Source organism: Oceanisphaera submarina, from assembly GCF_046521305.1.
Taxonomy (GTDB): domain Bacteria; phylum Pseudomonadota; class Gammaproteobacteria; order Enterobacterales; family Aeromonadaceae; genus Oceanimonas; species Oceanimonas submarina.
The window spans coordinates 450,385-494,410 of the sequence record NZ_JBKGFN010000001.1 but is presented as its reverse complement, the minus strand read 5'-3'; the positions used below and the strand labels follow the sequence as shown (position 1 = coordinate 494,410).

Here is a 44,026-nt window from a genome sequence, read left to right as displayed (position 1 = left end):
CAGTTCAGGCCGAGAATCGGTCTAATTTATTGTCCGGGATTAGTTGACCACTACAAGGTGACCTGATTTCAGCGCAGCAACGGCCTCGTTCCTCGGATGTCCTTCGTCCCAATAACCGGCATTCTTGCGAGGTGGAATGGTCGCTTTGCTGCCTTTTCTGAGCAGTAACTGATGGCACTCCTTGGTATCGTAAGCTCCATCGCCCGAGACCTGGTGCAACCGGCGCCGAAGCGGGTTGAGCAGCGTCGGCAGTACCTCGTTATCCGCCACATTTTCCAGGCTGACTTCAGCGGCAATCACCTCGTGGGTTTGCGCATCGACCGCAAGGTGCAACTTACGCCAGACCCGGCGCTTACCCTTGCCATGTTTACGTTGTTTCCATTCGCCGTCACCAAACACCTTCAGCCCGGTGGCATCGATGACCAGGTGAGTGACCGCGCCTTTGCTCGGCAAGCGGTACCTCACGTCCACGGTCTTGGCTCGTTTGCTGATACTGCTGTATCCCGGTGAGGTCAGCGGCACGTCCATCAGCTGAAAAATGGAGTTGATAAACCCTTCCAGTGCCCGCAACGGTAAGCCGAAAAAGGCTTTGAGCATCAGCGCCGTTTCAATAGCACTATCGCTGTATTGGAAACCGCGGCCTCGGCGGCCATGGTGTTCATGGCAATGCCACTGTTCGATGGCCTGTTCATCGACCCAGAAAGTGAGTGAACCGCGATGAATCAAGGCTCGATTGTACTGCCGCCAGTTACTGATGTTGTGTCGTGCATTGCCCATCGTTCTGCTCCCGAGTCCATTCGTCAGGAGATCGGATCACGGGAGAAGCAGATAGTTCCCTGATTTAGGAAACAACGCCAATTTTAGCGGCTAAAAATAATGTGATGATTTCTTCCTTAGTGCTCATGTTTGTTTTCATTCAGAATGTCTGGCTTAACTTTTTATGCCTTTTTCTTTTTTGTTTTTCGATATATCGAAATTTATTTTAAAGTTAAAATTTAATTTTGTTTTTTATTTAAAAAAATATTTTTGTTGTTAGTATTAAAGTCTCTTCTGGTCTTGGGAGGCAATTAAATGCAAACAGTGGCACATAAAACACTTATTAATAAAAGGGTACTTCTGGAGATGATTCCGCTTTCAGCTCGGACAATTTACAACATGGAACAGCGTGGTGAATTTCCTCGCCGTATTGCGCTAACCAGCAGAAATGTTGCCTGGGACCTGGAAGAGGTTGAGAAATGGATTGAAGAACGGAAGTTATCTGGCCTTCAGGCTATGCGGCCTGGTTATTTCATGGGAGGCCAACGCTGTGGCTCTTGATCTTATGTCTGCATTTACCGAAACGCCGCTGCCTATTGATTACGTATTGCCTAATATGGCTGCGGGAACCGTAGGGGCCATTGTTTCACCTGGTGGAGCAGGCAAGTCCATGCTGGCTCTTCAATTGGCGGCACAGATAGCTGGAGGGCCTGACTTGCTGGGCATTGGTGAGCTAGTTACCGGCTCTGTGGCCTATCTGCCTGCCGAAGACCCGACAGCGGCTATCCATCACCGATTGCACGTTCTGGGAGCACACCTCTCGCCCATACAACAACAAGCAGTAGCCCATGGGTTGCTTATTGAGCCACTGATTGGCAGGTGTCCTGACATTATGTCTTCAGCGTGGTTTGACGGCCTCAGGAAGGTTGCAGAGGGGCGACGCCTGCTGATTCTGGATACACTGCGGCGCTTTCACATCGAAGAAGAGAACGCCAGCGGGCCTATGGCGCAGGTGATAGGTCGAATGGAGGCCATTGCCGCTGAAACGGACTGCTCCATTGTGTTTTTGCACCACGCTAGCAAAGGGGCGGCCATGATGGGGAGTGGCGACCAACAGCAAGCCAGCAGGGGCTCATCAGTGTTAGTCGATAATATCCGTTGGCAAGCCTATCTTGCCGGCATGACGGCAGGAGAAGCCGAAGAATGGGGCGTGGATGCTAACCAGCGGAGGTACTTTGTCCGTTTTGGTGTGAGTAAAGCGAATTACGGTGAGCCATTCTCGGAACGCTGGTTTAGACGGCATGAAGGTGGTGTGCTCAAACCCGCCATTCTGGAGCGCCAAAAGCGGCAGCAGTTTGTGAAGCCGAAAGCAGTGGTAGGGCTTGGTGATGACAATTGGTAATAAGGTCACTCCCACCAGCACGGCATTACAGGCGCGTGTGATGATCTATCAGCCCACTCAGCGTCCCCGAGAACGCAAGGGACAATGGATGGACACCTGCTTTGGTCGCTGTCGAGTCACCGGCAGGCTCGGACAGCGCCATGCCGACCTTTTGGAATCCATGCTGTACGTTGCCGAACGGAAGCGGGATGTGTCGGATGGCGGAGTGGAGCTTCTGGTAGACCCTGCGAAGCTTCGCCGGACAATGTCAGATCATCAATACAGCCTTACCCAGATTGAGAAGCTGTTGGCTGAACTGCGGGCGGCGACCATCACTATAGAGACGCCGCAGTTTGATTTCCCCATTATCGGTGGCCTGATCGATCATGTCATACCCTCACCAATGACTCGACTGGACCCCCTAACGCGAGGGGAGCGTAATTTGTGGCGTGTTCGGCTGGGAGTGGCCCTGGTTATGTTGCTAGAGCATGATTTATCTCTTCACTATCAGCCAGCACCTATCACCAGGCTTAAGCATGGGATCAGTCAAGCTGTCGCTCGCCATGTGCTGACCCATAAGCACGCTCCAGCCGGAGGCTGGCATATGGATACCCTGATCCGTGCCGTGTGCGGTGATGATGTCGCTGGCCAGGTCATGCGTGATGGGCGCAGACGGCTGAGACTCGATGCTACTGGGCTGGCCACATTGGGGATAGAAATCACTGATGAAAACAGAGTAACGCGTGGCACAGCCGCCCGATAGCGTGGCACAGCCGCCCGAGGGCGTGGCACAACCGCCCGAAAGCGTGGCACACCCGCCCGATTTTTTGCCGTTTTAGCAGGATCTTCAGGATATTCAGGATATCCAGGCGGTATAACCGCTCGCTTTATGCGAGCGTTTACATCTTAAGGAGAAAAGCTCTGCCGAGCTTTATTAAAGGCCTGCGGCCGAAGGTTTAACGCCAGGAGGTAAATGGCCCATACGGCTCAGTAACTCTTATTCCTTGGCGTTCAACCCGACCGAAGGGAGGAAATGATCAAGGCACTTCGGTGTGTTGTTGCGTATGTAGATGCTGAAAGTGTCAATGAAACGGGTTTTTACAAACTTCATGCTCATTTAACTTATTAAAACTTAAGGGTTTTATTTTTATTCTGCTCACGGCATCCCCGTTTTGTTGACACTTGAGGGGCGCAAGAATCGGGCTTTATTGACATATGAGGGGCGGTGACCTGAGTAAATAAGGATACCGGGTGGAAAGCTGTGTATTCCAGTGTGCAGAACATAATGACAGCGCTACAGGAAAACGCTGCTAGAGCGCTATTTTACTGCTGTTGGAGCACAACTGGATCGCTGTCACTGTCGGGCTAATCGTTCATTCAGGCTGTTATGGCAGGAATACACAGCAAAAAACAGATGAAAACAAAGAAAAGCAGAGAAATGCACAGGGCATACATACAAGAATCAAGGCTGAGGTGCGGGCAGGATGTGTGAAGTAGTCCCACCATGCAAGCATGGCGGAGCTTCTTCACTGGCCCTTATTCGCACCTTCGGTGCTCAACGTTCAACCTGCCCTGCGGGGCTATAGCGCTTTGCTGGCAACCACGAAGAGGACATCAAAATGGAGGCACAGGAAAACAAAACAACCAGGAAGAGCTGTACCCCGATCAAGGTGTATTGCCTGCCTGAAGAAAGAGCGGTGATTGAAGAGAACGCCAGGAGGGCGGGACTGAGTGCGTCAACCTATCTGCGGGAGGTGGGTCAGGGGTATCTGATACAGGGAGTAACCGATGCGGAGCAGGTGCGTGAGCTGGTCAGAGTAAACGGTGATTTGGGCCGCCTGGGTGGGCTTTTAAAACTCTGGCTGATGAATGATGCCAAGGTGGCTGCGTTTGGACCCAATACGATACTGGCGCTTCTGCAGCGTATCGAAACGAATCAGGAACGAATGAGCCACCTCATGGAGTTCATTCTTCGGCCAAGGGCCGAATCATGATTGCCAAACACGTTGCCATGCGCTCACAGGGCAAATCCGATTTTGCCGGGCTGGTGAATTACATCACCGACAAGCAGAGCAAGGAGCATCGGTTGGGCCAGGTGCGGTTGACCAATTGCGAGGCGCGTTCAATCAGGGATGCCATCAGCGAAGTGCTGGCAACCCAGTTTGCCAATACTAGGGCGAAAAGTGACAAGACGTATCATCTGATTGTCAGCTTTCGGCCCGGTGAACAGGTAGACGCCAAAACTCTGGCCAGCATCGAAGACTGTATTTGTGAGGGACTGGGCTTTGGTGAGCATCAGCGCATCAGTGCCGTTCACAACGACACTGACAACCTGCATGTTCATATTGCCATCAACAAGATCCATCCAAAGCGCAACACCATTCATGAGCCCTACTACTCACACCGAGCATTGGCCGATCTATGCGGGGCCATGGAGCAGGACTACGGATTGCAGCAGGATAACCATACGCCGCGCCGGCAGGGTGCTGAGGCCCGGGCAGCAGACATGGAGCGCCATGCGGGGATTGAAAGCCTGATTGGCTGGATAAAGCGCGAGTGTATGGATGAGCTGAAAACGGCGCAGTCCTGGAGCCAGCTGCACCAGGTGATGAGTGCTAATGGTCTGGCACTTAAAGCACGGGGCAACGGGCTGGTTGTGGTGGCCAGCAATGACGTAACGGTAAAAGCCAGCACCCTGGGGCGTGATTTCTCCAAGCCGAAGCTGGAAGCACGTTTCGGACCGTTTGAGCCTGGACAAACGCAACAAACCAGCCCCCGACGGACTTACCGTAAAGAGCCGGTGCGACTGCGGATAAATACCACCGAACTTTACGCCAAATACAAGGCTGAGCAGGCGACAGCAACGGCTAACAAAACAGCGGCTCTGGAAGCAGCACGGCAGCAGAAAGACCGAAGGATTGGGCACGCCAAGGCCAAAGGCAAAGCGAGGCGGGCAGCGATAAAACTGACCGGCAGCGGCAAGCTGACCAAGAAGCTGCTTTATGCACAAGCCAGCAGTGCTTTGAAAGCCGACATTGACGCCATCCTGAAACAGTACCGAGAAGAGCGCACGGCCATTTATGAAGCCAATGCTCGACGTACCTGGGCCGACTGGCTCAAGCAGAAGGCCCAGCAAGGAGACACTGAGGCGCTGGCGGCGCTGCGGGCCAGAGAGGCTGCTCAGGGCCTCAAGGGCAACACGCTCAGGGGAGAAGGGCAGACGAAGCCCGGGTATACACCGGTGATCGATAACATCACAAAGAAAGGCACCATCATTTATCGGGCTGGCTCCAGTGCTGTACGCGACGACGGCGACCGGCTGCAGGTATCCAGAGGGTCCGGCCAGGCAGCTGTGCAGAGTGCGCTCAGAATGGCGATGGAGCGCTATGGCAACCGCATTACTGTGAATGGCTCGCCGGAGTTTAAGGCAAGGGTGATCCGTGCGGCTGTGGATGGGCAGCTATCGGTTACGTTTGCTGATCCCGGCCTGGAACAACGCCGTCAGTCGTTAGCCAAGAGTCAGAGCAAAACCGATGGTAAAGCTCGAAGCGGACGCGCAGGAGTGCCACCAATCGGCCAGTGTCCGCCATCAATGCGCCGTAACCGGCTGCAAACCCTATCTCAGCTTGATGCATTGAGCTTTGAGAAACGCGCAAGCAGAGCACCCATTCAGTCAAAACCAAGTGAACAGGAGCGGCGCAAAGCCAGGTTACGAGCAGAAATGGACGCCAAGAAAGCGAAAAGACAAAAGAAGGGGCGGTCACTGTAACGTCTTCTTTATTAACCCTCGGGAAGCCTAACCGTTCCCCAGGACAATGACACCGATGTTCAACAACCATGAGGCCGCGCGTTCTAACGGTGTCGCGCAGGTCGGACGCCGGGATAGTAAGTGACAAGCTATCTCTGTAGAGGTCCACATTCACCGCTGATGCTCAGCAGGGGTAGCGATCACCATCATTCTGGTAGCTCGCTACAGGTTGGTGAGTGCAACTTAGTCACGACAACACTAAGAGCACTCAATCATGCAAAAAGAACCGATTTTAGCGGCTAAAATGGCTGCGCTCGCTTTTTCTGTCGCCCTGATCTCTCCTGTGCCCGTGCAGGCGGGCATTCCCGTGGTGGATGGCACCAATCTGGCTCAGAACACCATGTCAGCGATGGAGGCCGTTGCACAGACCCTGCAACAGATTCAGGAATATCAGACCCAGCTGCAGCAGTACGAAAACCAGCTGCAAAACACCATGGCTCCGGCTGCTTACATTTGGGATCAAGCTCAGGCCACCATCAATAATCTCGTTCAGGCAACTAATACTCTTCAGCATTACAAAAATCAGCTTGGCAGCCTGGATGCCTACCTAGGCAAGTTTCAGGACGTGGCCTATTACCGGGGCTCCCCCTGTTTTAATGGCTCTGGCGGTTGCACGCCGAGTGAACAAGCAGCAATGGAAGAAAACCGCCGCCTGGCGTCTGAGTCGCAAAAGAAAGCCAACGACGCATTGTTCAGAGGGCTGGAGCAGCAGCAAGACAACTTGCAGACCGACTCGCGGCAGCTCCAGCGTCTGCAATCTGCCGCCCAGGGCGCAGACGGCCAACTGGCCGCCATCGGCTATGCAAACCAGCTTGCCAGCAACCAGGCCAACCAGCTCCTGCAAATCCGCAGCTTGCTGATTGCTCAGCAGAACGCTGAAGCTACACAACGTGCAGCGGAAATGGATGCCCATGCCAGAGGCGAAGCGCGAGAGAAACAGCTTCGCACCTGGAGTTATCAGCCCAGCTCAGCAGATCGTTACTAAGGAGGACGCCATGAAAAAAGTCATTCCATTTGTGGCCTTGTTTGCCTTGGTAGGGTGTGGGCAGGAAACGGTGCCAGAGCCGAATGCAGCAACCTGTGCGCCCGATGTATTTAAGCAGGTAATGAACGAGCTAAAAAACGAGGTAAACCGGCAGGCTTTCACTGAAGCATGCAGCTCGTTCGAGAAAGCTCGGCAGATGCGCAGCTGGCAGTTTAAGTCCAGCTCACCTGACCGGTATTGATGGGGGGCCACAGTATGAAACAAATAGCCTTTTGCGGCTTGGGAGTATTGGCCGCCGTTGTCGTGTCGGAGCCTGTTTTGGCACAGGAGCTGTCCAGCAACAACATCATGGATGATGTGCTGGACCGTTTTCATGGTGCCGCCTCGACCTGGGGGCCGGCCATAGAAGCCGCCGCAAGCCGTCTCTTCTGGACCCTGGTGGTGATCTCGATGGTCTGGACCTTCGGCATGATGGCGTTGCGCAAGGCCGACATTGGCGAGTTTTTCGCGGAGTTGGTGCGGTTCACCATTTTCACCGGGTTCTTCTGGTGGCTGCTGATCAACGCCACACATGGGATGAACATTGCGGGAACCATGGTGGCATCGTTGCAGCAACTTGGTGCCGAAGCCGGTGGCCTGGGAAGCAGCACTCTGGGCCCGTCTAGTATTCTGGATATGGGCTTTGAACTGTATGACCGGACGGTACAGGCCACATCGGAGCTGAGCTGGCAACAGTTCGCCACTGCGCTGGTGATGGAGCTGATGGCCCTGGCGGTGTTGCTGGTGCTGGCGATTATATCCGTGAACCTGCTGTTGCTGCTGGCAGCCAGTTGGATACTGCTGTACGCGGGCGTGTTCTTCCTGGGCTTTGGTGGTTCCCGTTGGACCTCGGACATGGCAATCAATTACTACAAGGCTATTCTCGGCATTGCGGCCCAGTTGATGGCTATGGTGCTGCTTGTGGCCATTGGCAGAGACTTCCTTAACCACTATTACTCGCAGATCAGCGAGAACATGGCGTCTCAGGAGCTGGTGGTGATGTTGGTGGTTTCAGTGATCCTGATGTTTCTGGTGAACAAGGTGCCGCCCATGATTTCCGGCCTGGTATCTGGCGGCAGCGTGGGTGCCATGGGCATTGGCTCTTTTGGGGCAGGAGCTGCAATGGGTGCAGCCATGACAGCGGCCGGAATGGCCATGGCCGGTGCCAAAATGGCCGGAGGTGCCATGTTGGGTGGTGCCGCTAATGCGGTAGGTGGTGCGAGTGCCATTAAAGCAGCCTTTACCAGAGCACAATCTAATATGTCTGGCGGAGACATGCCGAGCTTTGGCAGCGGTAGTAATGATGATGCTGGCAGTGATAACGCAAGCACTGGTGATACTCCATTTTCCCAAGCGGCAGGCTTTGCCGGTTCTGACCAGCCTGCTGGCTCAAGTTCTGGTGGTGGCTTTGGCCGTGCCGCTTCTTTGGTGGCTGGCACAGCGGGTGAGCTGGCAAAAGGGGCTGGATCAAAGGTGGCCGGGAAATTTCAGGACAAAGTAAACCAGACAGCCGGCGGACGTTTGGCGACCTCTATCCGCGAAAGCATGGAGCCGAAAGGCAATACCGGTGCTGACAACCCTTCACCGTCGTTCGATAGCGATAGCTTGGGCGGTGGCTGGGAAAACCAAACAGGCGGCTTTAATGCTCTGTCCAGTGAGGACCAGGACAAGGCCCGCCAATCACATGCTGAGTGGCAAGCACGCGACCCGGAAAAGCACACCTTCGACGTTGAGGACTACGTTTCGTATGCCCAGGAACGCCAGCGGGAGCACAACGAAGAGGTTGCCAGCTTTGTGAACCGAGGTAAGCAGGCCACGTGAGGAGATACCACGATGACACAACGTAATTTCATGGCTGCCCTGGGTTTGCTCGATGAAGCCCTGAAATCTCACACAGAGACCGCCTTTGTGCCGGTTGAACCAACGTGCGAGGGAGGAAAGGATACCTAAGCTGAGGTTGCGGCCTTTGTGAACCGCCCGGACCGTGCTTTCACATGCCATCTGACCGAGAGGTGGCAGATGGCATTAAACCACTACAGTACACGGCATTCGAAATTCAATTGACCTCGTTTGCGATGACGGCTCTGTGCGATTCTGCGGGTTAGATAAAATGCAAATGGCATTTCTGCTCCAACTGCATAGAATAGCATAGAGATAGACAGCAAGATGTGTGTTGTGGGTCCACAAGCTGCGCTTGTTCCCCCCCAGCACCTCCCCTTACTCACCTGCGGTTCGACGGCATCTTGCTCTACGAGGCTTACCGTCGCTGCCGTGACCTGTAGGGATGCTATGTGCGATATCGGACGAAAATCGCTGCGGTTTTAAGGTATCGCTGCGGTCAGCGAGGGAGCGATTAGCAGAAATGTGCTAGACGCCCCGGAGGGCCGGGTCCTTGAACGATCACCAGGTCTTGCCGGCTAGGAGCGAGCGTACCGAGCGCGTATGAAGCGATTTACCAGCTCGCGGTATTGCGTCTGTCCTACACAGTTGATTAAGCCCTGCGAGGTGAAAACGCGTGCGGGGTGCCCCTTGGAGGGAAAAGGAGTATTTTTGAGCCCTAGTAAAGAGATGCGCATTGGTTGCGTGAGAAAATAGACTGCAAGCAGTAGCTCGACCAGCAGTCGATATGTGCTCATTAGGTAGACAAGGGAGGGTTCATGGCTAATGTGGATGTGGCAGAACAAAAATTAAAAATAATTCTTGCCGAGGTCAGGTCTGATATTTGCTCAGTTGAGAGCGAAGAAGATGCTAAAGTAAAAATCATCAATAGGATTTTTAATGAGTGCTTGGGTTGGTCATTCACGCAATTCAGCTGCGAGAATCAGCATGACTCAGGATATTCTGATTATGTTTTAAAGGTTAGGGGCGAACCATCGTTAGTGGTGGAGGCGAAGCGCATTGGTATCCTTGGTATAGAGACTGCGGTTCTAGATAAGCATCGCGAATTCAAAATATCAGGCTCATCGCTCAAGGGATCCTTTGCTGGTATTCAACAAGCATTTAGTTACGCTAGTGAAGCTGGAATACCTATTGCGGTTGTAACTGATGGTGTTAGATGGATAGTCTTCAAAACTTGGGTGAAAGGTTCATATAAGGATAAGGAGGCCTTCGTATTTCCCTCCTTGGAAGCGTTGGAGAATTCGTTCAGTATATTCTATGAGTTATTGGCTTACGAGCAGTTTTCGGGAAAGGTCTACAATCTTTTATTTGATGATATCCACAACAGTCGCCAAAATTTGAGTGTGCCTCTTAAGGCCGCTTTAGAATCGGATGAAATAAAGATTCTTCCGAAGTCACCCATCGCTTTTGATCTTGAAAAAATATTCAACGGATTTTTTACACAGCTCACTGGCGACCAGAATGCGGAGATTATGACTGAATGCTTTGTAGAATCGAACGAAAGCCGTATTGCTGATTATTCATTAGAGAAAATTACTACCACAGTCCTTAACAACCTTCCTAAAAATAATAAGATAGGAAGTGAGCTGAGCGATCTAATTCATGGCAATGTTCATGCACAATTGCCAGCAGATTCAGACATGTCGGTATTTATAGTTGGTCCTACTGGGTCAGGAAAGACAACGTACATTGAGCGCTTTTTTTCGAAGATTCTCCCGTCTGGGACTCGCGATAGTTGCCTAGCTGTTAATATTAACGCTTTGGATGCCACTGGTGAGGAAGCTGTAACTACTGCCTGGATAACCGAGGCTATCATTGCATCTCTTGAGAATAAACTTTTCAGTGAAGGTTTTCCAGAATATACCGATTTGCTTGGGATGTATTTCGGAACCTATAAGAGGATGGCTTCCGGGTATCTGAAAAAAATATATGAGAGTGATCGTGATGCTTTCGATCAAAAGTTTTCAGAATTTTTAGAGGGTGAAGTAAAAGATAATCGTGAAGGTTATTTGAGTAATTTGCTCCACTTTGCTGTCCATAACAGGAAGAAGTTGCCAATAATCATCGTAGATAATACCGATGAATTCACCTTGGATTTTAAAGTTAAGGTGTTTCAGTTGTGCAATGCCTATCGGCGGCAGGTAAAATATTGCATGCTCATGTTTCCTGTTACTGATAAGTCAGCTTGGAGTTTTTCAAAAACAGATATCTTTACCATTCATCAGTCTAGGTCTTTCTTTTTGCCTACGCCATCGCCGAGAGAAGTATTTAGAAAGCGGATAGATTATTTAAATAGAAAGTTGGTAACCGCCGACGTAGCGGAAAAGAGAGAGTATCTAACAAGTAAAGGTATACGAATAGAGCTAAAGGATGTATCGCGTTTTGCTCAAGTCTTGGAAGATGTTTTTGTCGAAAACAATTTCACAGCTAAGACTTTAGGTGAGTTGACGAACTATAATATACGTTCGATTATGAATCTCTCAAAGCGGGTGATTACCTCTCCAGTAATGAGGATTGAGGATCTTATTACAAGCTATGTGACGACTGAGCCTATCAGCTATACTAAATTTATTGATGCGCTTGTTCGTGGCGATTATGAGGCATATCGAACCGGTACTGGTGACGATTTCGGAATTATTTCCATATTTAAAGTTTATAGTGAAAAGGTTTATTCGCCTCTCTTGGCTTTAAGAATCCTAGCTCTTCTAAGAGCAATTCGAACCTCAGGGCGTGATGTAGATGAAAGGCATATTGCAGTTCACTCAGCGATCCACTACTTTGAAGCGCTGGGTGTGGACTTGGTTCACGTACAGAAATGTTTGGCTGATATGGTGTCAGTGCGGCTTATCGAACCTTATGACCCTTCCGTAAGCGTCCTAAGTGATAATCAAAAACTTGCAATAACTTATAAAGGGTTGGCGCATTACGATCTAGCTACTCGTAATAGTGTATATTTTTACCAGATGGCTCTTACCACTGCCTTGTCCGATCCGGAAGCGGCGAATAACATCGCATTTTATTATAAATCAAACAGACCTTTTGGAGAGATCACAGCTCACGTCAGAAAGCGGTTTTCGGATTATCTACTACACGAAGACGCAAAATTTGTTTCGTCGGGACACCAGAGAGAGCAGTTTGATTGTCAAGTGGAATTGTTACGCGATATCAAAGCTTTCGCCGTTGATAGAAATGGAGGAGGTGGTGCTGTTCCGGATAACATAACCAGTTTCCTTGGAGAAAAACTGGTTGGTGAGGTTGAACGCTATGACCCAGAGAAAGATTATGGATTCGTTCACGTCAAAGAACTTGGGCAACAGGTCTATTTCAAACTAGCTAATGTCGAATCGGAGGGTATTGACTCTCTTTATGATTCGGATATTGTATATTGTACGCTCAGTCAAGGCGATAAAGGTGTGGTCGTCAAATCTATAGTGGGATTTGTAGGTGAGTTAAATGATCTGAAAATTGAGCCGTGCGAAGTTAAGTTTTACAACCCTAAAAAAGGGTATGGCTTCGCTATAATAGGCTCGACTTCAAATGAGGCTTTCTTTCATAAGACCGCGTTCCCATATAATTTTTACGAGCATTTGAAGGAAGGCTTACATTTCGAAGCAGAGGTTAGATTGAAGAAAGATGGAAAATATCAAATACGTAGATCGATAGGGTTGGGTTGAAGGCTTGTAACGCCCCCGTCACTACCCCTACTCCTCGGCTCGTTTGTAAAATCCCCTGCAGTGCAGGGGATTTTTGTTATTGGGTGCATATAACCTATGATGCCGGCGCACCTGACATTTTCACACTTGTGACACAGAAGTTCATCCTTTGAGCTGGAGTTATTAAAACCTTTGGCGCTCGGACAGGTTCAGCTAAGAAGTCACCAGCGGGGAGAACCAGTCTCTTGCAGACTCAGGTGTTCACGTTTATGATTTGTTCATGATTCATGATTCATGATTCATGAACGGTGATGATATGTGAACACTAATGCGACTTTGCTGATGCTGGCCATGGATAATCTGCCCTCGCATATTCAAGGGGAGTGCACCTTTGAGCCACAGCCGGATGGCAAGCCTTACACCGATGCTCAGGTTACCCTGACGGTACATGGCGAACGCTACCGGTTCAGCGCTGAAATAAAGCATATCCACCGTAAAGAAAGCCTCACAGCACTGCTGGGTGCTACTCGTCCCGACACCCTGCTGGTGTGTAACAGACTGACCGCTCATCTCGCCGACTTTTGCTCCAGCAACGCCATCAACTTCATTGATGAGGCCGGTAACGCCAGGGTGAGCTGTAACGGGCTGAACCTGTGGATTGAAGGAAAAAACAGCTCCGTAAGTCCTTCTGCAACGCAGCAGCAGACAAAGCCGGGGCTGGGCTTTATGAAGCTGCTGTTTGCCTTATTGGCTCAAGAGGATGTGTTACATCTACCGTTTCGAGCCATTGCCGAGATGGCAAATATTTCATTAGGCATGGTCAGCAAGGGGTTTAAATACCTGGAGTCTGAAAAGCTCGTCAGTCTGGGCAGTACCCGGCGCATTCTGGATAAAGAAGCCCTTTACCATATCTGGATTGAACACTATCGCACGGTACTAAGACCAAAACTCGGTGGGCTAAAACTGGTTGCGCCTGATGACTGGCGAGAGATTCCCTTAACACCCGAGGATTGCTGGGGTGGAGAAGTGGCCGCCGATGACCTGACGGGCTATTTACAGCCTTATGAGTTACAGCTTTTTACCTTCGAGCCACTGCAGAAAAAGCTTGCTGTGCTCAAGGCAAAACCAGACTCCGCCGGCAGACTCTGGTTGGTTCCGGCATTCTGGGGAAAGGAGCTGGACATCAATATCAAAGCCAGGGCCTTGCTGGCTGTTGCCGAACTGCTTGCAAGCAGCGATAGCCGAAACAAAGAGGTTGCCGAACTCATCAATGAGCAATATCTACACCTTAAAACACTCCCTGAAACCTGGGTTTGAGCTAAGTACAAGGTCGTTATAGTTCTGGCCGCAAAGCAAAGTTGTATTCCAATTCACATTCAAACCGCCTCAAGTGAGGCGGTTTCTTTATCACGCTGGGTTAAGGTATCAACCAGCTGGTTGTAACGCCTTGATCGGTGGTTGCGGGTGCTGCCTGGCTTGGGCCAGATCATAGTTCACCTGCATGGCGAGCCAAGCTCGGGCCGTGCTCACTCCTGCCATTTCAAGACGAAGAGCAAGGTCAGGGCTGATCGCTGCTCGGCCGTTCAGTACACGGGACAGAGCTACACGGGACATGCCCAGTCGCTCAGCTGTTTCCTTGACGGACAGGCCCAGCTCAGCAATAACGTCTTCGCGCAGCAATTCGCCAGGGTGCGGAGGGTTCATCATCATGGTTTATTCTCCCTAGTGGTAATCGACGTAATTGACCAATTCGACATCCACTCCAATGAACCGAAAGGTCACACGCCAGTTGCCGTTTACCCGAATTGACCAGTACCCGTTCAGCTCACCTTTCAACTGGTGTAATCTGAACGAAGGAATGTTGAGGTCGTCTGGGCCAGCGGCAACGTCCAGTAACGCCAGGATACGCCTTAGTTTGGCCGCATGTGCTGCCTGAATGCCTCGGGTCGTCCCAGTCTTGTAGAAGGCTTCAAGCCCTTTATGTTGGAATCCTGTGATCATAGGTCTGAGTGTATCTCGTAACGCTACGCTTTACAAGCGAGTGCTGTCACAAGGAGTTCCTGCTTCTGTGGGGTGACACTGTATTTTCATGCCAAGTTTATAAAAAATCTGCACATGGTATTTTTCTTGGTATTGAAGTTCTACGGCTTGTTAAGTTGCTGATGTTTAAGGTTTTAAAGTCGCTATCAATAATCGAGTGGGAGTGACAGGTACCGACAAGTAACACTTGGCAATATCTAGCAATAACAAAATAAATCTCAGAGCCCAGCGTTTTCGCTGGGCTTTCTGTTTGTGTGGGAGAGCAAGTCCGGTTATTGAGCTTGCTTAGGATGACCTTTGTGAGTGCTGGTAGGCAATTTTTGCTTTAGTTGTAGTGGTCAAGTTGTTGCTGAGAGCCGTCTGTTGAGCCTATCCTGGTAAGCTGTTGTATTTGGCTGATGTTACGTCTGGTCGTACAGAGGAAGATGATAGATGTGCAGCCGGAGCATGCTCTCCCTGCGATCTCTTAGAGGTGGCGCTCCAGCCTATTCATCCATTATGGCAGGCCGAACTGGCGGAAGAGTGGCTGTCGCTGGGTGTTTCCAAAATCCCTGAGCTAGATTGATGTAGAGCACACCGAGTCGTTTTCTCCACATATTTAACACTTCGTAGGCGTTCAGCGAGAGCATGGCGTCAATGTAAAATGAGTCAGACATTTTATAGACACTGTATCGCCATCCCTGGGAATAATTGCTGGGTAGTCATAATGTGGCTTTATTAGATAAAGCTCTTTACTTCAATTTATCCTTCTCCTAGAAAAGAAACAATCAAACTTGTAAGAGTGTCGTTTGCATTCTGGTAGTTTATCTCACCATAATTCATAGCTTTTCCAATTTCTTCAAGAGCTCCGAATATCGCGATTAGCTTTATTCTGAGCTCATCGTTTGGAATGGATACAAAAGGACGAAATAACTTGTGGTATGACTTAACAAAATAATCTCTTATCTGAACTCTTATATTGCTATATTCAGGGTACACCAATAAAGCTGAAATTACAGCTTCGTATAAACTCCCACAGCTCTTCACACAATCCATATAGGAAGAAGCAGCGATACTGGCTGCATCTTTGAGGCTGGAGGTTTTTACCTGAATAGACACAGTCATTGCAGAGACTAATTTTTCATCGCAACGTTTATACAATTCCGAAAGCAAACCTTCGCGATTAGAAAAGTGTTCGTATGTTAATGGTTTGGTTACGCCTGCCTTTTCGGCAAGCGTAATAAGTGTTAATGCATCTGCTCCTTCATTTCTAACGATCTCTTCGGCAATAGACAAGAGCTGCTCTCGACGAGCATCCTTTGACATGCGCTTTCCCATTAAATCGGCCTCTTATTACAATTTGTTGTAAGTAGTAAAGTCGTGAAAACCTGTGCGACTATAACAAACATGGCTCCTCCTGATAACAACATTTCATCGAAGAACCAAGGGCCACCATTTCCAAACTTATAGACCCCTTCATAGATGTCGTCCCAGCCCATGAAGTGTTGCATAGCTGCAACTACGAAACCGTAGCCACCTAAAACAGTAACTATATATTTAGTAAGTAGTGGATGCAATCGTGAGGTCATTAATAGTATAAGCCCCAAAATACCAATGATGGTTCTCTGGGTTCGGCAATAAGGGCAGGGGTAAGTCAGACCAGTCAGGTCAATGGTCCATGTGATTAGGAATATGGCGATGGAAACAATGCCAAAAAACCGAATAAGACGACTGTATGATGGTTGGTAATTACGCTGGCTGTTCATGTTTTCTCCTGTTGTAGTATGTTGGTTTTTATGTTTTAAGATTAAATGTTTGTAGTGCGGCCAGTTCACTTGGGGCAAAAGCGTTATACATTCACCATTACTTAAGTAACTGACCGCTTATTGATTCAATATAATGTTAAATTTTTTTGGTGTGACTCTTATTGAGCTGATAGAGGCAGTCCAAATATTCGGTCGAACGTCCAATTATAAAAGAAAGTGAAAAACATAAAAAACAAAGTTAACCCAATATCAAGCATGAATGCGTCCCATAGTGATAGATCAAGCCACCATGAAAATAAAGGTAGAGTAATAGCTACAAAACCAACTTCAAATCCTACAGCGTGGATCACTCGTCGTATTACATCTCGCCCACGTTTAGCCAGCTTGGATTCCCACCATTCAAAAACTGTGTTATATGCAGTGTTCCAAATGATAGCCAGAACTACCGTCACAACACCTAGCATACTGGAATGTGAGGCATCTTTATCTGAGAATAAATAGAATGCGGTGCTAATAATAGCAAGAGTTATTGCTTCATAAAATAATACGTAGGTAACTCTGCGTTTAATTCCTTGCATTTCCGACCTCTTCGATAATAAACATTGAATTCCCCTGTGCTAGGGGTATAAAGCCACGTATTACGAATAGTAGGTGGACAGTGAGTACAGACTCCTGCACGCATACAGAAAAGGTCGCAATTCATATTGTTATCCATTCATATTACCCCAGCTGATTGAGCCGCCTCTGAAACTATCGGGCTCTGTCACACTTGGTTATGTTACCATTAGTAAGTTACCATTGGTAAGTTTATTGTCAAGTGCATATCCAGTATGAGGATCCTTTTGCCTAGTTTTTAGTCTTGTCTACGGTGAGCTGTGTCTGCCGCTTTGGAAGGGCTTACGATGCCGCCTTATTAGTAGAGTTAGAGCAGGGCGATACCATCAAGGTTGCGTCGCTGGCCGGGCTGACTCTGTTAAAACTGATTGCCTGGCAGGAGCGGGGAAACGAGAGCAGCAAAGACGTGGCTGACTTCTTAACCATTCTGCTTGAGTATCAGCATGTTCAGGAGGATCGTCTGTGGGAGCCTTATGTCCCGGCAGAGCGCCTGGAGTATGATACCGAGAGGCAAGGAGCTTTCCTGCTCGGGTACGACTTGAAGATGATCTTGTCTGAGCCAGCCACCAGCCTGGAGACCGTCAGCAGGATAACCGCATTGGCAGCTGGTATTGATGGACTGGTTGGGGCTCAGTTCAGGAGTCAGAACCTCTGCAGTTACGAGAGGGTAGAGCAGCTGCAGCATGACTTTTGGTCGGGACTGGAGTTGTAAGAACAGTCTCCACTCAGTAAAAAACCAATAAAATTCTGAACATGGTATTTTTCTTGGCATCAAAGATGTGTGGTTTGTTAAGTTATTGATATTTAATGGCTTAAGTTCGCTGTTAATAATCGAGTGGAATGATCTGATGGCCATCTGGCATAAGGCATGATGAGAAAAGGGGCGCTTGGCGCCCCTTTTTGTTTGTAGTGGTCGGCTAAAGCCTATTCTCGGCTGTTAGTTTTTCTCCGGTAATGTCATTGTAGAATGATCCCGGTCATGAAAGGAGGAGTCATGAAAACATCCATTTTCAGTGTGTTTTTCGCTGCCACTATTGCTATGTCGGCACAGGCAGCGGATGGCATGGTGGATATCGAAAGTACTTTTACCGTCAAGGAGACGGCAGATCGGATGGAACACATCCTGAAAGAAAAAGGTATGACGGTATTCAACCGAATAAATCACGCACAGGGTGCCGGTAACGTCGGCATCGATCTGCGGGATACCGAGCTGCTCGTGTTCGGTAACCCCAAGGTAGGCAGCCCGCTGATGAGGTGCCGGCAAAGTGTTGCCATCGATCTGCCGCAAAAAGCCCTGATCTGGCAGGATGAAGAGAACAAGGTCTGGATATCCTATAACAAGCCAGGATATTTGGAGAAAAGACATGACATTACCGGCTGCGAAGAAGTGATATCGACAGTAGAAAAGGCACTGGCCGGCATGGCAACCTCGGCCGCCAAAGAATAAGGCCAATTTGGATAAACATCTGAGCATTTTCAAACCCGGGCTCAGAAGTAACACTGCCGCCTTTCACGGCATGCCACTGGTAAATGACTCTCACAGCTGCAGTCTAGGGTGAACATTCACAGGGGGTGCGGTCAGGCACCAAGAAGTGCTCTTTTAATCTTGGTATTTTCGCGCTCTCTGGCGGTCAGATAGCGGGAATGACGGAGCGGCAGGAGCATGGTCCAGCCATGATATTCACGGTTGCGGCGATCGATTTCTATTGCCTGCTCTCAAGCTCCGAGGTGTCTGTAGACGATGCCAACAGGCAACCCCCTGGCATCGGGGAGGATAAAGGGATTTGCCCCGCCGAGCCTCCGCATCAAGGATGGCGTGGCGGAGCTGGCTCCCGTGCCTGCAAACCGGCTGGCCTGCGGCCAACACCGGTTTTTTTGGGGAAGGCAACGCTCAGTCAGGATTTATAAATTAAGATAGCGATTCATATCCAGTAACCCGGCTTCCAGCGGCGTGGTTTGCTGCAGGTAGTGGTGCATGTCGTGAAAATAAAACCAGAATTTCGGGTGAGTGCGACGAATACCGAACCGGTCTGCCAGAACATGTATATCCTCGGCCTGCCGCAGGGTGATCAGGGCGGTGATAAACTCCGGCAATGCCTCTTGCCTGACGTTGAAGATGAAATTGGGATAACTGCCGACCACACCGGGCAGCACCGTCAGGGTGTCGTTTTCGGGGCGCAGGCGCAGGTCTTCACCCAGCATGAAGGCAACGTTGGAATGATCCCGGTTATGAAGCAGGCTGTAGACCCGTCGTTGTTCGCCGTTTTCGATGCGTAGCAGGGTGACTTCCGGCAACCATTGAATGGCAGGCAGCCTGGTGGCGTTAACGCCGGTCAGGCGTTTTAGCTGATATTCAATGACCTGTTGCTGGCTGTCGCCCGTACGAAAGTCATCAGCACGGGAGCAGCCTGATGGCTGACAACGATTGAGGTTATCAACGGGTCCGGCTACCGGTGCCAGTGCGGAGAGAACCTGTTGGCCAAAATCGGCCAGTGGCTGTCTAGGGTCCACCTCGATGCGGCTGGGGGTCTGTTCGTCTACGTCCGCATAGCTGGTGAACAGCTTGATACGGGCGCTGTTGTCGTACCAGCGATGCAGCAGTTCATTACGTACTTCGGGTGGCAGAAAACGCAGTAAATTGGTCTCGGCACCGTTACGGATGAGATCGAAATACAGCCGGGTCTGAGCCTGATGTGACACGCTGCCATAGACGTTGAAGTTGGCGACCAGCGCATAATAGGTGCGTTCCAGCAGCGGGTAATCCATTACCCACATGGTGGTGGGCGTGTCACCCTGCCAGCCTTTGACCACACTGGCGCTGTCGCGATGGCGAAACACGGTGAGCAAGGCGTCCTGGTTATGACCTTCACCATTCCACAGATGGTCCAGGCTCGGTCCCTCGGGATACTGCCGGGAATAGATTTGCTGGCGATGACTCAAATAGTCATTTCGGGCGCTGCTGTGGGCAATCCAGGCCGGGCCCAGGCTCAGCAAGTTGGAGTCGAGCCCGGGTATGGTCAGCGATTCTCTGACTCGGGTGCGGTAGCTGGCGTCGGTGACGAACAGGTCGTGTCTGGGTTCCTGAAAGGCCACCCAGAACTGATCCCGAATCACATCGGTGGCGATTTGTCCGCGACAGACGGGGCCTCGGATGAAGGAGCGCACGAAGTATTCCGCATTATCCAGCAGGTATTGATAGCGAGAGAGGGCAGGGATGGCACCAAAGGTGAAAAAGGGGTTGGCTGCCTGGGCTGGCCCGTAACCGGGCATGGTGTTGACCGTCCACTGTGTGTCGAAAAACAGCTGCTGCAGCCGTTTCATTTTATCGTTGTTGAGCGGATAGATGATATGGGCCTTGTGTACTCGGCTTTCCAGCCGTGGCCGTAATCGATAATAAAAGCGCCCCTCCGGGTCATCGGTGGGCCTGACGGTCGGGATGATGTCGATAGGCTGGCCACCGGGGGTACGGGAGCGTACCAGCTCGAAAAAGGTGTCCAGGCCGGCATCGCCTTTATCACTGAAATAGAGGTGAGCCAAAAACCAGTGCTCATAAAGATAACGGGCCACCAACTGGTAACGAGGACTGTCGCGATTCAGCCAGGTTTCCCATTGGGTCACCGCCTGTTGCAGTCCGGCAGACAGGGTGATGCGTTGTTCGGGCACTTGCGCACCTTGTGTAAGCCAGTCGGCCACCGTCTGATATTCCCCGTCGGTCAGACCGGTCACGGCAAAGGGCATGCCCGTCTGTGGATGCCGGCTCGCAAAGGCATCGAATTCTTCCATGTTGCTGCACTGGTTGGCGCGGGTGATGGAGATATCCAGCTTTTCCGGCAGTCGCTCATTGTCACCCCACCGCTGCTGCTGTCCCAGTACCAGCATTCGCATCAGTAGGGCGGTTTTGTCATGATGGCTTTCTGTTACGCTGAAAAAGCCGCGCTGGCGCCACTCCTGCTCGTTCCTGGCATCGGTATAAAGTCGGTTTGGTTCGGCGTCCTGGATACGGGTACCGTCATACACCGGCTGCTTGCTGGCACCGCGGATCACACCTTCATTACTTGAAAGTTTGAGCTGGCAGGGGGAGTCGTAGCAGGCGTGACAGGCGATGCACTTCTGTTCGAAAATGGGTCTGATATCACGCCGGTACTCGATGTGCCGGCCATTGTGATCGGGCAAAGCGGCTACCGTTGCCGAATGGGCAGGTGTGATCAGCTGTAGCGCTGTGGCTGCCAGTACGAGCAGCCCGTATCGTTTTTTCATTACGGAGCCTTATCTTGGGTGCGTAACAGGGTGTTACCATGAGGCTATCTCCGGGTAAAGAGGAAATATTTCATGCTTAAGAGTCTTGTTTGGGGCCTAACCGGTCTGTCGGCCATGGCGGCTGCCAATACCATCAGTACCCGGCCACCGGTGGAGCTGAATGTCACCACCGGTCTGGATCCGGTGTGCTTCTATGAAGATCGGCGTTATTCGAGAGGGTCTGTGATTGAAATGGGCAAGCAGTTGTTTGTTTGTGAACGAGAGCAGTCCTTCGAGCAGAATGGTCGTCTGAGCTGGCACCCGTTTCCGTTGGAGTCGAATGAAAAGCGCTGACGCAGCCCTTGCAGCCAGATAGCCGCCGGCCCGGCCGTCTGCTAACGTTGTCATACACATTATCATCAGGAGCCCATCATGGATTTTATTCGTATTATCATCGCTATTTTGTTGCCGCCGCTGGGGGTGTTCCTGCAGGTCGGGATCGGCAAGCATTTCTGGATCAACATTCTGCTGACCTTACTGGGTTATATCCCCGGCATCGTGCATGCAGTGTGGGTCATTGCCAAAAAATGAACCTGTTGTTTAACGTCGCCGTCGCCGCAGCATGAGCGCTGCGGACGGCCTGGCGGGCAGGCATTCGGCCACCATCAGGCGACTGGATCGTTTTGCCTGGTTGCTGGACAGCGCTATCAGGCTGCCCGGCGGCTTCAGGATAGGCTTGGACGGTATTATCGGGCTGGTGCCCGGTCTGGGCGATCTGGCCGCCGCCGGCTTGTCGTCTTATATCATTGTGGAAGCCGTCCGCATGAAACTGCCGGGCAGGGTATTGGCTCGAATGGGGCTGAATGTGCTGCTGGAGCTGGTGATCGGAATCATCCCCATCTTCGGCGATCTGTTCGATTTTGCCTTCAAGGCCAATCGACGCAACGTTCGCCTGATGACGGATTACCTGCGGCACAGGAATGGCCGATAAATCGAGCGTAATAACAACCTCGGTAAGGATCAGATCATCTTTCCATCACGTGACAGGAACGTCATGTGCTGAGCGTCACAGAGAGGTACTTGAGCGGATCGGCGGAGCGGGCCCTTCGTCCTAGATTAGTATGACAATCAAACTTATCGGTTAATGGGATAGGGATAAATAAGCCCGTTAGGTTCCAGTGTAAGGCAGCGGCATCAGGCCGGTTTACTTAAGCCTGTTTCTTGACCTGCTCGGTATCCAGATCCAGGATAATGTCGCCTTGTGGCTGACAGCAGCAGGGCAGTATGTCACCGGCGGCAACGAAGGCCAGCGGGGTTTGCTGATAGCTGACCGAGCCCTCGAGCAGAGGTGTTCGGCAAGAGCCGCAGTAACCACTGCGGCACTGATATTCCACCGCATGACCGGTGCGCTCCAGCCCTTCGAGCAGGGATTCACCTGCCCGAAGTTCAAAGTTCAGCGCTTGGGTGCAGACGCGGCTCACAGCTCGAAGTCACCCAGGTCGTCGTGGTTCATCTGAGAATCGATCTGACCAACCAGGTAGGAGCTGACCTCTACCTCTTGCGGGGCCACCTGTACGTTGTCGGACGACAACCAGGCGTTGATCCAGGGAATTGGGTTTTGTTTGGAACCGCTAAATGCCGGGGCCAGACCCACCGCCTGCATGCGCAGGTTGGTGATGTATTCCACGTACTGGCACAGAATGTCCTTGTTCAGGCCGATCATGGAGCCGTCCTTGAACAGGTATTCGGCCCATTCCTTCTCCTGAATCGCCGCATCACGGAACAGCTCGAAACACTGCTGTTCGCACTCTTTGGCGATTTGCGCCATTTCCGGATCGTCGTCGCCGCTGCGCAGAATATTGAGCATGTGCTGAGTGCCGGTCAGGTGCAGGGCTTCGTCACGGGCAATCAGCTTGATGATCTTGGCATTGCCTTCCATCAGTTCGCGCTCGGCAAAGGCGAAAGAACAGGCGAAGCTGACGTAGAAGCGAATGGCTTCCAGCGCATTGACGCTCATCAGACACAGATAGAGCTTTTTCTTCAGCTCGTAACGGCTGATGTTGACCGGTTGGCCCTTGAGTTCGTGCTCACCTTCGCCAAACAGGTGGTAGAGATTCGTGTATTCGATAAGCTCATCGTAGTAGCCGGCAATGTCGCCTGCGCGCTTGAGGATCTGCTCGTTGGCCACGATATCGTCGAACACGGTCGCCGGGTTATTGACGATATTGCGGATGATATGGGTGTAGGAGCGAGAATGAATGGTCTCGGAAAAGGCCCAGGTTTCAATCCAGGTTTCCAGCTCGGGCAGTGACACCAGCGGCAGCAGGGCCACGTTGGGGCTGCGGCCCTGAATGGAGTCGAGCAGGGTCTGATACTTCAGGTTGCTGATGAAAATGTGCTTTTCATGATCCGGCAGGGCCTGGTAGTCGATGCGATCCTGAGATACGTCCACTTCTTCCGGACGCCAGAAGAAAGACAGCTGCTTCTCGATCAGTTTTTCGAAGATATCGTATTTTTGCAGATCATAACGGGCCACGTTCACCGGATTACCGAGAAACATGGGCTCTTGCATATGATCGTTCTGAATTTGACTGAAAGTAGTGTAAGACATTAATTATTCCGTGCATAAAGCGGAGGCGGGAGGCCTCCGCAGCAATGACTTAAATTTTGCAGGCGCCGCCGGCACAGCCGTCATCTTCCTGCATGTCGTTCTGGGCGTCTGCCGCACCGTCACGGGTATTATGGTAATACAGAGTCTTGAGACCGAACTTATAGGCGGTGAGCAGGTCTTTCAACAGCTGCTTCATCGGCACCCGGCCACCGTCGAAACGGGCAGGGTCGTAGTTGGTGTTGGCGGAAATGGCCTGATCCACAAATTTTTGCATCACGCCCACCAGCTGCAGGTAACCGTCGTTGGACGGCATCTGCCACAGTAGCTCGTATTGATTCTTCAGCTCGGCGTATTCCGGTACTACCTGCTTGAGGATACCGTCTTTCGAGGCCTTGACCGATACCAGACCACGAGGCGGCTCTATGCCGTTGGTGGCGTTGGAAATCTGGCTCGAGGTTTCTGACGGCATCAGCGCGGTCAGGGTGCTGTTACGCAGCCCCGTGGTCTTGATTTCTTCACGCAGGCTTTCCCAGTCCAGATGCAAGGGCTCCTGGCAGAGCTTGTCCAGATCCTTTTTATAGGTATCGATCGGCAGTACACCCTGGGAATAGGTCGTTTCGTTAAAGGCCGGGCAGGGGCCGAATTCCTTCGCCAGTTTGACCGAGGCTTTCAGCAGGTAGTACTGAATGGCTTCAAAGGTCTTGTGGGTCAGGCCGATGGCGCTGCCATCGGAATACTTGACGCCGTGCTTGGCCAGGTAATAGGCGTAGTTGATCACGCCAATGCCCAAGGTACGACGATTCATTGAGCCTTTCTGGGCTGCCAGCAGCGGGTAGTCCTGGTAGTCGAGCAGGGCGTCCAGCGCACGTACTGCCAGTTCGGCCAGTTCTTCCAGCTCGCTCAGGTCGCTGATGGCGCCGAGGTTGAAGGCCGACAGGGTGCAAAGGGCAATTTCGCCGTTCTCGTCATTGATGTCCATCATCGGCTTGGTGGGCAGGGCGATTTCCAGGCACAGATTGCTCTGACGCACCGGGGCCACCGCCGGATCGAACGGGCTGTGGGTGTTGCAGTGATCCACATTCTGAATGTAGATACGACCGGTACCGGCACGCTCCTGCATCATCAGCGAGAACAGCTCCAGCGCCTTGAGAGTACGCTTGCGGATGCTGCTGTCCTGCTCGTACTTGACGTACAGCGCTTCAAATTTTGTCTGATCTTCGAAGAAGGCGTCATACAGGCCGGGCACGTCGGAGGGCGAGAACAGGGTGATGTCGCCACCCTGGATCAGGCGCTGGTACATGAGGCGGTTGATCTGCACGCCGTAGTCCATGTGCCGAACGCGGTTTTCTTCCACGCCGCGGTTGTTCTTCAGTACCAGCAGCGATTCTACTTCCAGGTGCCACATGGGGTAGAAGAGGGTGGCGGCACCGCCACGTACACCGCCCTGAGAACAGCATTTTACCGCGGTCTGGAAGTGCTTGTAGAAGGGGATACAGCCGGTATGGAAAGCCTCACCGCCACGGATGGGGCTGCCCAGGGCGCGAATGCGACCGGCGTTGATGCCGATACCGGCACGCTGGGACACATAACGCACGATGGCGCCGGAGGTGGCGTTGATGGAGTCCAGGCTGTCGCCGCACTCGATCAGTACGCAGGAGCTGAACTGACGGGTCGGGGTGCGCACGCCGGACATGATAGGCGTGGGCAACGACACCTTGAACTGGGACACCGCATCATAGAAGCGGGTAACAAAGCTCAGCCGGGTATCTTTCGGATACTTGGAGAACAGGCAGGCGGCCACCAGCATATAGAGAAACTGGGGGCTCTCGTAAATCTCGCCCGTCACCCGGTTCTGCACCAGGTATTTGCCTTCGAGTTGTTTGACTGCCGCATAGGAGAAGGTCAGATCGCGGTCGTGATCCAGGTGCGCGTTGAGGGCGTCGAGTTCGTCGCGGCTGTAATCGGCCAGAATGTGCTGGTCATACTTGCCCATCTCAGTGAGACGAGCAACGTGATCATAGAAGCGGGGCGGCTCGAACTGGCCATAGGCCCTCTTGCGCAGATGGAACACGGCCAGGCGGGCGGCCAGATACTGGTAGTCCGGGGTCTGCTCGGAGATCAGATCGGCGGCGGCCTTGATGATGGTCTCGTGAATATCTTCGGTGCGGATACCATCGTAGAACTGGATGTGTGACCGCAGCTCCACCTGGGAGACGGAGACATTGTCCAGCCCTTCGGCGGCCCAGGTGATCACGCGATGGATTTTGTCCAGATCGAGGTGCTCCTTGGCGCCAGAACGTTTGGTAACCAGCAGATGTTTATTCATGAAACGGACCTTCTCCCAGTGGTGTTGTGTCTACTTCGGCAAAAACATCCCGTGTCATCAGTACCCTACATAGTGTGGTTGATGGCCGGAAGAAGCACAACATCTAGTTGTCTTGTGTGGTAGTGGGCACAATATAGTGGGTTAGCTCACAATTCTCAAGCCGACGGAAGCCGGTAAAGCTTGTGGATAATCTGTGATCTTGTGGCAAAGGTTTGTACTTACTAACGTCTATCCCTTTGGGAGTCTGGCGCTGGTTAAAGTCTGGTTATTTTATGCCCGGCGGGAAACATTTTTAAAAATATTTGGCTTGCAAAAAAGGGGTATTGGAGATCCCGCCGGATCTTTCATCGCTTGGCGTCGAATGTGTCTTTCAACCAGGCGGCCAGCGCGAAAACCGTGCCGTGCTGGTGATCCGCCTGCCAGCTGTTCGGGTCTTCGCCAGCGGAAATATAACCCCAGGTGGCCGCCACCGTGGTCATGCCGGCGGCACGTCCCGCATCGATATCGCGTCTGTGATCACCGATGTAGACACAACGCTCCGGCGCCACCGACAGTTGTTCGGCGGCAAACAGCAAGGGGGCCGGATGCGGTTTTTTCTGGGGCAGCGTATCGGCACTGACGGTCACGCCACAGTGGCGAAACAGCGCCAACCCGGCCAGCAACGGCTCGGTGAGCGCGGCGGGCTTGTTGGTGACCACCCCCCAGGGAATGCGGCTCAGGTTCAGCCAGTCAAGCAGGGCCGGTACGCCGTCGTAGGGGCGGGTATGATGGCAGAGATTGTCACCATAAAATCCCAGCATCTGCCGACGCAGCTGCTCCAGCCCGTGATGCTCGATTAATTCGGCGTGAATGCCGGCTCTGAGCAGAGCATAGGAGCCGTCCGAGGTGGTACATTGCAACACCGCCTCGGTCAGGGCCGGCAGCCCCAGGCTCTCTATCACATGGTTGGCGGCGGCCCCCATGTCGCCGGCCGTGTCCAGCAGGGTTCCATCCAGATCGAACAGCACCGCTTGAAAGGTCATGAATCACTCCGGCTTGATGGCATGCACCATGTAGTTGACGTCCGCGTCCCGGCTGAGCTTGAAGGTGCCGGACAGGGGCTGATAGACGACGCCGCTGATGTCTTTGACCACCAGGCCTGCCTGCTCTATGTATTTGCACAGCTCGGCGGGGGTGATGAACTTGCGGTGATCGTGGGTACCCTTGGGTACCATGTTAAGCAGGTGCTCGGCTGCCGCTATCATCATCAGCCAGGCCTTGGGGTTACGGTTGATGGTAGAAAACACCAGGGTGGCACCGGGTTTGGCCAGTGTGGCGCAGGCCTGCACCACGGAGGCGGGTTCGGGTACGTGCTCCAGCATTTCCATGCAGGTGACCACATCAAACCGGCCCGCTTGCTCGGCGGCTACCTGTTCGGCCGTGCTCTGACGGTAGTTGACGCTCACACCCATTTCCAGTGCGTGCAGCCGGGCCACCGCCAGCGGCTCATGCCCCATGTCGACGCCGATGACTTCGCCGCCTTCTCGGGCCATGCTTTCGCTGAGAATGCCGCCGCCACAGCCGATATCGATGATCTGTTTGCCAAACAACCCCTCGGCCTTGTCGGCAATCCAGTTCAGACGTAAGGGGTTAAGCCGGTGCAGAGGCTTGAAGTCGCCTTCCAGATCCCACCACTGGGAGGCCATGGCCTCGAATTTGTCGATTTCCTGTTGGTCTACATTCACGGGCAACGCCTTAAACGATGGTCAGATTAATGTGCAGAGCGGCCATTATAGCCCAGTCGGTTTTCGCTGCCAGCATGACTGCTCCCTGCACGCATTTGTATGGTAGAATGATGCGTTTTTTATTGCGATATCAACAATAAACTGGGGACAAGGCTTGCTATGACCGATCTGGCCCGAGAAATCATGCCGATAAACATCGAGGAAGAGCTGAAACGCTCCTACCTGGATTACGCCATGAGCGTAATTGTGGGGCGGGCGCTTCCCGATGTTCGAGATGGTTTGAAACCGGTGCATCGCCGCGTGCTGTTCGCCATGAACGAGCTCGGCAACGACTGGAACAAGCCCTACAAGAAATCGGCCCGTGTGGTCGGTGATGTAATAGGTAAATATCACCCGCACGGCGACAGTGCCGTATACGACACCATAGTGCGCATGGCACAGGACTTCTCCATGCGTTATACCCTGGTCGATGGCCAGGGCAACTTCGGCTCGGTGGATGGCGACTCCGCCGCCGCCATGCGTTATACCGAAGTGCGTATGGACAAGATCGCCCACGAACTGCTGGCCGATCTGGATAAAGAAACCGTCGACTGGGTGCCCAACTACGACGGCACCGAGATGATACCGGCGGTGATGCCGACCAAGGTACCGAACCTGCTGGTGAACGGCTCGTCCGGTATTGCCGTGGGCATGGCCACCAATATACCGCCCCATAACCTCAATGAGGTGGTGGACGGCTGTCTGGCGCTGATTGAAGATGAACACATCAGCATCGATCAGCTGATCGAATTGATCCCGGGGCCCGACTTTCCTACCGGCGGCATCATCAACGGCAAATCCGGCATCATCGATGCGTACCGTACCGGTCGTGGCAAGATTTATGTGCGTGCCCTGGCCGAGGTGCAGACCGACGAGAAGACCGGTCGCGAAACCATTATCGTGTCCGAGCTGCCTTATCAGGTGAACAAGGCCCGGCTTATCGAGAAAATCGCCGAGCTGGTCAAGGAGAAACGCATCGAGGGCATCAGTGCCCTGCGTGACGAGTCCGACAAGGACGGCATGCGCATCGTGATTGAAGTGCGTCGGGGCGAAGTGGGTGAGGTGATCCTGAACAACCTCTATTCACAGACCCAGATGCAGAACGTGTTCGGCATCAACATGGTGGCGCTGGACAACAACCAGCCGCGTATCTTCAACCTTAAAGATATGCTGAACTGCTTTATTCAGCACCGTCGTGAGGTGGTAACCCGCCGTACCGTGTTCGAACTGCGCAAGGCGCGGGATCGGGCCCACATCCTGGAAGGTCTGGCCATTGCCCTGGCCAATATCGATCCCATCATCGAGTTGATCCGCCGCTCGCCGACGCCGGCCGAAGCCAAGGCCGGTCTGGTCGGTCAGGGCTGGGAGCTGGGTAATGTGGCCAGCATGCTGGAAAGTGCCGGTGACGATGCTGCCCGCCCCGAGTGGCTGGAGCCCGAATTCGGCATTCGTGAAGGTCACTATTACCTGACCGAGCAACAGGCCCAGGCCATTCTGGACCTGCGTCTGCACCGCCTGACCGGTCTCGAGCACGAAAAAATTCTCGAGGAATATCAGAATCTTCTCACTCTGATTGCCGAGCTGCTGTATATCCTGAATAACCCCGAGCGACTGATGGAAGTGATCCGGGAAGAACTGGAAGCGGTCAAGGTGCAGTTCGGCGATGCCCGTCGTACCGAAATCACCGCCTCCAGCGCCGAGATCAACATCGAAGACCTGATCACTCAGGAAGACGTGGTGGTGACCCTGTCCCATCAGGGCTATGTGAAATATCAGCCGCTGACCGATTATGAAGCCCAGCGTCGCGGTGGCCGGGGCAAGTCGGCGACCAAGATGAAGCAGGAAGACTTCGTCGAGCGTCTGCTGGTGGCTAATACCCACGACACCATTCTGTGCTTCTCTACCGCCGGCAAGGTGTACTGGCTCAAGGTCTATCAGTTGCCGGAGGCCAGTCGTGCCGCCCGTGGTCGCCCCATCGTCAACTTGTTGCCGCTGGACGAGTCGGAGCGCATTACCGCCATCCTGCCGGTGAAGGAATATGCCGACGACAAATACGTGTTCTTCGCCACCGCCGACGGCACCGTGAAGAAAACCAGCCTGTCGGCCTTCAGCCGTCCGCTGGCATCCGGCATTCGCGCCATCAACCTGCGTGAAGGCGACGAGTTGATCGGTGTCGATATCACCGATGGCAGCAACGAGATCATGCTGTTCTCCGATGCGGGCAAGGTAGTACGTTTCGCCGAAGGTAGCGGTCAGGCCGACGTGGAAAGCCACGACGAGCAGGACGACACCGGTATGGAAGAAGGCGAAGGCTCAGAAACCGAAGCCGTCGAGAGCAAGGGCACCTTCAAGGGTGTACGTCCCATGGGCCGTACCGCGTCCGGTGTGCGCGGCATTCGTCTGGCGGGAGATGACAAGGTCGTATCACTGATCATTCCGCGTGGCGAAGGCCCCATCCTGACCGTGACCGCCAATGGTTACGGCAAGCGTACCGCACTGGAAGAGTACCCGACCAAGAGTCGCGGCACCCTGGGCGTGGTGTCGATCAAGGTCAGCGACCGCAATGGCCCGGTAGTGGGTGCCATTCAGGTGGAGGACAGCAATGAAATCATGCTGATCACCAACGGTGGTATTCTGGTGCGCACCCGGGTACTGGAAGTGAGCCTGATCAGCCGTAACACCGCCGGCGTGCGTTTGATCCGTACCGGAGAAGACGAGCAGGTGGTGGGTCTGCAGCGTATCGAAGAACCGGAAGAAGAGGATGAGCTGCTTGACGGCGAGGGCAATCTCGATATTGAAGCCCAGACCGACGAGCCAAGCGATGCTCAAGCCGAAGACAACGGGAACGATGAACAGCAGGACCCGGACGCCGAAGCGTAAATAATGTGTATTGATAACAAGGGGCCCCAGCGGCCCCTTTTGTTCAACAGCCATTCAATGCACGAAATCACTTTGATTTGGCCGTCTGGACGTGTAAAACGATAGGGTCGTGGTGATAATAAATGGTGCCGGCATCATGCGGCCGTTTTATCGATTATTTAGCGTATAGGTAACTCAGGGAAAATGGAGAAGATGGTTTATAACTTCAGCGCAGGTCCGGCCATGTTGCCGGTCGAGGTCATGCAACAGGCTCAGGCCGAGTTTCGCGATTTTAACGGTCTGGGTGTGTCGGTGATGGAACTTAGCCATCGCGGCGCCGACTATATGGCTGTGGCGGCCCAGGCCGAGCAGGATCTGCGTGACTTGATGCAGGTACCGGACAATTACAGGGTGCTGTTTCTGCAGGGGGGTGGCCGTGGTCAGTTCGCCGCCGTGGCGCTGAACCTGATGGGCAAGAATGCCAAAGCCGATTACATCGTCACCGGTCAGTGGTCCAAATCCGCGGTGGCAGAAGCGGAAAAGGTCGGCAAGGTGCGGGTGTTGGACGGTTTTGCAGCCGCCGAAAACGGCCCGCGTGCGCTGGCTGACAAGTGGGATTTCGACCCGACGGCCGCCTACGTACATTACTGCCCGAATGAAACGGTTGAAGGCATCGAATATCACTTCGTGCCCGACACCGGTGAGGTGCCGCTGATCGCGGACATGTCTTCGACCATTCTGTCTCGTCCCGTCGATGTCAGTAAATTCGGCCTCATCTATGCCGGCGCCCAGAAAAACATCGGCCCGTCCGGCCTGGCGGTAGTGATAGTGCGTGAAGACCTGCTCCAGCAGGCCTGTCCGCATACCCCGGCCATCATGGATTACGCGGCCATGGCCAAGGCCGATTCCATGCTGAATACTCCGCCGACCTACGGTTGGTATCTGGCCGGGCTGGTATTCCAGTGGCTGAAGCGCCAGGGCGGCCTGGAAGCCATGGGTGAGCGCAACAAGGCCAAGGCCGAGCTGCTGTACAACTATGTGGATGCCAGCGATTTTTACGGCAACAATGTGCACCCGGAGACTCGTTCTTGGATGAATATTCCGTTCCAGCTGAAAGACGACAGCCTGAACGAAGCCTTTCTGGCGCAAGCCAAGGCCGAAGGGCTGTTGGCGCTGAAGGGCCACCGTATTGTGGGCGGCATGCGTGCCAGCCTGTACAACGCCATGCCCATCGAAGGAGTGCAGGCACTGGTGGCCTTCATGGACAAGTTCGCCAAGCAGCACGGTTGAAATATTAAGTAGTTGGCTAGTTTTGTTGTTTCACAGCTCAAGAGGTAACAGGGCTACCTCCTCCGACACGCCATAGGCTAAGGCCATCTTCGCTTGGTAACGGCTGCGAATATTCACTGGATATTCGGTCCGTGACCAAGCTTGATGCAGGCAGCAAGCTGCCCCCTGGGGGCTTAGCACATGCCATCCCTGGCATGTGATGGTCGGCTGAGGTAATCCCTGTTATCTTCTTCTTTACGTCTGAAACGCCTGTTAACGACATGAACAGAACTGCGTATTAAACCAGTATGAAGGAGTCACTGTGAGTATTGATTATCTGGCCCTGGCCAATGCCGGGGTAGAGAAGTTACATCCATATCAGCCGGGCAAGCCGGTGGAAGAGCTGGAGCGCGAGCTCGGCATCAGCAATAGCGTCAAGCTGGCGTCCAACGAAAACCCCATGGGACTGGGCCCCAAGGCCAAAGCCGCCATCGAGCAGGCGCTGCCGGAGCTGGCGCGCTATCCGGATGCCAACGGTTTTGCCCTGAAGACGAAGCTGTCCGAGAAGCTGGGGGTCAACACCAACCAGCTGATCCTGGGCAATGGCTCCAACGAACTGATTGATCTGATTTATCACACCTTCGTCTCGCCCGGTCAGCAGGTGGTCTTTTCCCAGTACACCTTTATCGTGTACGCCATGGCCACACAGGCCCACGGTGCCGAAGCGATAGAGGTGCCGGCCAAAGACTTCGGCCATGATCTGGATGCCATGGCGGCGGCCATTACCGATCAGACCAAGCTGGTGTGCATTACCAACCCTAACAACCCGACCGGTACCTTCTTGAGCCAGGCCGAGCTGTCTGCCTTTCTGGCCCGGGTGCCGGAGCGGGTACTGGTGGTGCTGGACGAGGCCTATACCGAGTATGTGGCCGACGATGAGCGGCATCCGTCCATCGACTGGCTGGCGCAATATCCCAACCTTATCGTGTCCCGTACCTTCTCCAAGGCCTATGGCCTGGCGGGCCTGCGGGTCGGTTACATGGTGGCTCACCCCGAACTTATCGGCGTGCTGAATCGGGTACGCGAACCTTTCAACTGCAACAGCCTGGCACTGGCGGCGGCGGAAGCGGCGTTGGGCGATGAAGCGTACCTGTCCGAGGCGGTCACGCTTAACCGGCGGGAAATGGCACGCTACGAAGCCTTCTTTCAGCAGCAGGGTCTGCATTATGTACCGTCTCGCGCTAACTTCATTACCCTGGACTTGCAGCGTGATGCGGCTCCTGTGTATGAGGCGCTGCTGCGTGAAGGGGTGATAGTGCGCCCCATCGCTGGTTATGGCTTGCCGACCTGTCTGCGTATCAGCATCGGGCTGGAGCAGGAAAACCAGCGCTGCATGGACGCCCTGGCCAAGGTGCTGGGTTAAACATTACTCAGCCTCAAGCGGGAAGTAATAGCCTCTCTTGCCGGCCCGAGTCTATACGGAAGATCTCATTAGCCGCTGTGGGATCTCTCCGTTAAAACGGGCCTGGTAACGGCGGTGACAGGCCTGACTCTTTGTCCTTTACGCCTCACACTTCACCAAGAGGCTAGTAGTAAGCTTGCCCTGATGCATCAGCCCTGTTAACGTCTAGACAGCCTCAGTTTTTGTTTACCTCGTATCTCCAGGAATCATATGGAAAGCCTTAAATTATCACCTATTGCCCGGGTGGAGGGCAGTGTCAATCTGCCCGGATCCAAATCTGTTTCCAACCGGGCGCTGCTGCTTGCCGCTCAGGCTCAGGGCACGACTCATCTGACCAACTTGCTCGACAGTGACGACATTCGTTACATGCTGGATGCGCTCAAGATCCTCGGGGTGCAGTATGAGCTGTCGGAAGACAAAACCGAGTGTGTCGTGCACGGCCTGGGTCGCGCTTTCAGTGCCAACGAGCCGGTGTCACTGTTTCTGGGCAATGCAGGTACCGCCATGCGACCGCTGTGTGCCGCGCTCTGCCTGGGCACAGGTGAATTTACCCTGACCGGCGAGCCACGCATGTGGGAAAGGCCCATCGGGCACCTGGTGGAGGCCCTGCGAGAAGCAGGGGCGGATATCAGCTACCTCAAGACCGACGGTTATCCGCCGGTGTTTATCAATGGTAAGGGTCTGTGGGGCGGTGATGTTTATATCGACGGCTCCGTGTCCAGCCAGTTTCTGACCGCTTTTCTGATGGCCGCGCCCATGGCGTCCGGTGATACCCGCATTCATATCAAGGGCGAGCTGGTATCCAAGCCCTATATCGACATTACGCTGCATACCATGCGCCAGTTCGGGGTCGAGCTTGAGCATGACGATTACCAGACCTTCTATATCAAGGGTAATCAGACCTATATGTCGCCGGGGCACTTTCTGGTGGAAGGGGATGCCTCATCGGCTTCCTATTTTCTGGCGGCCGGAGCCATCAAGGGCAAGGTGCGGGTGACCGGTATCGGTCGTGACAGCATTCAGGGCGATATTCGTTTTGCCGATGTGCTGGAAGCCATGGGTGCCAAAATCACCTGGGGTGAGGATTTTATCGAAGCAGAGCATGTGGCACCGCTACAGGCGGTAGACATGGATATGAACCATATTCCCGATGCGGCCATGACCATTGCCACCACGGCGTTGTTTGCCGAGGGAACGACCCGCATTCGCAATATCTATAACTGGCGGGTGAAGGAAACCGATAGGTTGTACGCCATGGCGACCGAGCTGGCCAAGTTGGGTGTCGAGGTGGAAGAGGGAGAAGACTACCTGGTGGTCATACCGGCGGATCAGCTGCAGGAGGCCGAGATTGCCACCTATAACGATCACCGTATTGCCATGTGCTTCTCGCTGGTGGCCTTGAGCGATACGCCTGTGGTGATCCTGGATCCCAAGTGTACCTCCAAGACGTTTCCCGATTACTTCGACAAGCTGGCCAGTATCAGCCACAGCGAGTAAGCCCGATATGACTGCTAGCCCCGCCAATGCGGGGCTTTTTTGAGCCATAAGCCGTAAGCGATCGGCGGCTCACCATCGTCAGCTGGTAATGCGGGGCGCCTTCGTCATCCGCATCCAGGGTATTTCACAACCAACATCTCACCTGCAAGTACGGCTGATAGCCCACAGATTCATTCTACTTACAGCTGACAGCTTTAATGGTGTTTCATTTTTTCCAGGGTTTCCCGAGCCTTGATATCGGCGGCGTCCAGCTCGGCGAGCACCTTTTCTATGTCTTCCTGCTGTTGCCGCAGACTGGCACGCTTTTCTGCAATCATGGCGACCATGGAGTGCAGCTGAGGGCGGGAGCGGTGCTCGGCATCGTAGAGCTCGAACAGTTCCCGCATTTCTGCCAGGCTGAATCCCAGTCGCTTACCACGAATGGTGAGTGCGAGCCTGATCCTGTCCTTGTGGCTGTATATGCGGGAGTTGCCTTTTCGTCTTGGGGTCAGTAGCCCCAGCTCTTCATAGTGACGCAGGGTACGGGGCGTAATGTCGAACTCGTCGGCCAATTCAGAAATATTATAGGTCACTTCCTTATTGGGCATGACGATGACTCCTTGCTTTACTATTAACGGGGATACAACTGAGGAGCAGACCTTACACTCATATGCAGGGGCTGTGAAGCCCGACTTTTGACTCGTGGTGGTGATTACGCCAAGATGGTCGTTTGTGGCAACAATGGAGGCGGTGTGTTTATTTTCAAGGCGCAAGATGTACGGGGCGGGCAGGCTGAAATTCGCATCCAGGCACTCGACTGGAGTGAACGGGGTGAAGTCGGCTTTAGCTGCAATAGCGATTCGCTGGCGGTGTTGCTGTTATCAGGCTGTCGCTCCGGCAAGGGTTTTTTTGAGCTGTTGGCGGGTACCAAGCCGATGTATGTAGAGCAATGGCTGGAATATTTGCAGGAGGAGGGGAGCCTCAGTCAGGTTGAAGTGAGTATTCATAGCCCTCTCGAATCCGGATATGCCGAACTCTGTGGGCTGGACTCGGAACAATTGAAAACGCTGCTGGATCTGGTCTATCAGGTGGGTGGGTTCAATCGTTTGCAAATCATGCGTTATCTTAAGCATCGTCACAGCTCGGCGACCATGTCTACGCGCTACAATCCGGACGAGATCAAGCGTTATCGTCATCTGGGTGAGCTCATCAACCAACTGATCCGTTTTAAATCGCCAGCACCTTGAAGGTGTCGAGGTCACAGGGTCTGGCCACCAGATAGCCCTGGATACCATCGATATGCATGGACTCCAGTAGTTGCTTTTGTCCCGCCGTCTCGACCCCTTCGGCAATGACATGGCAGCCCATGCGCTGTGCCAGGTCGACTACCATGCGCACAAATTGCTGGTTGGTGCTGTCTTCTTCCAGCTGCCTTACTAACCGGCCGTCAAGCTTGATATAGTCGGGCTTCAGTTCTTTCAACAGGCGAAAAGAGCCATAACCATGGCCGAACCGGCTGACCGCCGAGCGGGCGCCACAACGGCGAATCATCTCCAGTAATCGCTTACCGGTAACCCGTTGGTGCTGCAGTATCTGCTCATCCAGCTCAAACACCAGACTGGCACTCATTTCTCTGTTACGCAGTAATACCCGCTCAAGCCAGATCAAGAATGAACTCTGCTGCAGGCTCGCGGGCGTCAGGTTGATAGCCCAGCGTTGGCCGTGTACGGCTTTGCGTTCTATCTTTTGCAGAATCATTTCGATTATTTTTTGTTCAAACAGCATCGACATATTCAGCCGCTGCAGCATGGAAAATACCGTAGTGGCCGGGTAGGTGCCTCCTTGTTCATTGGGGAAGCGGGTGAATATTTCGTTATAGCCGGGCATGGTCAACCTGCGGATTTGGGCGGGCTGTGCCTGCAGCAGAATCTTGTCTTCGGTCAGCATGCTTTGCAGTCGCTGACGCCACTGGCTTTCACCCACCTCTTCATCATCATTGCGTTTCAGAACCAGGCTCCAGCTATTGGGCTCACTGCTCTGGGACTGGGCCAGCGCCAGGTCGGCTCTGATCAATACCTGTTCCGAGGATTGTCCCGGCAGCAGTTGGGTGAAACCGATATAGGCGGCACAATCCAGCTCGTGTACATGTTGATAATGATACAGCTCTTGATTCAACTGAGTGCCAAGGCGTTCGGCCAGTGGCTCACATTGTCCCTTGGCCAACACCGCTATATCGGTACCACTGATACGATAGGCTCTGGCACCCAGCACCGGCAAAATGGCTTTACGTACCAGTCTGACGATATCCTGCAGGTATTGATCACCAGCCTGAAATCCGTGCTGAATATTAATACTCTGCAAGGTGCTGGCGCGAACTATCATCAGGGAAGCGGTGGCCAGTTTGTTTTCATCATTTAGCATCAGATCGAGGTCACGACGAAAGGCATAACGGTTGCCGAGATTGGTCAGGCTGTCTTGATAGCTTTGCTGTTGTGCGGTATCCAGCTGTTGCTGCAGATCTTCTATTTGTCTGCCGTAACTTTGATGCAGGCTGATAATTCCCAGTTCGATCGGATCACTACTGCCGACATGGCCCACCTCGGGATCGAGCAGCAGAGACTTGAAATAGTGTTTCTTGTTTTCCTCATCTTTACGTTTGCGCCGATACAGAGCGGTAAAAATAAGCAGGGTAGTCAGTGACAGGGCCACAGAAAGCTGCAGCCACTGCATCGTGGCCGGTTTGGTATCGAGTCGATAAAATACCGTCGTCTGCCCCATTATCTGTTGATGACTGGCGGAGATCCGGCCAAACCACCAGGCCGGACTACCGGCGGCAAGAGGTTGTTTTGTAGATAGTTCTGCCATGCCGGGCAGTAGGAAAGCAGAGGACTCAGCGGCGGTTATCTGCGCCAGGCGATCACTTATCTGCTGTTCTTGATACTGCAGGGCACTGTAACTGGCCCACCAGGGAAGCAGTATGCTTAACAAGATAATAATGAAGCCTGACAGCAGCAGAGTCTGACCAAAGGGACGAGTTTCCCGCATAGTCATGATCCTTATGAAAACGGGGTATCAGATAGATAAGATGCAGCTGAGGAGCCGATGCTCAGGATGTATCATGAGCCAGCGTTGTTGAAATGACAAGAGAAATGGCTCCCCCTGCTGGACTTGAACCAGCGACATACGGATTAACAGTCCGCCGTTCTACCGACTGAACTAAGGGGGAACAATTTTTAACCTTTTACCCGGAAACTGGCTCCCCCTGCTGGACTTGAACCAGCGACATACGGATTAACAGTCCGCCGTTCTACCGACTGAACTAAGGGGGAACAATTTTTAACCTTTTACCCGAAAACTGGCTCCCCCTGCTGGACTTGAACCAGCGACATACGGATTAACAGTCCGCCGTTCTACCGACTGAACTAAGGGGGAAGAGGCATTGCTTGAATGCGAGGCGCATGGTAATGGCTGCCCTGGGAGCTGTCAACACTCAAAATCACTTTGTCAGTGAAATCAGTTTGTTTGCTGCAAGAGTATGCTAAAACGGGTGAAATCTGCATCGGTTGATGTAAAGAAGGCCGCCAGACTTGGTACGGGGTCAGTCGTTGTCGGTTGTCAGGAGATCCGAAGCCCCGTCACCGGTTATGAGGTACCACTATATATATAAGATAAGACTTCTGTCCGGACGTTGTCATCGTCATGGGTAATGGCTCCAGGCCAGAGCGTCCGCTTACCCCGGGAGCCGACACTCCTGGGCTGTGGGGGCAACAATATCTGCTATATCACAAGTCAGCCTTGACCGGATTGACATAACAGCATGGTTTTTGTGGCCGAGGGTATAAGGGAGGCATGGTTTCGACTGTCCGTTGACGAAGCAGGCCGAACAGGTTTGGAGTGACAGCACTACTTTTGTAAATCTTCGTTAAGTAATATCGCATAAGCAATGTGGAAATTTTGACCGCATGGCTTAGCGGCGTTAACTGGGGATTAGCATATACCCAGATAAATTATGTCGAGTTACTGACTTTTCAGGACTTCTTATGAGCCACTTGTTTTGACAGAGAACCGAAAGGGCGTAGTTTAGAAAATTTGAAATTAGGCGCCTGTGCATGTGTATATCAGGGCGTAATAAAAGGTATATACATATAGCAGATGTTATTTAATGCCAGTATGAGTAGTTTTTTTATCTGCCCTCTGGTTTTTTGTGGTTTTTTGTCTTGCGCTTGCATCTGTTCTTAGCGTCTAATTTTTTTTTGTGACTTTGATGAAAAACAAACCCAAGTTAATTTATTTGTCATGAAAACAGGCTTATAGTAGACGCACAACGTTGGCGCAAGCCCCCGAGTGTAAAGTCGGTTTTTTTGTGTTTATTTAATGGAGTATGAACACCGCGCCTTCAATTTTTTAAGCTCAGTATGACACTGGTTTTTAATAATATAGAAACAAAACAAGGAGTGATTTGATGACGGATAAGAAAATTGTGCTGGTTACTGGTGCTGCTGGCGGAATAGGTACAGAAGTGTGTCGTTTGTTCTTAAATAATGGATACCGGGTTGTAGCGACACATCGTCCGGGTAAAGAAAAAGAAGAACAGGCCAAGCAATGGCTGCAGGAAGAAAAGCTGGATGGTAGCGATGTTCAGCTACTGGCGCTGGATGTCAGCAACCACAAGGCCGTCAGCGAAGTGTTGCCGGACGCCCTGCGCACACTGGGCCGTATCGATGTGCTGGTAAACAATGCCGGTATCACCCGTGATTCTACTTTCAAGAAGATGTCATGGGAGCAGTGGCAGCAGGTTATGGAAACCAACCTCAACAGCCTGTTCAGCGTGACACAGCCGATATTCAACCTGATGTGTGAACAGGGCAGTGGCCGTATTATCAATATCTCTTCAGTCAACGGACTGAAAGGTCAGTATGGCCAGGTAAACTATTCGGCCGCCAAAGCCGGCATGATTGGCTTTACCAAGGCGCTGGCTGCAGAAGGTGCTCGTTTTGGCGTTTGCGTTAACGCCGTCGCCCCTGGTTATACAGCAACCCCTATGGTTACTGCCATTCGTGAAGATGTGCTGGACTCAATTAAAGCGACCATTCCCATGAAGCGACTGGCAACCACAGAAGAAGTGGCCGGTGCCGTTTTATATTTGGCGGGTGAACACGGCGGTTACGTTACAGGTGAAACGCTGTCGGTCAATGGCGGCCTTTACATGCAGTAAAGCATGTTAACGAGCATGTAAGAAGTCTAATTCCCCTGTATTTGTTATTTAAAGAGTGAATATAACTTATGGCTGAATCTGTATACATTGTTGCGGCAAAACGCACCCCCATTGGTAGCTTCTGTGGTGCACTGAAAACCATTCCTGCGGCCGAGTTGGCCGGTATTGCCATTAAAGGCGCCCTGGCCCAGGCCGGACTTTCGGCCGAGCATGTGAACGAAGTGATCGTCGGCAACGTGATTAGCGCAGGCCAGGGTATGGGCATTGGCCGTCAGGCCGCCCTGGCCGCGGGTATTCCGGTTGGCGTTCCTGCTTACAGTCTTAATATGGTTTGTGGCAGTGGCATGAAGACACTGATGGATGCCTGCGCCCACATCAAGGCCGGTGATGCCGATGTGGTGGTGGCTGCCGGTTGTGAAAACATGTCGCAGATTCCTTTCGTGGTGAAAGGTGATCTGCGTAATGGTCACAAGATGGGTGACATGGCGCTGTCCGATCTGCTGATCAACGACGGTCTGACCGATGTATTCAATAAATATCACATGGGTGTGACCGCCGAAAACGTGGTAGCACAGGAAAATATCAGCCGCGAACAGCAGGATGCTCTGGCCGTTGCCAGCCAGGCGAAGGCGGTGGCCGCCATCGAAGCGGGTCATTTCAAGGCCGAAATCGTGCCGGTAGAAGTGAAAACTCGCAAGGAAACCCTGACGGTTGATACCGATGAGTATCCCAAGGCCGGAACCACTACCGAGTCTCTGGCGCGTTTGCGTCCGGCGTTCAAGTCCGACGGCTCTGTCACCGCCGGTAACGCTTCCGGTATCAACGACGGCGGCAGCGCCATTATCGTGGCCAGCAAGGCGGCGGTAGAAAAGTATGGCCTGACGCCACTGGCAGAAGTAGTCAGCTATGGTCAGGGCGGCATTAACCCCGACATCATGGGCCTGGGTCCGGTTCCTGCCATCGAGCAGGCACTGACGCGTGCCGGTCTCACTCTGGCACAGATGGAGCGGCTGGAGCTTAACGAAGCCTTCGCCGGTCAGGCGTTGGGCGTGGTCAAGCAATTGTCCGGTAAACACGACATCGCCGAGCAGGCGTTACTGGAAAAAACCAATATCAATGGTGGCGCCATCGCCCTCGGCCACCCGCTGGGCGCTTCCGGTAACCGTATTCTGGTGACTTTGCTGTATGAACTGCAGCGCAGTAACAGCGAGCTTGGTCTGGCCTCACTGTGCGTCGGTGGCGGCATGGGCACGGCCGTGGTGTTGAAGCGGGTTTAATTGGGTCTTGTTATTGGCTTCTTTATATTTGAGGAACGAGTTATGTACACGAATATTTTCCAGAACTTTAACGAGCACTCCGAAAAAACCTTTGCCCCTCTGCTGAAGTTCAATCAGCTGGTCGCCAAGAATTTCACCGATCTGACCAATCTCCAGCTGGACGCCGCTCGTCAGTATGCGGATATCGGTCTGTCTCAGCTACAGGCAGGCACTCAGGTGAAAGATGTGCAGGATCTGGTGAGCTGTGGTTCCAAGCAGTTGGAAACCATGACCCGAATCAGCCAGCAGATGGTAGAAGACGGCAAAAAACTGGCCGAGCTGACGCAGGAATTCAAGTCCGGTCTGGAAACTCTGGCGGCAGACGCACAGAAAAAATAAAGTCTGTTAAGGGTTACCCCTTCAGCTAGTACATATTGCAGGGAAGGGGCTTGGCGGCTCCTTCCCGTTGTCGTTGCTGTTGGGTAGGTGCAACTTCTATCAGGGAAAGGCAATGCAACAAAATACGTTTAGCGGTAATGATCCCATAGGGCAGTTTTTTCACTGGAATGAAACCATGTGGTCCGATATGCAACGCTCCCGGCTGGGTGATAACCCGGTCAGCCAGGCGTTATCGCACGTCAATTCCGAAGATCTGAAGGTCTTTTACCAGGCGGTTTCAACCAATCCGATGCGACTGCTCGATATGCAGATGCAGTGGTGGCAGGGCCAGTTGGCTATCTGTCAGAACAGCATGGTCAAGGCGATGGATAACAGCACCGAAAGCCTGGTGCAGAATCCACCAGGTGATCGTCGCTTCCAGCATCATTCCTGGAAAGACGAGCCACACTTCGATTTCATGCGACAGTCTTATCTGCACTTTGCCAAGTCACTGGTCGAGATGCTGGAAGTGGTGGAGGGCGTACCGGAACCGGTTCGCCAACGGTTGGCTTTTACTTTCCGCCAGACCATCAATGCGCTTGCACCGACCAACTTCATCTGGAGTAACCCGGAGCTGTTGCAGCGCACCCTGGAAGAAAAGGGCGCCAATCTGGTCAAGGGTATAGAGCTGTTTCAGGAAGATATGGCGGCCAGTGCCGATCTGCTGAAAATCCGCATGACCCGCCAGGGTGCCTTCACTTTGGGACAGGATCTGGCCACCACGCCGGGTGAAGTGGTGTTCAGAAATGATATTTTCGAGCTGATCCAGTACGGCGCCAGTACCGAGAGCGTACATCAGACCCCCTTGCTGGTGATACCGCCCTTTATCAACAAATTCTATATTCTGGATCTTAAAGAGCAGAATTCGCTGGTTGGTTGGCTGCGTGATCAGGGACACACCGTCTTTATCATGTCCTGGCGCAACCCCGGCAAAGATCAGGCCAGTATCGGCTTTCCGGATTTGATCCATTCCGGCACCATGGAAGCCATTCGTGTCATCGAGCAAATCACCGACGAGAAAGAAGTTAACGCCCTTGGTTATTGCATCGGCGGCACCTTGCTGGCCTCTACCATGGCGCTGTATGCGGCACGGCGTATGAAACCCCGCGTGAAGAGCGCCACCTTTCTTACTACGTTGCTGGACTTTACCCAGCCTGGTGAGGTCGGGGTCTTCATCAACGATACCGTGGTTAGCGCCATCGAACAGATGAACGAGACCCAGGGCTTCTTCGATGGCCGGCAGATGGCGGTGACCTTCAGTCTGTTACGGGAAAACAGCCTGTACTGGAACTATTACATCGATAATTATCTCAAGGGAGAAGAGCCTTCGGACTTCGATATCCTGTACTGGAACAGCGACAGCACCAACCTGAGTGCGGCCTGTGCCCGTTTCCTGCTGCGCGAGCTGTATCTTAACAATCGCTTGAGCCAGTCCGGAGAGGTCAAGATTGGTAATTTTGGTCTCGATCTGGGTAAGATCAAGACGCCGAGTTACTTCCTGTCTACCAAGGAAGATCATATCGCGCTGTGGGACGCGACCTTCGGTGGCTCTCGTTTGCTCGGTGGTGAGACGACTCTGGTACTGGGGGAGTCCGGTCATGTGGCTGGCGTGGTCAATCCTCCGCACAAGAACAAATACGGCTACTGGCTCAGTGACGCCGACTTCGACAGCCCGGATCAGTGGTTGGCTTCGGCCAGGCGGGAGGCGGGATCATGGTGGACACACTGGCAGCAGTGGGTGACTCCTCATCTGGGCGATAAACAGGTACCGGCCCGCGCGGTGGGCTCTGAAGAATATCCCGGCCTGATGCCGGCCCCGGGTCAGTACGTGCAACAGACGCTGCCGGTTGAGGAGTAAGACGGAACTGCAGGCGGTGTGATTAACATCGTCTCTGTCATGCAGTTAACGGGATGGGCGTAGGCTCATCCCGTTTTGTATTCAACTGGTGGTCATTTCGCCAGCATCCGGCTTTTTGGTTGGCAAAACCGGTTATTCCTGCTCTGGCTATTGAGCAGCGGGCGGAGATCATGGATCATGGAGGTTTGATTATGTCATTCCCACGTTCGAGGTGCATGAATGAGTCAGGCGGACCATCGTCCCAGCAATTTTATTCGTCAAATCATTGATGAAGACTTAGCCAGTGGCAAACATCAGTCGGTGCAGACCCGCTTTCCACCCGAGCCGAATGGATAT

Annotated in this window: 38 protein-coding genes, 3 tRNA genes and 1 pseudogene (1 of these 42 cut by a window edge); 25 read left to right on the top strand and 17 right to left on the bottom strand. The window is 52.9% G+C overall.

All coding sequences use genetic code 11. The annotated features are described in order from the left end of the window. Nucleotides 1-60 precede the first annotated feature (60 nt). A pseudogene (locus tag ACLEIV_RS02550) lies at nt 61-777 on the bottom strand (IS5 family transposase); the annotation flags it as partial. A gap of 294 nt (nt 778-1,071) precedes the next feature. Here ACLEIV_RS02550 and ACLEIV_RS02545 point away from each other — a divergent pair. From ACLEIV_RS02545 to ACLEIV_RS02500, 10 genes are all read left to right on the top strand, one after another. Continuing rightward, nucleotides 1,072-1,317, top strand: coding sequence for a helix-turn-helix transcriptional regulator (locus ACLEIV_RS02545; RefSeq protein WP_094199507.1), 246 nt, complete (start codon nt 1,072-1,074; stop codon nt 1,315-1,317). A 4-nt stretch (nt 1,318-1,321) separates the two neighbouring features. After that, on the top strand, nt 1,322-2,158 hold the full coding sequence (locus tag ACLEIV_RS02540) for a helicase RepA family protein (protein WP_477529379.1): 837 nt from the start codon (nt 1,322-1,324) through the stop codon (nt 2,156-2,158). Next, nucleotides 2,145-2,900 carry an ABC transporter ATPase gene (locus tag ACLEIV_RS02535; protein ID WP_410455074.1) on the top strand — a complete coding sequence of 252 codons (756 nt, stop codon included), beginning with the start codon at nt 2,145-2,147 and terminating at the stop codon, nt 2,898-2,900. Before ACLEIV_RS02540 ends, ACLEIV_RS02535 begins: the two co-directional genes overlap by 14 nt. 856 nt (nt 2,901-3,756) lie before the next feature. Next, nucleotides 3,757-4,131, top strand: coding sequence for a conjugal transfer transcriptional regulator TraJ (traJ, locus tag ACLEIV_RS02530; protein WP_410455073.1), 375 nt, complete (start codon nt 3,757-3,759; stop codon nt 4,129-4,131). After that, complete coding sequence (traI, locus tag ACLEIV_RS02525) at nt 4,128-5,906, top strand: TraI/MobA(P) family conjugative relaxase (RefSeq protein WP_410455072.1); 1,779 nt, start codon at nt 4,128-4,130, stop codon at nt 5,904-5,906. The genes traJ and traI overlap by 4 nt, the downstream gene beginning before the upstream one ends. 253 nt (nt 5,907-6,159) lie before the next feature. Continuing rightward, a complete protein-coding gene (trbJ, locus tag ACLEIV_RS02520; RefSeq protein ID WP_410455071.1) occupies nt 6,160-6,930 on the top strand; it encodes a P-type conjugative transfer protein TrbJ in 771 nt (256 codons plus the stop codon). Nucleotides 6,931-6,940: 10 nt separating this feature from the next. Continuing rightward, nucleotides 6,941-7,171: an entry exclusion lipoprotein TrbK gene (gene trbK / locus ACLEIV_RS02515; protein WP_410455070.1), complete on the top strand. Its 231-nt coding sequence runs from the start codon at nt 6,941-6,943 to the stop codon at nt 7,169-7,171. A gap of 14 nt (nt 7,172-7,185) precedes the next feature. Continuing rightward, nucleotides 7,186-8,790, top strand: a complete 1,605-nt coding sequence (gene trbL, locus ACLEIV_RS02510; RefSeq protein ID WP_410455069.1) for a P-type conjugative transfer protein TrbL — start codon at nt 7,186-7,188, stop codon at nt 8,788-8,790. An 836-nt stretch (nt 8,791-9,626) separates the two neighbouring features. Further along, entirely contained in the window at nt 9,627-12,542 is a 2,916-nt protein-coding gene (locus ACLEIV_RS02505) for a type I restriction endonuclease (protein WP_410455068.1), read from the top strand. 297 nt (nt 12,543-12,839) lie between these two features. Then, nucleotides 12,840-13,838, top strand: coding sequence for a type IV toxin-antitoxin system AbiEi family antitoxin (locus ACLEIV_RS02500; protein ID WP_410455067.1), 999 nt, complete (start codon nt 12,840-12,842; stop codon nt 13,836-13,838). A gap of 108 nt (nt 13,839-13,946) precedes the next feature. Here ACLEIV_RS02500 and ACLEIV_RS02495 read toward each other — a convergent pair whose 3' ends face one another. The 5 genes from ACLEIV_RS02495 to ACLEIV_RS02475 all read right to left on the bottom strand — a co-directional run bounded on the left by ACLEIV_RS02495 (nt 13,947) and on the right by ACLEIV_RS02475 (nt 16,884). After that, the gene (locus tag ACLEIV_RS02495; protein WP_228213921.1) at nt 13,947-14,231 is read right to left on the bottom strand and encodes a HigA family addiction module antitoxin; all 285 of its coding nucleotides are present in this window, start codon (nt 14,229-14,231) and stop codon (nt 13,947-13,949) included. 12 nt (nt 14,232-14,243) lie between these two features. Further along, nucleotides 14,244-14,522, bottom strand: coding sequence for a type II toxin-antitoxin system RelE/ParE family toxin (locus ACLEIV_RS02490; RefSeq protein WP_395544723.1), 279 nt, complete (start codon nt 14,520-14,522; stop codon nt 14,244-14,246). A 780-nt stretch (nt 14,523-15,302) separates the two neighbouring features. Then, the gene (locus ACLEIV_RS02485; protein ID WP_410455066.1) at nt 15,303-15,866 is read right to left on the bottom strand and encodes a TetR/AcrR family transcriptional regulator; all 564 of its coding nucleotides are present in this window, start codon (nt 15,864-15,866) and stop codon (nt 15,303-15,305) included. Nucleotides 15,867-15,877: 11 nt separating this feature from the next. Next, nucleotides 15,878-16,306, bottom strand: coding sequence for a disulfide bond formation protein B (locus ACLEIV_RS02480; protein WP_410455065.1), 429 nt, complete (start codon nt 16,304-16,306; stop codon nt 15,878-15,880). Nucleotides 16,307-16,464: 158 nt separating this feature from the next. Next, a complete protein-coding gene (locus tag ACLEIV_RS02475) occupies nt 16,465-16,884 on the bottom strand; it encodes a PACE efflux transporter (RefSeq protein ID WP_306763575.1) in 420 nt (139 codons plus the stop codon). A gap of 281 nt (nt 16,885-17,165) precedes the next feature. Between ACLEIV_RS02475 and ACLEIV_RS02470 the strand changes: the two genes are divergently transcribed. Beyond that, the gene (locus tag ACLEIV_RS02470) at nt 17,166-17,633 is read left to right on the top strand and encodes a hypothetical protein (RefSeq protein WP_410455064.1); all 468 of its coding nucleotides are present in this window, start codon (nt 17,166-17,168) and stop codon (nt 17,631-17,633) included. 282 nt (nt 17,634-17,915) lie between these two features. Next, a complete protein-coding gene (locus ACLEIV_RS02465) occupies nt 17,916-18,368 on the top strand; it encodes a DUF302 domain-containing protein (RefSeq protein WP_410455063.1) in 453 nt (150 codons plus the stop codon). Between the two features lie 455 nt (nt 18,369-18,823). Here ACLEIV_RS02465 and ACLEIV_RS02460 read toward each other — a convergent pair whose 3' ends face one another. Then, nucleotides 18,824-21,178, bottom strand: coding sequence for a fatty acid cis/trans isomerase (locus ACLEIV_RS02460; RefSeq protein WP_410455062.1), 2,355 nt, complete (start codon nt 21,176-21,178; stop codon nt 18,824-18,826). A 72-nt stretch (nt 21,179-21,250) separates the two neighbouring features. Between ACLEIV_RS02460 and ACLEIV_RS02455 the strand changes: the two genes are divergently transcribed. From ACLEIV_RS02455 to ACLEIV_RS02445, 3 genes are all read left to right on the top strand, one after another. Next, entirely contained in the window at nt 21,251-21,511 is a 261-nt protein-coding gene (locus ACLEIV_RS02455; RefSeq protein WP_410455061.1) for a DUF1496 domain-containing protein, read from the top strand. Between the two features lie 78 nt (nt 21,512-21,589). Then, nucleotides 21,590-21,748, top strand: coding sequence for a YqaE/Pmp3 family membrane protein (locus ACLEIV_RS02450; RefSeq protein WP_104487697.1), 159 nt, complete (start codon nt 21,590-21,592; stop codon nt 21,746-21,748). Between the two features lie 31 nt (nt 21,749-21,779). Continuing rightward, entirely contained in the window at nt 21,780-22,148 is a 369-nt protein-coding gene (locus ACLEIV_RS02445) for a DUF4112 domain-containing protein (protein ID WP_410455060.1), read from the top strand. A gap of 217 nt (nt 22,149-22,365) precedes the next feature. Here the strand turns inward: ACLEIV_RS02445 and yfaE are convergent, their stop codons facing one another. From yfaE to ubiG, 5 genes are all read right to left on the bottom strand, one after another. Beyond that, nucleotides 22,366-22,638, bottom strand: a complete 273-nt coding sequence (yfaE, locus tag ACLEIV_RS02440; RefSeq protein WP_410455059.1) for a class I ribonucleotide reductase maintenance protein YfaE — start codon at nt 22,636-22,638, stop codon at nt 22,366-22,368. After that, on the bottom strand, nt 22,635-23,768 hold the full coding sequence (gene nrdB / locus ACLEIV_RS02435; protein ID WP_410455058.1) for a class Ia ribonucleoside-diphosphate reductase subunit beta: 1,134 nt from the start codon (nt 23,766-23,768) through the stop codon (nt 22,635-22,637). Before nrdB ends, yfaE begins: the two co-directional genes overlap by 4 nt. Nucleotides 23,769-23,817: 49 nt before the next feature. Next, the gene (nrdA, locus tag ACLEIV_RS02430; protein ID WP_410455057.1) at nt 23,818-26,094 is read right to left on the bottom strand and encodes a class 1a ribonucleoside-diphosphate reductase subunit alpha; all 2,277 of its coding nucleotides are present in this window, start codon (nt 26,092-26,094) and stop codon (nt 23,818-23,820) included. A 344-nt stretch (nt 26,095-26,438) separates the two neighbouring features. After that, nucleotides 26,439-27,116 (bottom strand): HAD-IA family hydrolase, encoded by a 678-nt coding sequence (locus tag ACLEIV_RS02425; RefSeq protein WP_410455056.1) that lies wholly within the window; start codon nt 27,114-27,116, stop codon nt 26,439-26,441. Between the two features lie 3 nt (nt 27,117-27,119). Next, nucleotides 27,120-27,818: a bifunctional 2-polyprenyl-6-hydroxyphenol methylase/3-demethylubiquinol 3-O-methyltransferase UbiG gene (ubiG, locus tag ACLEIV_RS02420; RefSeq protein ID WP_410455055.1), complete on the bottom strand. Its 699-nt coding sequence runs from the start codon at nt 27,816-27,818 to the stop codon at nt 27,120-27,122. A 159-nt stretch (nt 27,819-27,977) separates the two neighbouring features. On the opposite strand from ubiG, the gene gyrA reads away from it, so the two are divergent. The 4 genes from gyrA to aroA all read left to right on the top strand — a co-directional run bounded on the left by gyrA (nt 27,978) and on the right by aroA (nt 34,944). Continuing rightward, on the top strand, nt 27,978-30,737 hold the full coding sequence (gene gyrA / locus ACLEIV_RS02415) for a DNA topoisomerase (ATP-hydrolyzing) subunit A (RefSeq protein WP_410455054.1): 2,760 nt from the start codon (nt 27,978-27,980) through the stop codon (nt 30,735-30,737). 183 nt (nt 30,738-30,920) lie between these two features. After that, nucleotides 30,921-32,006 (top strand): 3-phosphoserine/phosphohydroxythreonine transaminase, encoded by a 1,086-nt coding sequence (serC, locus tag ACLEIV_RS02410; RefSeq protein WP_410455053.1) that lies wholly within the window; start codon nt 30,921-30,923, stop codon nt 32,004-32,006. A gap of 301 nt (nt 32,007-32,307) precedes the next feature. Beyond that, nucleotides 32,308-33,408 (top strand): histidinol-phosphate transaminase, encoded by a 1,101-nt coding sequence (gene hisC / locus ACLEIV_RS02405; RefSeq protein ID WP_410455052.1) that lies wholly within the window; start codon nt 32,308-32,310, stop codon nt 33,406-33,408. Nucleotides 33,409-33,657: 249 nt separating this feature from the next. After that, entirely contained in the window at nt 33,658-34,944 is a 1,287-nt protein-coding gene (gene aroA / locus ACLEIV_RS02400; RefSeq protein WP_410455051.1) for a 3-phosphoshikimate 1-carboxyvinyltransferase, read from the top strand. A gap of 194 nt (nt 34,945-35,138) precedes the next feature. Here the strand turns inward: aroA and ACLEIV_RS02395 are convergent, their stop codons facing one another. Next, complete coding sequence (locus ACLEIV_RS02395; protein WP_104487676.1) at nt 35,139-35,531, bottom strand: MerR family transcriptional regulator; 393 nt, start codon at nt 35,529-35,531, stop codon at nt 35,139-35,141. Between the two features lie 144 nt (nt 35,532-35,675). Here ACLEIV_RS02395 and ACLEIV_RS02390 point away from each other — a divergent pair, with 144 nt between their 5' ends. After that, the gene (locus ACLEIV_RS02390) at nt 35,676-36,170 is read left to right on the top strand and encodes a hypothetical protein (RefSeq protein WP_410455050.1); all 495 of its coding nucleotides are present in this window, start codon (nt 35,676-35,678) and stop codon (nt 36,168-36,170) included. On the opposite strand, the gene ACLEIV_RS02385 is transcribed toward ACLEIV_RS02390, so the two are convergent. From ACLEIV_RS02385 to ACLEIV_RS02370, 4 genes are all read right to left on the bottom strand, one after another. Continuing rightward, nucleotides 36,151-37,968 carry an EAL domain-containing protein gene (locus tag ACLEIV_RS02385; protein WP_410455049.1) on the bottom strand — a complete coding sequence of 606 codons (1,818 nt, stop codon included), beginning with the start codon at nt 37,966-37,968 and terminating at the stop codon, nt 36,151-36,153. The genes ACLEIV_RS02390 and ACLEIV_RS02385 overlap by 20 nt on opposite strands. Before the next feature lie 105 nt (nt 37,969-38,073). Beyond that, a tRNA-Asn gene (locus ACLEIV_RS02380) sits at nt 38,074-38,149 on the bottom strand. 27 nt (nt 38,150-38,176) lie between these two features. Further along, nucleotides 38,177-38,252, bottom strand: a tRNA-Asn gene (locus ACLEIV_RS02375). Between the two features lie 27 nt (nt 38,253-38,279). After that, nucleotides 38,280-38,355 (bottom strand) — tRNA-Asn (locus ACLEIV_RS02370). Between the two features lie 1,030 nt (nt 38,356-39,385). On the opposite strand from ACLEIV_RS02370, the gene phbB reads away from it, so the two are divergent. The 5 genes from phbB to glnS all read left to right on the top strand — a co-directional run. Continuing rightward, nucleotides 39,386-40,138 (top strand): acetoacetyl-CoA reductase, encoded by a 753-nt coding sequence (gene phbB / locus ACLEIV_RS02365; RefSeq protein ID WP_410455095.1) that lies wholly within the window; start codon nt 39,386-39,388, stop codon nt 40,136-40,138. Between the two features lie 68 nt (nt 40,139-40,206). Beyond that, nucleotides 40,207-41,415, top strand: a complete 1,209-nt coding sequence (locus ACLEIV_RS02360; RefSeq protein WP_410455048.1) for an acetyl-CoA C-acetyltransferase — start codon at nt 40,207-40,209, stop codon at nt 41,413-41,415. Between the two features lie 42 nt (nt 41,416-41,457). Beyond that, entirely contained in the window at nt 41,458-41,793 is a 336-nt protein-coding gene (locus tag ACLEIV_RS02355) for a phasin family protein (protein WP_410455047.1), read from the top strand. A gap of 112 nt (nt 41,794-41,905) precedes the next feature. After that, nucleotides 41,906-43,690: a class I poly(R)-hydroxyalkanoic acid synthase gene (gene phaC / locus ACLEIV_RS02350; protein ID WP_410455046.1), complete on the top strand. Its 1,785-nt coding sequence runs from the start codon at nt 41,906-41,908 to the stop codon at nt 43,688-43,690. Nucleotides 43,691-43,909: 219 nt separating this feature from the next. Next, on the top strand, nt 43,910-44,026 hold the 5' portion of the coding sequence (glnS, locus tag ACLEIV_RS02345) for a glutamine--tRNA ligase (protein ID WP_410455045.1). Its footprint extends 1,545 nt past the window's final position; 117 of the gene's 1,662 nt are visible here — the first part of the coding sequence; its start codon is at nt 43,910-43,912; its stop codon lies beyond the right edge, outside the window.

Excerpts from the sequence above, each read along its gene's own strand:
- ACLEIV_RS02545 (WP_094199507.1), top strand. The coding sequence starts at position 1,072 with ATGCAAACAGTGGCACATAAAACACTTATTAATAAAAGGGTACTTCTG.
- ACLEIV_RS02540 (WP_477529379.1), top strand. The coding sequence starts at position 1,322 with ATGTCTGCATTTACCGAAACGCCGCTGCCTATTGATTACGTATTGCCT.
- ACLEIV_RS02535 (WP_410455074.1), top strand. The coding sequence starts at position 2,145 with ATGACAATTGGTAATAAGGTCACTCCCACCAGCACGGCATTACAGGCG.
- traJ (WP_410455073.1), top strand. The coding sequence starts at position 3,757 with ATGGAGGCACAGGAAAACAAAACAACCAGGAAGAGCTGTACCCCGATC.
- traI (WP_410455072.1), top strand. The coding sequence starts at position 4,128 with ATGATTGCCAAACACGTTGCCATGCGCTCACAGGGCAAATCCGATTTT.
- trbJ (WP_410455071.1), top strand. The coding sequence starts at position 6,160 with ATGCAAAAAGAACCGATTTTAGCGGCTAAAATGGCTGCGCTCGCTTTT.
- trbK (WP_410455070.1), top strand. The coding sequence starts at position 6,941 with ATGAAAAAAGTCATTCCATTTGTGGCCTTGTTTGCCTTGGTAGGGTGT.
- trbL (WP_410455069.1), top strand. The coding sequence starts at position 7,186 with ATGAAACAAATAGCCTTTTGCGGCTTGGGAGTATTGGCCGCCGTTGTC.
- ACLEIV_RS02505 (WP_410455068.1), top strand. The coding sequence starts at position 9,627 with ATGGCTAATGTGGATGTGGCAGAACAAAAATTAAAAATAATTCTTGCC.
- ACLEIV_RS02495 (WP_228213921.1), bottom strand. The coding sequence starts at position 14,231 with ATGATGATGAACCCTCCGCACCCTGGCGAATTGCTGCGCGAAGACGTT.
- ACLEIV_RS02490 (WP_395544723.1), bottom strand. The coding sequence starts at position 14,522 with ATGATCACAGGATTCCAACATAAAGGGCTTGAAGCCTTCTACAAGACT.
- ACLEIV_RS02485 (WP_410455066.1), bottom strand. The coding sequence starts at position 15,866 with ATGTCAAAGGATGCTCGTCGAGAGCAGCTCTTGTCTATTGCCGAAGAG.
- ACLEIV_RS02480 (WP_410455065.1), bottom strand. The coding sequence starts at position 16,306 with ATGAACAGCCAGCGTAATTACCAACCATCATACAGTCGTCTTATTCGG.
- ACLEIV_RS02475 (WP_306763575.1), bottom strand. The coding sequence starts at position 16,884 with ATGCAAGGAATTAAACGCAGAGTTACCTACGTATTATTTTATGAAGCA.
- ACLEIV_RS02465 (WP_410455063.1), top strand. The coding sequence starts at position 17,916 with ATGAAAACATCCATTTTCAGTGTGTTTTTCGCTGCCACTATTGCTATG.
- ACLEIV_RS02460 (WP_410455062.1), bottom strand. The coding sequence starts at position 21,178 with ATGAAAAAACGATACGGGCTGCTCGTACTGGCAGCCACAGCGCTACAG.
- ACLEIV_RS02455 (WP_410455061.1), top strand. The coding sequence starts at position 21,251 with ATGCTTAAGAGTCTTGTTTGGGGCCTAACCGGTCTGTCGGCCATGGCG.
- ACLEIV_RS02450 (WP_104487697.1), top strand. The coding sequence starts at position 21,590 with ATGGATTTTATTCGTATTATCATCGCTATTTTGTTGCCGCCGCTGGGG.
- ACLEIV_RS02445 (WP_410455060.1), top strand. The coding sequence starts at position 21,780 with ATGAGCGCTGCGGACGGCCTGGCGGGCAGGCATTCGGCCACCATCAGG.
- nrdB (WP_410455058.1), bottom strand. The coding sequence starts at position 23,768 with ATGTCTTACACTACTTTCAGTCAAATTCAGAACGATCATATGCAAGAG.
- nrdA (WP_410455057.1), bottom strand. The coding sequence starts at position 26,094 with ATGAATAAACATCTGCTGGTTACCAAACGTTCTGGCGCCAAGGAGCAC.
- ACLEIV_RS02425 (WP_410455056.1), bottom strand. The coding sequence starts at position 27,116 with ATGACCTTTCAAGCGGTGCTGTTCGATCTGGATGGAACCCTGCTGGAC.
- gyrA (WP_410455054.1), top strand. The coding sequence starts at position 27,978 with ATGACCGATCTGGCCCGAGAAATCATGCCGATAAACATCGAGGAAGAG.
- serC (WP_410455053.1), top strand. The coding sequence starts at position 30,921 with ATGGAGAAGATGGTTTATAACTTCAGCGCAGGTCCGGCCATGTTGCCG.
- aroA (WP_410455051.1), top strand. The coding sequence starts at position 33,658 with ATGGAAAGCCTTAAATTATCACCTATTGCCCGGGTGGAGGGCAGTGTC.
- ACLEIV_RS02395 (WP_104487676.1), bottom strand. The coding sequence starts at position 35,531 with ATGCCCAATAAGGAAGTGACCTATAATATTTCTGAATTGGCCGACGAG.
- ACLEIV_RS02385 (WP_410455049.1), bottom strand. The coding sequence starts at position 37,968 with ATGCGGGAAACTCGTCCCTTTGGTCAGACTCTGCTGCTGTCAGGCTTC.
- phbB (WP_410455095.1), top strand. The coding sequence starts at position 39,386 with ATGACGGATAAGAAAATTGTGCTGGTTACTGGTGCTGCTGGCGGAATA.
- ACLEIV_RS02360 (WP_410455048.1), top strand. The coding sequence starts at position 40,207 with ATGGCTGAATCTGTATACATTGTTGCGGCAAAACGCACCCCCATTGGT.
- ACLEIV_RS02355 (WP_410455047.1), top strand. The coding sequence starts at position 41,458 with ATGTACACGAATATTTTCCAGAACTTTAACGAGCACTCCGAAAAAACC.
- phaC (WP_410455046.1), top strand. The coding sequence starts at position 41,906 with ATGCAACAAAATACGTTTAGCGGTAATGATCCCATAGGGCAGTTTTTT.